Here is a 45,436-nt window from a genome sequence, read left to right on the forward strand (position 1 = left end):
AAATAAGGTCGACCATCCCCGTCACACGGCAAAATACGCAACCCTGCTTGCCCGCGCCCAGCGCCGCCTGAGTAAAAAGAAACTCGGCTCCGCCAATCGTGCCAAAGCCAAAGCCAAGGTTGCCCGTATTCACGCCAAAATCTCCGATTGCCGACAGGACAACTTGCACAAGCTGTCCCGCACACTGATTAACGAGAACCAAGTTGTGTGCGTTGAATCCCTCAAGGTGAAGAACATGATCCGCAACCCCAAACTGGCAAAGGCGATAGCCGATGCGAGTTGGGGTGAGTTTGTGCGCCAGCTGTCGTACAAGGGCGAATGGGTGGGGCGCTCGGTGGTTGCCATAGACCAATTTTTCCCCAGCTCAAAACGCTGCTCTTGTTGCGGATACACACTTTCAAAATTGCCGCTGTCAGTGCGTGACTGGGAGTGCCCTGAATGCGGGGAACACCACGACCGTGACCACAATGCGGCCAAGAATATTCTTGCGGCGGGGCTCGCCGTTAAAGCCTGTGGAGAGAATGTCAGTCTGGTGTAACGCATGTTACCTCAGCAGTTCTCGTTGAATCAGGAAACCCGGTTAGGTGACTAATCGGAATCCCCTCCCTTTAGGGAGAGGAGGATGTCAACAGGGCTTTGCTGCAGGATAATCGCCGCGCACAACCTTTTCCGTTTCCATTCAGGTGATCGATGAACATAACCCCCAAGCAGAGAACCCTGGCTATCACCATGCTGATCGCCGTGGTACTCCTCGGCTGGCTGCTCTGGCCCAGTCAACCACCCAAGGCGATGCTGACCGCTCAGGTGACCCGCGAGGATATTGCCCAAACTGTACTGGCCAGTGGTGTGCTGCAGGCCGTGGAGCAGGTGGATGTGGGGGCACAAGTCTCCGGTCAGGTTACCAAGCTGGCCGTCGAGGCTGGTGATCAGGTCAAGCAGGGAGACCTGCTGGCCGAGATCGATCCCCTGATTGCCCAGAACAACCTCAAGACTGCCGAGGCGGAACTTGCCAGCAATCGCGCCCAGCTCAAGATCAAACAGGCGCAACTCAAACAGAACGAGCTCGCCTGGCGGCGCCAGCAACAGATGTTCAAGCAGGAGGCGAGCTCACGGGCCGATCTGGAGAGTGCCGAGGCACTGCTGGCGGTCACCCGCGCCGAACTGCAAAATAGTCAGGCCAATATCGACAACGCCCTGATCAAGGTTGATCGGGCCAAGACCGAGCTGGGCTACACCAAGATCCTGGCGCCGATGGATGGCACCGTCATCAGCATTGTGACCCGTCAGGGCCAGACCCTGGCTGCCAGCCAGACGGTGCCGACCGTGCTCAAGCTTGCCAACCTCGAGACTATGACGGTCAAGGCGCAGATCTCCGAAGCTGATGTCACCAAGGTCAAAGCCTGCATGCCGGTCTACTTCACCCTGATCGGCGATCCGGATACCCGCTATCAGGGTACCCTTCGCGCCGTAGAGTTAGCGCCTACCAACATCAACGATCAGGCCACCACAGGTACCACCACCAGCAATGCGGCTGTCTACTACTACGCCCTGTTCGATGTACCCAATCCCGACCATACCCTGCGGGTCGCAATGACCACCCAGGTGACCATTGTGCTCGGCGAGCGCAAGCAGGTGCTCACTGTGCCGCAAACCGCCCTCGGCAAGTCGTTGGGTGACAACGAGTATGAAGTCACCGTGATCAAGGACGATGAGACAACCGAAACCCGTCATATCAAGACCGGTATGAAGGACGAGATCCGCATTGAGGTGATCAGCGGGCTGAGTGAGAAGGAGGAGGTGCAGCTCAATCACGGAGCCCCCGCCGACAATGATGAGATGGCGGTGATGCTATGAGTGAGCCCCTGAACCAGCTGCCGTTGATCCAGCTGAAAGGGGTCGAGCGACGCTACCAGAGCGGCGACAGCGAAGTCACCGTGCTCCACCCTCTTGATCTCACCATCTCGGCAGGAGAGATGATCGCCATTGTCGGCGCGTCCGGCTCCGGCAAGTCGACCCTGATGAATCTGCTGGGTTGTCTCGATAGCCCGAGCAGCGGCCAGTATCTGTTTCGCGGTCAGGACACCGCCACCATGGATGCGTTGGCGCTGGCCCGCCTGCGCTGCCACCACTTCGGCTTTATCTTTCAGCGCTACCACCTGCTGCCCCATCTCGATGCCGCCGCCAACGTGGAGATCCCGGCCGTCTATGCCGGCACCAGCCGCCCGGATCGCCAGGCGCGCGCGCGTCAGCTGCTGGGCAGACTGGGTCTGGCCGATCGCAGCCACCATACCCCTGCCAACTCTCCGGCGGTCAGCAGCAGCGGGTCAGTATCGCCCGGGCGCTGGCCAATGGCGGCGAAGTGATCCTCGCCGATGAACCGACCGGCGCACTGGATAGCCAGAGCGGCAAGGAGGTGATGGCGATCCTCAAGGAGCTGCACGCTCTGGGCCACACCATCATTCTGGTCACCCACGATATGAACGTGGCCAGCCATGCCGACCGGATCATCACTCTCAAGGATGGTCGGATTGAACAAGATAGCGGCCCCTGCCAAACGGCCGTGTTGGCTCCAGCCACCACCACAGCCCCTCAAAAAATAGTGCCCACTACAGGCGCCATGGGCCACGACTGGGATCGTTATCGGGAAGCGGGACGGATGGCGATGCATGCCATGCTCGCCCACCGGATGCGCACCTTCCTCACCATGCTCGGCATCATCATCGGCATCGCCGCCGTGGTGAGCGTGGTGGCGCTGGGGCAAGGGGCGCGCGCCAAGGTGATCGACCAGATCAATGCGATGGGCACCAACACCATCGAAATCTTCCCGGGCAAGGGATGGGGCGATGAGAAGATGGCCAGCATCCAGACCCTCAACAAGGGGGATCTCGATGCTCTGCTGGGGCAACCCTATCTTGCGGGCGCCAGCCCCGAGATTGGCAGCTCCGGCCAGTTGCGCTATCGCAACAAGACCAACAGCGGCAACGTGACCGGGGTCGGCAACGACTATTTCAAGGTGAAGGGGATGACGCTGGTCAGTGGTCGCTTACTGGAATGGCAAGATATCCAGCAGCGTGCCGCCGTCGCCGTGGTGGACAAGAAGAGCATCACCAGCCTGCTTGGCAAGGAGGAGCCGGTCGGCAAGGTGGTACTGGTCGGCACCTTGCCGGTGCGGATTGTCGGTGTGGTTTCGCAGGAGACCGGCTTCGGCCCCACCAGCCAGTCAGTCAATATCTGGCTGCCCTACAGCGCGGTGATGAGTCGCCTCATCTCGCAGCACCACTTCAGCCAGATCACCATCCGGGTCAAAGACGGGGTACAACCGGCACTGGCCGAGCAGGCGGTGATCGAGCTGATCACCAAGCGCCACGGGGTGAAGGATTTCTTCACCTTCAGCAGCGACAGCATCATCAAATCGGTGGAGAAAACCACGGCAACCATGACCTTGATGGTCTCGGCCATCGCAGTGATCTCGCTGATCGTCGGTGGGGTGGGCGTGATGAACATCATGCTGGTGTCGGTGGTCGAGCGCACCCGCGAGATCGGCATTCGCATGGCCGTGGGCGCCCGCCAGTCGGATATTTTGCAGCAGTTCCTGATTGAAGCTGTGATGGTGAGCCTGCTGGGGGGTATCTTCGGCGTCGGCCTCTCGCTAGGCATTGGTGCGCTCTTTGCACTGCTGGTGGACTCCATCAAGATGCAGTTCTCGCTCTTCTCCATCCTGATGGCCTTTGGCTGCTCGTCACTCATCGGGATCCTGTTTGGTTACCTGCCGGCACGCAATGCGGCGCGGCTCGACCCTGTTGTCGCACTGGCGAGGGAATAACAATGCACAAACTCTCCTGGCTGGCTCTCTCTATGGCCCTCAGCGGCTGTAGTCAGCACAGCACCTATCAAAGACCCGAGCTGGCGATCGCCCCCACATGGCAACAAGCAGAGGGCGCCCAACTGGCTGCGCAGGCTGGCCCCTGGTGGCGGGAATTTCATGATCCCCAACTCGACAAATTGGTCGAGGCGGTTCTAGCCGCCAACCCGGACATGCATGTGGCGGCCCTCAAGCTCAAAAGCGCCAGACTGGGCGCCGAGCAGGCCGATACCAACCTCACCCCCTCGGTCAATGGCACTATCGCAGCCAGTGGCAACAAGGATCTGAAAACCGGCAAAGACACCAACAGTCTGGGTCCCTCGCTGAGCCTCAGTTACGAAGTGGATTTGTGGGGCAAGCTTGCCTCGGTGCGGGATCAGGCAAGCTGGGAGGCGGCGGCAAGCGAGCAGGATCTCGCCAGCACCCGACTGCTGCTGATCGGCAATACCCTGGAGCAGTATTGGCAGCTCGGCTATCTCGGCTCTGCCATCACCCTTGGGGAACAGCAGCTGGCCAACCTGACCCGTACCGAGCAGCTGACCCAGACCAAATACCAGGCTGGCGCCATTACCCGACTCGATCTGGCGCAGGCACGCCAGCAACTGGCAGGCAAGCAGGCTGAGCTGGCCTCCCTCAAAGCGCAGCAGGAACAGGCTCGCAATGCCCTGCGTCTGTTGCTGGGCCGCAGCTGCGTATTCCGGCGAAGTTGAACAGCCATTCCGGCCAACGTGAACACCCTGATCCTTAACGCGCTCACGTCATCCCGTTTCTAACTCGACTGTTCAGATTGGGTCAACTCACTTCTCCTCTTTCTCATCGATTCTCCCTTCAGTGACAGCCGGTGAGCGTTGTGCATCAGCCGGTCCAGGATCGCATCTGCCAGGGTGTTGTCACCCAAGCTCGCGTACCACTCTTCAGTTGGCAGCTGACTGACTACTACCGTCGAGTATTTCCCGTACCGATCATCCATGATCTCCAGCAGGGCGTTGCGCTGCTCGGCATTCACCGCTTCCAGTCCCCAGTCATCGAGGACCAGTAGCTCTATCCTGGCCAGTTGACCCAGCAGTCTGGCGTAACTGCCATCTACCTTGGCCTGGCTCAGCTCAAGTAGCAGACGCGGCAGCCGGTAGTAACGAGTGCTATGCCCTTGCTGACAGGCTTGGTAGCCCAGCGCACAAGCCAGGTAGGTTTTTCCACAGCCACAGGGGCCGGTAATGAGCAGGTTCTGGCCTCGGCGCAGCCACTCTCCTTGGGCCAGGTTTGCAACCTGTGACCGCTCCAGGTTGCGTGCAGACTGGTAGTCCACCTCTTGCACCGTGGCTTGGAGTTTGAGCCGCGCCTGCTTGACTAGCCGAGCTTGTTTACGTTGCTCCCGGCTCAGTTGTTCGTGTTCGACCAGCAGGCTTAGACGCTCGATGAAGGGCAGCCCTTCGTAGGTACTGGCCTGTTCCAGTTGTTGTTGCACTGCATCCGCCATGCCGGTCAGTTTCAGGTTTCTCAGGCGGGTCAGGGTTTGTTGGGTCATGGGGCGTATCCTCTTTAGTGGAAGCTCTGGGGGCCACGGATGTTCTCGTGCTCTTGCGGTAACTCTGGGTAGCTCAGCGGGCTTTCGGGCAGTTGGTCGCGGCCACTGGTCAGCACCGACTTGAGCTGTTTGAGTCGCACCAGTCCTTCCCGATTAGCCAACTGACAGCAGGCCTCGACCCGTGATGGCGGATACTCCCGGCTAAGACTCAGTAGCCCCAGGCAGAGTCGGTATGCCTGCTCGACATGGGCTTTCTCTTCCAGCCGTTCGCTCACCCAGCACAAGGTGCCCGGTCCGATATCAGCAGCCCACTGCTTGAGACGGCCTGGCGTCCAGCGTTGCTGCTTGCTGTGGCGTTCCGGCATGTGCTCCGGGATCGTGCTCATCCCCGGGATGGTTTTACGCGGATGGCTCGCGACCAGCTGTTGCTGGTGATAGACCTGAAGCAAAGTGTCGCCAGCATGGAGCTCCAGTTGCTGGCCCACATACTGGTGTGGCACCGAGTAGTGGTGCTGCTCATAGCTGACGTGATAGTCGATGTTGACCTTGACCGTTTTGATGGCGACATAGCGATAGGGATGCACCGGCAGTGGTCCCAGCGCCGGGCGGTCCAACTGCTCAAACGCCTCGCGCCGGTTACCGGGCAGTTGCTTGAACGGGCGCTCGTTGAGTTCGTCCAGCAAGGCCCGGATGCACTGGTTGAGCTCGGCCAGCGAGAAAAAGGTCTGGTGGCGCAAGCGGGCGAGGATCCAGCGCTCGACGATCTGCACACCCACCTCAGCCTTGGCTTTATCCTTGGGCTTGTAAGGGCGAGCTGGCATCACTGCCACCTGATAGTGCTCGGCCAACTGCTGGTAGCTGGGGTTGAGCTCGGGATCGTATCGGCAAGCCTTGCTGACACCGCTTTTGAGGTTGTCGGGGATCAGCAGTGCAGGTGTACCGCCGAAAAACTCAAAGGCACGGACATGGCTTTGCAACCAGTCCGGCAGTGACTGTGACCAGGTAGCCTCGGCAAAGGTGTAGTTGGACGCACCAAGCACGGCGACAAAGATCTGGGCCTGACGGACCTCCCCCGTGGAGGGCGAGGCGATGGGCACCGTGGGCCCGCAGTAGTCGATAAAGAGCTTTTCCCCCGCCTTGTGGATCTGGCGCATGGAGCGCTTTTGCAACTGACACCAGGATTTGTAACGGTCGCAGAACTGGGAGTAGCTGTAACAGCTGTTGGGATAGCGCTGGGTGTACTCCTCCCAGAGCAGTTGTTTGGAGACCCCCTTACGCTTGAGCTCCTGATGGACAGAGGGCCAATCCGGTACAACATGGCGGGCCGAGATGGTGGTATCGGCCTGCGGATAGAACAGGGCCGCCAGTTGGCCATCATCAAGCTGGCTAGGTAAGGGCCAGGTCAGGCCGAGCGTCTGGGCACTTTTGAGGAGTTTCTGGATGGAGCCAACGCTGACCTTGGTGCAGCAACTTATCTGGCGAACAGAGAGGTCAGCTTCCAGCCGCAGTCGCAGCACTTCACGAATTTTACGCATTGCAATCCTCTTGGCAGACATAGGCTCTTCCCTGGCAAAAGGGAGAGCGTATCAAAGGTTGTTAAATCAATGCGTTAAGGATGATTCCGGTGAATGTGAACAGTGATTCCGGGATGTTGAACACTGTTTCCGGAAAGGAGGAGCAAAGTGTTCAGGTTGAGCCGGAATGAGCGTTCACATTGGTCCGGAAATGGTGTTCACGTTGAACCGGAATCGGTGTTCATGATCGGCCGGAATATGCAGCAGCAGCGGGCCACTGGAGTATGCACCCGCTTCCCTTGCAAAGCAGACCATTCCTGAACTTGCGGTGGGTATTCCGGCCAATGTGCTGGCACGCCGCCCCGACGTCAAAGCGGCCGAATTGCGGCTGCGCAAGACGCTGGCTAAAGGGGATGAGATCCGCACCAGCTTCTACCCCAGCCTGACCCTGACCGGCAGTGCCAGCACCGCATCCGATAGATTGGCGCAGGTGCTGCAAAATCCGGTTGGTACGCTGGGAGCCAGCCTCGCCCTCCCCTTCCTTGAATACAACCGCACCCAGCTCGCCATCGAAAGCTCAGAGCTGGATTACCAGATTGCTGAAACCGAGTTTCGCAAACAGCTCTACACCGCACTGGTGGAGGTGGAAGACAACCTGGCCGCACGCCACTATGGCCAGCAGCGACTCGATTATCTGCAGGAACAACTGAGTTATGCCCAGGAGGCCGAACGACTGGCCAAGGCTCGCTTCCAGGCGGGTGCAACCGGCGTGCAAGCCTGGCTTGATGAGCAGAACCGGCTGTGGGATGCCCAGCAGAGCCTGCTGGCCCAGCAAAAAGAGCAGCTCACCACCACTGCCAAAATCTATCGCGCCCTAGGTGGCAGCGATAGCGTGACGCCCCGATAACGCCTCCCCCCAATATTCCCCACTCTGCCTGTAGAGTGGGGAATACCATCGCCATCGACCGCACCGAATTCCCTCGCCCACACGGCATACGAACGCCATTGCTCATCATCAGGGGCAGTTACGGCAGCGCAGCCAATTACATGCATCGGCGACCCAGAATATCCCGGCTATACCTTGCGGCTATCTCTATCCCTCACGCACCCTGTGGAGATAACGATTACCGGATATTCCATCAGCAGAGAGCTCGCGGCTCTTGCCGAGCGGCTCCCCGCGAATCATGAGAGACATATCCGAAGCGCATATCTGCACGACGCATACAAATAGCGATATCACGCTGTTAATCCTGCACGACGAAATTAATCGCAAACAAAGAGTGATATTGAGCAAAGTAACAGTGAAGTGAAACGACGCTAAAAAAGGATACAAGCGAGGATGTAGATAACAATGGGGTGAAGGGGCAGATTGGATAACCACGAGTAAAACGGCAAAAATAATGCCGCTCAAAGGCGGCATTATTCAATCTCTGAACCTGACGAATTAGATCAGGAAATCGTTCAGGTCTTTACCCAGTGCTACTTGAGCAGCAATGGCTTTCGGCATACGGCCTTGACCGGTCCAGGTTTTTTCCTGGCCATCTTCTTCGTACTTGTATTTAGCCGGACGCGGAGCACGCTTGCTCTTGGCAGCGCCAGTCGCAGCAGCCGGAGCAGCGGCAGTCGCCAGCAGCTCGCGAGGATCAATACCAGCCTGCTGCAGCATTTCGGTGAATTCATTCAGCTTGCGCTGACGCTCTTCCTGTTCTGCACGCTCCTGTTCAACAGAATCGGCGCGCTCTTGGTAAACCAGGTCAAACTTCTCTTTAGCTTCCAGCAGTTGCTCAAACGGCAGCTCACGAATAGCCGCACGCAGACTGCGAATGTTCAGCAGAACTTTCAGAAACTCGTTCATTATTTCCTCACAAAAAGTCGGTTACAGGGATACCGTTTCAGAATAGCATGGACAATTCGCGAGAACATACAGTTTTTCTATATTAACGTTCTTTTTTTCTTAAATTTCACCATCAAGATCGAATGCTTGCCACTATCAATAACAAACTGGCTGGAATGCAGATCTTCTGGGTAGAGTGGTGATTACCATCTTGTGTTCAAGAAACATCAGTATTTCAAGACTCATTAATTTCCAGTTCAGCATCCAACAAAACTAAGGAAAGTGCGAACAAGTATCCCAAGAACAAAAAATGAAAATTTTAGTCATTTAATATCAATGGGTTACCAGTAAATGCTCTCGTGCCATATGACTTATTCGCACCTTCCCTAACTCTGTAACCTGCTTTATAAGCCTGAGCGAACATTTCTACCATACGTTCAACATCATGTGACAAGACTATGCCTGTCTGTTTAGCAATGAACACGTCTAGAACCTGTCCCTTCACCCGATGATGAAGGGAATACTCCCAATTCACTATCAACCCCTTCAACGCCATCGACAAAATTACATATTAATCAATTGGTTGGAATCGCCACATGACATTTCAAATATGCCTTTCATAGCCCGTTTGACAGACGCATGCGTCCGAAAACAGACTGTTCAGATACTGGTTGTCCAGAAGGGAAAAAATAAAAAAGCCAGCCGTTTTTAAGAGCTGGCTTTCTATGTATCCAAATAGCACTATTTATTTTTAGTTATATTCTTGCCTGATTGGTCAACACCGGTAATCACTGCCTGTGAAGCAGACCCAGTTAAAAGGGGCTCGGTTGGATAGAGCTTAAGTGCTTCAGCTCGCATCGCATTGGCTTCCTCTGTACGACCCAATGCATTAAGCGCGATCACCATATTGGCGTATATGTTGGCACGCGGTGTATGGCGTACGAATGCCTGCCCCCACTCCAGATAAGCTTCCAGTTCGGTCTTGTTATTTGTCTGCAAGCCCACCATCAGACGAACTGAGTTCACATCAAACTCGACTCGGGTCAACCAAGCCATGGGATTGACGATATCAAGTAGCAAGGTCGGCTCTTTATACCCACCCCGTTCATATTTGGTGACTACCCATGCGGTGTGAATTGCTGTGAGCATAAAGGGAACGACCAGCAGCGGGATAGCGATCGCCATAAATCGCAGTAACAGCCATGGGCGGCACTCCATATCCCACCATGATGAGAAACCCTGACTCGCCAGGTTGGTCTCCTCAATTTCGGTATCGATGATATAAATCAGCGTCAGCAACAGCCACCATAACACGATCGCATGGTAGAGAGGGTATTCCGTCTGGGTATGAAGCAATATTGGGGCAACCAAGGCAAGCAGCCCCATGGCATGTACCCAGCGCACACTCGCCAGACGCCATAATAATGCACCTCCCATGATCACCATGCCGACCATGGGTGCAATACCGCCCTCAACAGCCCAATAGAGAAACTCGTTGTGGGGGTGGTCGAGGTTGTAAATTACCATTCCAATATTTGGATCTACATGCCGAGCCTCTGTGTATGCGTGGAAGAATGTGGATTCAAATCCACCATACCCTATTCCCAATAACCAGTTTTGAAAGAGTAAATTCAATGTAAAAGGCCAGATATCTGACCGAGCTCCGCCAGAGAGATATTCGTTCATCCCCCGACTGACACTTGACACCCAATACTGAGAAGCTAATCCAACCACGGCCCCCAGCAAGACCAGACAGAGCATTCGTACCAATAAACGTTGACGATGCAACTGGGGTCCAAGCAGGATAAACGCCAGCAATCCCCCAAGCAGCCCCACCCGAGACTGCAGAACAATCAACAATAGACTGGCGGCGACAATCACCCCATAGCTCACCCTGCGCAACCAAACATGCTCATTGCTGCGTAGCTCCAGCCAAATAGCCAACGCAATCCCGGTGGCCATAAAGGTTGCCATCACATTTGGCTGTTGAAAGATCCCGTATGGACGATTGGCTTTGGCGTCATAGCCAATCCAGTTACCTGGCGTCAACAGATAGAACTGTACCAGACCGAGCACTGCCTCCATAGCGATCGCAATCAGGACGAGATAGAGCAATCGGTCACGCTGCAACCGATTAAATCGCCATTGGTAGAGACCGAACAAAAACAGCAGACCAGCAAACAGCCCCAGCAATCTTGGGATGGCATAATCCTTGAGAGCAAAACCTAGATAGAGCATGGGGAGCAGCATTAAGAGAGCCCCTACCCATAACGCAGCCTGTAATGAAGAAAATACCAGACGCTGGCGTAACGTCACTTGCCACAATCCCAGCCCAATAGTCAACGAGGCAAACACCCATCCCCATGCATTAAAGGGAAGATACAGTCCGGCACCGCCCGGGTTGTGCATAAAAAAGTGCATGCCCAATAGCCAATAAGTGATAAATAGTGCAGAAAAAGCACCATTTATATATTTAATCATCATGCATCCCTAGCGTAATAATTTTAGATCCCAGTATACATTAAGCAGATAATAAAAGAGCGGGCAGTTAACAACTGTCCGCTCTATCTATAGGGAAAACTCTAAGCCCTATGTCTCTGACTTCTATTGCAATTCAGTCAAATCGTAAAGACCATTTCTACGACTCAACATCTGTCCACCGTCACGAGTCAAAGGAACCCATCCAACGGTTCCTTTTGCTGTTGTTGGTTTTAGCAGCATCAAGTCGAAGGGGATCGTTATGTAGATACCTTTGGTAAAGCTACCTTCACCATACTCATCAGCAGAAACATTTGTAAATGTCGCATACCCCCCTAAAATAACGCCCGAATCAAATCGCTTTGAGAAATCGAGAGTAGTGCCTTTATCACCAGCCAAATACTGCCCCACGGCGACTTTGGCGGTGACATTACTCATGAATGGTAACTGCCAATAAGCTGTAACATGACCAGTCATTACATCGTAATCAGCCATTTTCAGAGTATTGTTCCAGTCTCGCTGTTTCACCCAGTTGGCATCAACGCCAATCGCCCAAGTCTTACCATATGGACGATAGAGAACCTCGCTGCCTACACCGGCATACATCATCTCCAAATAACCACCATAAACTTGCCCATACCAATCCCGAGAGAGTGGCTGCATATGAGTTAACTGCAAGTTGTTAAGTAATACATTTGAGGAATCAACATACTCACGAACCCAAGTTCGAACTCGTGGCAATGCCGCCCCATCAGGAGGGGGGGCTTTATAGTTGAACTCATCATAGTTATTAAGCAGATTAAAAAACAACGTCCCTTGCAAGCTGTTGTTTTCACTCATCCGCCAGTCAGCATTGGCATTGATACCGAGCTGGTACATATAGAAAGACTCTGCACCACCAAACGACTGTGTCAGATCAGGATCAAAGGAGTATGAAAAAGATTTACGTCCAGCAGCATAAATGGGTATCCCCTGAACTTCTCTGGCAGCCTGAACAGTCGATTTCTCTTGCTGCTCTTCTCCCAATACTTGCACCACGTTGGCTCGACGAACAGATTGGAGATCAATTTGGGTCTCCTGCAGATGGAAGTTTGCCTTACGCTCAATAATATTCAGGTCACGGATTGTGTTTGGCAAATGATTGGCCGCTAGAAGAGATGTTCGCTTCATCGCCTCACGTTCATCACGATACTTGCTCTGCGTACCAATGATCGTGACTGAGCCTGCCTCAGTATAAAAATCTGTGTCCTGCCACCCTGCATTATCTTTTAGCTCATTCGCCAACGTAGGCCACTTCACGTCAGCAACAGAATCTGGCACCAGGCCTGGTTGATAAACGGGTCTTGGCTGGTCAATCTGGGCAGGTTTCAGCTCGTTAAAGTTGGTCCGCATAGTCACCCCCCACATCAGGGTATTTCCCCTCTGCCAACTCAGATGGCTATCCAAGTTATCAAAAATGCGATATACCGCCCCAACATTCCACGGCGAATCTTGAGAAATATGGCCTGCAAACTCTTTACTATAGTCATTGCCATCATATTCCAGCTTCAACCTAAGTGGCTGCCATGGCGTTTGATACTCAATACCACCGAAGAGTGCTGCAGGCCCATGAAACAGGCTATCAAACTCAAACTTACCGCCATTCCCGGAGTAACTTTCATTCCTTTGACACCAAGCATCTTTGTACTCACAAAACGGGTTTTTAATATTACCGCTTTCGGCCATATTTCCCCAGCCAATACCGATAGTAAAATCAAATGAGCCATACTGTTTACTGGCAGTCAAAAACTCACCGTCAAAAAGACCAGTTCCCATCAGGTCTCTAAAGCCCATAGATACTTGTGGCAGATAGTTAGATTCTTGCCAAAGACGAAACTTAAAATCCATACCCTTATCTTTATGAGATTGACCGCCACTAAAGGTAGGATCATAACTGTATGGCATAGTCCGAGTATCTGTATACCTAAGTGTTGCCTCAAACCAATCAAATGGCTGCGCAGAGATAGACCACCGACGATATTGGTCATTATCAGCATAGTTGGCACTGAATTCGCCAGTCTTAGCCATACGAGCTGTTGGCATCTGCAACAAACCAACACCACCAAAATCACCTTGCGATGGGCCATAAGAATCAAAAATCGACTCTGTAGCGCATACTGCCCCAGAAACAACCCATGAAACAAAAAACGCAATATATTTACATTTAGGAAGCATTATTCAGGCACTCGATTAGCAAGCAAGTTAGCAATGCGAATATTGATATCTCTATATTGTGCGGGCAACACATCGGGGTTAAATCCGACAAACAGCGTCGCCCCAGCCATTGGTTCTCGATGCAGCTGATTCCAGTTAGCCACAGGAACACGACTGATAGAACTATCAGGCTGGATCAGAAATGCTTCACTTGGCTCAGCCCCAGCTAACAAGCTGTAACCCTGCCAATAGTCAGCCAAACCAGCACCAGACTGTAAAGGCTGTTTACTACGACCATTAATCAATCCTACGAAGTAGATAAAATCAGGTCTTGGAGCAACAAAAAGCGTGTAGTTTCCTTTCAGCAGAGGATTACCTTCAGGATCAACTCTACTCTTGGCAGGATCTAAAAAAACTGACAAACGACCACTGACAGGAATTCTATCCAGCTCTTGTAGTAACTGTTGGGTTGACTGGATCAATGCGCCCTGCTCCCCCCCCCTCATCCAAAAAACTTGCAGTAATTTAAGATCTTTGAGTAGGGTCTCTTTAGTTGCCTGGAGCTCTGCCATCTTTCTAGGATTAGCTATCTGTGCACTGCGCCAATAAATATCATTAGGCAGCTTGGTATTAAATAACAGGTCAGCCAGTCTAGCTCCATCATGAACTTCAATCTTGGTTACAGAATGACGTTCATAAATCACGTCTATATCGGCTTGAGCTAAGGCATAAAAAGGCATAAGACCGAGTATCAGATATTTTTTCATAAGGAGTAAGGCTTTAAGATTGTAATTTCAATTACCGGCAAGTCCGGCCCCAACTGCTGCTGGCTCTTCAGTATTCTGCCGGTACTGTGCTCAAACCAATAGTAGTTATGCCAAGATGCACGATTATGCTCAACCGTAATTAATTCATCAATCAACATAACATCATGTGTTCTATCAAGAATTATCAATTTTTCCGGCACTACAGATATAAATTCAGTCCTTATTTTATAGCCACTTAAATAGTCCTTTTCCCACTCTGCATTATATTGCCAATTCATCACGCTTGGATTAATGGTTTTATCAGGTGAGTCTGCAATTTTTTTCAATGGGTCAACCCAAGATGATTTCGTCAAATAGAGATCATTTTCCAAACCCACCGTCTTGTTCAACCGACCTGCATTGGTAACAAACAGCTTATTATCTGCGCTGACCCAACTCAAAGAACCATCGGGATCTGCAAATGCAAGCACCACCAATGCCTGTGGATTATCACCCACGCGCAGATATGCGCTTGCATAAGGCAACTCACGCACTTTCTCTGCAGTTACCACAACATCATCCACCCCCATAAAGGCGTAATGGAGCGTAGCGTAAGTATCAGAACTAGTAGTGGAACAACCACTCAAAAGTAACAATCCCAGATACATAAAAAAACGAGATGAAAACATAGACAGGTCACTCGGTGGAATTGGAAAATGATTGCAAAGTGACAAAAATAAGGCTGCCAATATGGCAGCCTTATTTCAACATCAGAAAACTTACTTCTTGGTAGAAGTTGTGGTGCTAGTACTGGTGGAGTTGTCATTTGCATTAGAAATAACAACTGCTGCCAGTGCTGCTGCACCGACACCAACGGCAACCAGAGTAGTAGTACCCACAGCCGCGGTGCCAGCTACACCAGTGGAACCTGCCGCAGTACCCGTAACTTCTTCAGCCGCAAATGCGTTTGAAGAGAGAACCAATAGAGCAGCCAGAGTCAACGCTGATTTTTTCATTACTAATTTCCTTATTTAAACATGACTTGAAGTATTAACAGGATACCTTGAAACAGACCAATTGACCAGAGTCAGTCGCTCAGATGAGCCCTTTCGTCAGCTCCGAGCCGGACGTGCGATTGCATGGCGTACCAATACAAGTATAACGCCTAGCATGCCGCCAAGCAGCGTCCCCAATACGGTAATCAACGCACGTTTGGGTTTCGCTTTTTCCTCAGCGGCAACAGCAGGATCAAGGGTTTTGAACACGTACTCCTGGTTTACTTCTGTCAACATCAAGGTTTTCGTCTGATCCTCTATCAGTTGATAGAACACCTTCTGCATATCTGCGACCGGGGTTTTCTCGAGCTGAGCTTTGAGATAGGTAATGTTACGTGTCGCATCGCTTTGATCACGCAGCTTCATGGCCTCATTGAGATCGGCGACCAACCAGTCAACCCACTGTTTGGCACGCTCCGGCGAGTAGTAATCCACCGCCACCGTAACCAGCCCCGATTTGGCATCCTGACTGATACTGGCAACATCGCGAAATGCCTTGACCAGCTCCCAGTCCGTTGGTTCAACCGACTTGCCAGGAGGCACTTCGCGCACCCACTTTTTGCTGGCCACATCATAGATCTCTTCATCAATCACCAATTCGCCAGTCGTCTTGTCCGCTTTGACTACGGCCATTAACGGCACTTCCAACTGATGTTGGCGAATAAAATGGCTGAGAAACTGGCGAGATTTCCCAATCTCGACCGCAATAGCCGTCTTGTCCGGCCCCCCACTACTGAGGTTAACCCCCGCTAAGCTGGCAAGCCCGCCAAACTGGGCTGCCATAGCAGCAAGCCCGCCGCCTTGTTGTTCAGCTGAAGGAGCAAGCAGAGCCTCGGAGCGATAAATATTTGGCAGTGAAATAGCAACCAGCACGGCAATGACCGCCCCCACCAGGGTACTGGCGGCAATCCACCACTTACCGCGCCAAAGCGCTGCAAACAATTCACGCAAATCGATCTCATCTTCCCCACCACCGCTCATCGCAACAGGCAAGGGAGGGTGTTCTTTTATCTGTGTCATAACTAGCCAAATCTCAAAAGAGCCAGGTGGCCTTTCCACCTGACTGAATGGACTATCAAATGAGGTGTGGAATTACTTGATGGCACTCCACGCGACACCCAGTTGATAGAGGATCTGGGTAGCAGAAGTCATGATGCTCAGGTTATCCAGATAATCGGAATCAACAGGCACCACGATTGTATCGCCAGGCTCCAGGTGCTTACGACCACCAAACCAGCTATCACCTGGCAACATCACACTGCCATTCGCCTTGATCACATAAATGCGGTCGGTATCTGCCTGCTTCTTGGTGCCACCAGCCCGACTCAGGTAATCGTTGACGCTCAGGCCACCATCGTAGACGTGGGAAGATGGGAACTGCACCATCCCCTGAATTGAGACCACATTTTGCAATGCGGGCACATAGAGCTTGTCGCCATCTTGCAGCATTACATCAGCCTGCTTGTCACCAGACAATATCGCCGGCATGTCGATAGTCATGCGACCGACCGCCTTGCTGTTTTCCAGCTGGTTGACGACCGTCATCGCCTCTGCAGGCGAGCTGGTGTAGTTGGCAATGCTGGATTGACGGCGCAACGTCATCGTGGCGATCTCTTGCTTGAGCTCATCACGCAACAATGCAATACGTTCAGCTTCCTGCTTGCGCAGCGTCTCGCGAGCAAACACTGCACCATTCGGGTTCGCATAAGGGGTTATACCGCCGACTCGCTGGATCAAGTCCTGTAGGCTTTCGCCACGACGAACTGTATAGGTCCCTGGATACTTCACCTCACCAAACACCTGTACGGTTGCTTCTTCACGCCACTGAGGATGAGGCAACACGTTCAAGCTATCTTTTGATTGCACCAAAGGTGAACCGATTACCCGATTTGCAGTTGCCAAATCAAGGCGCTGATTTTCAATCGCAATATCATTCCCTCGTTCGCTAATACGAGACAACTCAATCACATTCGCCTGTTCGTTAAAACCGCCCGCTGCCATGATCAAATCATGGGTACGGCTATAGGGCGTCAAGGGATAGATCCCTGGGTATTTCACCTCGCCGCGCACTTCAGCAATCTGTACCGGCTTGCCTTGTGCAGCTTGCGCTTTCAAACGTTCGAGAACGGGCGCAAGCAGAGTCTGACGAGAAACCCCCACGACTGCCTCTGTTGTGGTTGTGCCAGACACCTCCGCCAACGTCATCTTCTCTTCTTTGGCAAGCTGCGCACGGCTGACCTCAGCCCCCGTAGTGCTATCAATCACATCTACTTGTTGAGCAATACGTTGTTGCGCCTGCCGATTGATACTCGCCGAGGAGGTTCGAGTATTCGCCTGTTGTTTCAATCGGTCGGTTGCATCATTGCTAAAGACAAGTACCTGATCACGCGGTTGCAAGCGAATGTCATCTTCACCACCCGGCATTTGCAGGGCTCGACCCAGATTGAACTGCAACACTTCGATATTGCGCTGGGCATCCACTTCACGGACAACCAGGGCGTAATTCAAATCTGTGACCGAGGTCAGATCACGATCGGCACTTTGTAGAACTCGGCTGATCCGCATTCCAGGTTGGAAGCTGAATACACCTTCACGAACCACGGCACCTTTTACCACAATCGCCTGGCTATATTCGGTACTGCTCGGCTTGACCGTGACCTTATCACCATCGCGCACAACAAACTGGCGATCATGCTGACTTGCCAGATTCAAGTTGAATACCCGCATTCCGGTTTCACCATAACGGGTCACCGAAACCTCTTTGAGCGCAGCAGCCTTCATGCCGCCAGCCAACCCCAGCACATTAACTAGGGCAGCCGGGCCACTCAATTCATAAATAGCTGGGCGTTTAACCAGACCATCGATGCTCACTTCACTCCCTTTGGTAGGGATAAACACGGTGTCACCGGAACGCAAACGAATATCCTGACTGGTGTCGCCCCATACCAGCATCTTGTAGAGGTCGACATCGATCACTTTCTGCCCGGCACGCTTGACCTGGATCTTGCGCAGCGACCCCACGGTGTCGATACCACCTGCGGCTTGCAAAGCCTGGGTCACTGTCGCCATGCCATTGACGTTGTATGCACCGGGGCGATAGGCATCGCCCATCACAAAGACCTGCATGGTGCGCAAAGCACCAAAACTGATAAACGCCTCTACACCAATCTTTTGCTCCTTGATCCGGTTTTCCAGTTCAGTGCGTAGTTGCTGGAAAGTCTGACCACTGGCAGCAATAGGGCCAAGTGATGGGAAGTCGATAAAACCCTCACGACCAATCGCAAGGCTGTAATTCGCATTCTCCTTGCCATAAAGCTGAACCCGGATCTCGTCACCCGGGCCCATCACATAATCATCGGCAACCGGCATATCCACCACAGGCGCATCGGTCAATGGCTCACCAGCAAACACGCTATAGCCAAAAGGTTGTAATGCCCCCTCTTGCGTCGCACCTGCAACCAAGGGCCGCTGAGATGCCTGGCTGTAATCCACTTCGCGTGGAGCCGCCACAGGCGCAGTATTGACCGGTGTGACACTGCTTTGGCTGTTACTCCCTCCCAACTGGGATGGGTCGATACCATACTGAACAGCCAGCGCCTGCTGCTGGGCAGGAGACAGCTGTTTAAATTTGGCCATCATCTCGGGCGTAATTTGTGGCACCGCCATAAGCGGCAAGCCCACCAAAGCCAGAGAAAGAAGCAATCCCTTTTTTTTCATCATGAAAACTCGCAAAGCATCAGAAAATTCAATTATTAGGATTATTCTATCGTATCAAAATAACTCAAAAAGATCCAATAAGAACACCTAAACATTAATATACTCACCACATCAATGTTATATGTATAAGTTTAGACAAGCAAAAATCAATCTAAAAACAAGCGTTCATATTCAGATGCAACATTTATCCACTGATATTTTTTAAAAGCAATATCTTTCATTGCATCACCGAATTCAGCAATATTAAGTTCAGCATTAATCTGGTTTAATAAAGATGCCTCATCGCTAAAATACAACCCTTTATTCTCAGTTGTATATCGATTGAAAATACAATCATACGCATATATTGGCATGCCAAATTGCATAGCTTCGACCAAAGAAGGATTGGTGCCACCAGCAGAATGACCATGCACGTATCCCTTACATTGCCTTCTCATCTTATAGAGCACTGAGATATCATAGACAGGATCAACAATCTCTATATTCGCATAATGCGAAAATCTGCTTTTAAGCGCACGACCATATTCACTCACCTCCCAGTTACCAATAAAGCACAATTTCTCTCTAGATTTAGAAAAAGCAGTCAAAATCAATTCAATATTATTCTCAGGCTCTATCCGACAAAGTGAAAGATAAAAATCATCTTTGACATAATTTTCTTGGTGTTCAACTTGTAGTGCATGATCTCCACCATAAGCAATCACGTCACTGACAACACCATATTCATCCATTACATAATCAGCAATGCCCTGATTATCTGATACGACAATATCTGAAAAGCGAACTGCAAGTTTTTCCGAAAACTTTAAAAATTTTTTCGTCAGCCATCCCCACTTGTCGCGCCGCCATTCCAGCCCATCAATATTCGTAACAATACGTGACGAACTAAGCAACCGATAGATGGGCAAGAATAAACAACCTGACACCCCCAATATTAATGTGACATCAGGTTTTTTCTTAAGGCAAATTATCAGGCTTAATATATCATAAGGTATGCTAGAGACCCCATTTGCCTTGATGGGGAGATATAACAACGACGCATCTTTATAGTTTTCAGACTTTGTTTGATAAGAGTGAGAAGAGCAAAATATATGATATTTTATATTATCTGACTGATAATCGACAAGGTTTTGTACTAAAGATTCAAAACCACCATAGCAAGCAGGTATACCGACAGTACCAATTACAGCAATATTATTCATCAAAGCGAGTCCTGATTATCAATATTTAGCACCGCAAATTATTTATCTGAAAGAGTTAGTAATTTCAGAAATGGGCAATTATATCTTTGTTATGCCAAAATGTTTGTTCTTCGATAGACAGATTGTAATGGGTAGTACACTTATAAAAAGATTACATGTTATCACTGACTGCATAGAGACATGGCTAGGCATTCTGTCATCTATAACAGGACAAATACTCACCCTAGCTATTTCCCGTCCTTAGAGCTCATGTTTAGATTGTTCAAGTCATGTAAAAACATGATATCAGGGGATATCTTGGCCAACAAGAGTATATTTTATAGAGAATGTGCTATTTAAGCTGCTTGGAAGCCCCTAGAGCTTTAAATCTAATCTTTATTTTTTAACCGTAAAGCAAGTTGATATGCTTCTAATGTTTGTTGAGCAGTGTGGTGCCAAGTAAACATAGAAGTAATTCTATTTTTTAAATCAGGATTAAATTCTTTGCTCATAACTGATACAACCCCCTTCCTTATTGACTCAACATCGCCCGGTTCACAATATTCTGCGTAATCCTCAAAATAAAATTTTGTATCCCCTCGATCAGTAACCAGAATATTACAATGCATCATTGCGGCTTCAAGAGAGGATAGACCTGGAGTCTCCATCCAAGAAATTAACGCATGAGCCTTTGCTACATGATACAACTCTGCGAGTTCATCTTGATCTACATGATTAATGAACACCACATTCGTGCCAGCTTCACGAACACATTCATCATAATAGGCTTTACTATTGGGACTTGGCTTACCCACGATCACTAATTGATAGGGTAAATCTTTTACAGCCTTAATAAGGTCTAATTGACACTTTCGGATTTCAACACGAGCAGCACTAAGCAAGCAGCCTTCGAACTTCTTATATTTACCAGAGAATTTTTTTGAATGGTCGAAAACTGATGTATCAACAGCGTTAGCTACCCATAGACCGTTATATACATCAAGCTTCATATCAGAAACAACACGATCGAGCTCAGTAGGACTATTTGGTAAAAGGACATCTATATTTTTTGCAATGAATTGCTGGGAGCGATAATGACCTTTGAATAGGTAACGCAACATCCCAAAATGGAAATTACCATTAAAAATAATTCTTGCAGTAGTTTTTAGATATTCTAGCGAATATTCAGAAACATTATTAGCAATCCATTTCTGAAGGCCTCTCCTAGTTTTTCGATCACATTCATTGTAACTCCCCCAAATGGTTGAAAGTACTGTTGGAATAGAGAGATTTTTTGCTGTTATCACATGATGTAAAATATCTTGTGGATTTCTCAGGTTAAAGAAATGAATTAAATCATAGTCAATGAAATTTGGTTCACTATCATCTGCGATATCAACAATAATTCCTAGCCGCTCTAAATGTTCTTTAGTTTTCAATAACTGTATTGTATCACCACCAGGACCGGAAAAAACTGTCGGCCTTGTAATAAAGAGAACTTTCACTTTCTATAACCTCTTACTGTAGTTATAACGCCCCAAAAAACATATAAACACTAAGGATGTAGAATAAATAATCACATACAGCTTATTGAAGTTATATGTATAAATAAAAGTCAACATAGTAGTAAAAAAGTAAATATAAAAAGGGATTAAAAAAACTTTACCCTTAAAAAAAATCAAATAAAAAGTCAAACCCAACACATAAGATAAAGCTAAAGTAACTATAACACCAAAAAATCCGAAATCAAAAAAAGGAACGCCGAAGCCAGTTGCAGTAAGAACACCATAAAAATCAGATCCTAAAACATCTCTTTGAAAATCAATTAACTCATAAGCATTACCAGTAAAAAGCGAATCAAATGGCAATACAAAGGTAAAATACCCCAAGCCAAAATCAAAATCAGATATTACATACTGATTTAAAATCTCAAAGTTCATCGTAAAAGTAACATATAAATAATAAAGAGGAATCAATATAAAGGTATCACCAAAAAACCAAACTCGCTGAATATCTTCAAAAAGAGTATCACCCAAAAAAATAAAATCCCTATAGAATTTCGCTGCACCAATAAGGTATAGAAAAATGAAAATAATTAGTAAGCACTTTAAAAGTGACAATTTCAGAAAGACACTTCTAACTAGAAAGCATTGTAGAAAAAAAAATGCTATAACACCTCTGTTGCCAACTGCAAAAGATAAAATAATGTGTAATATAGAGAAAAAAACAAATAAATTAAATAAAGACTTAAACTGACCGAAATTAACTTTCCGAGACAAACATTCGAAATATAGATATAATAAAAAAGTGAGGCCTGACATTGCAATCAAATGTACATACCCAGATATAGGAAATGACATTCTTAAAATTTCAAAGTCTTTATTTAAAATAGGAATGGAGCCATATTTCCTGTAAAAAACAAAATGTTCAAACAAAAAAAACATTGTTGAAATAAAAATCAAAAAAATAACTATATATATTGCAATCCTTCTATTACTGGCATTAACCTCACCATCTTGACATACCAAAAAAGTTACAACGCCAATAGGAATTTTTTTCATCCCCCAAAGAATGCCGACAGCCAGTATAAATAGACTTAAGATGAGGTACAGACTAGTACGTTCATCAGGCAATTCTATTTGCGTACTTAATCTGAAAAGATATAATGCTGTTGTGAAACTAACTGCAAAAAAAATAAGAAATGGATTACAGAAATTTGTATGAAGTATTATTTTTTTCATTTCATCTCAACCCTTATAAATTGAAATCTCAATTTAATTTTTTTTATTTTTTAACATTCTAACTCCATAAGTAAGACCCTGAAAGAATGCCATAACACAAGTGAATGATGAATTTTTAAAAGATTTTAAAGTTGAAATTAAAAACATATTTATAAGGTACCTTGAGAGATGAAAGAAATTTATCTCAGAATGCTTCCTATATAATAAAAAAGAATTTCGAGTTGAATAAAATATTGCATTCGGTGTTCTACTTAAGGGATTCGATCTTCTCTCTATAGAGTCGGTTACAACTGAAGTTAGACTATAACCTAATTTTTTTATTCTTAATGATAAATCAACCTCCTCCCAATACATAAAAAAATCATCATCGAAAAGCTTTAATTTTTCTGCTAGGTCTCTTCTTATAATAAAAAAAGCACCAGCCACATAATCCGTAACAACAAATTTTTCACCAGAGTCAGTTAATCTATATTTTTGACTTAATCCGTTTAGTTTTATTGAATCGTAAATCCTTACACCTTCAGAATTAAGTGTTCTTATCATTGACGCACCAACATTTGGATAATTTATCAGTTGCGAGCTTAATGCATTCAATGCCCTCCTACCGACTTTAATATCAGGATTTGCTATTACAATATCACCCAGAAGATTCTTTTCAATTAAATAATTTAATCCTGCATTGTTACCAGCAGCATATCCCAAGTTAGAGTCATTCTCTACAAAATGAATATCTAACTCTCGAGAATATTTATTAGCTAGATTAATTAACTCTAGAGTATCGTCCTTACTGTTTTGTATTAAAATTATTCTAAAAGGGCAGTTCTCTGATAACTTTATTGCATCAAAAAAAAACCTTACATCGTGACAACTATTCCAATTTAAAACGAATACATTTATCACATTCGCCCCTTAATTACACGAAGAAATGAACCAACAAAGACACGTAAATGTTTATATAATGTCGCATACTTTGTAGCTACAATTTTCCTTTGATTTGGCATATTAAAAATAATTAGACCACCTAATTGCTTTGCCATATAACGCACTAATATTGTTGATTTTCTTTCAAATTGTGTAACTTGTACTTTAGAGAGTTGCTCAATATCATAATCAGCAACGGTTATTATATTTTCACGAATCATTTTTGCTACTATAGATTTTCCTATCTCGCTTCTTGCAAGTACAAGACCTTGTCCATCTGACTCAGTAAATAAAGGATATCCCTTGTCGTCACAATTCCAAACGTCAGCACTAACAATATCTGCAACCTCGCCAGTACCATCAGCACAAAGTTTACATCTACTTTGTATTGTTGGTCCGAGAATTTTGCCCCAAGAACGAGAATACTCCATCGTTGTAGAAGTGCTATTCTGCACTAAAGTCGTTTTTCCCGGCCAGCCTTTACCTCTAAAAAAGAAGTTTTCAACAGGCATATCAACATTATAATTTAAAGCTTCAGCGACCCTTCTAACACCTAATCGACTCGGGGTGCCCGCACAGAAGAAACTAACAATTAATTTAACAGCATTTTTTACCTCATTATCTATTGACATTAAGTTACGCAAAGCTACGCAATCACACGGTTTACCAACAAACGCAATCCTCTTGTTAGGATTGTCGCTTAGAGTCTGCAAAAAATACTCTAATGGTGATGCCGGACTATAACGGGATCCTGTAGCTTCAAGTAAATCCTCTCTGGACCTGCTGACTTTAGATATATTCTCTAGTGGATTATGCTTATCTACACCTATCTGAATAACAATATCGACTATATTATAGTCTAATGCATAAAGTAGCGTTTGAGTAACAATGCCACCAGATGAGCCTAAATAGCGTATCTCTTTATCATTTGAATGACCGATATAGGATTGTTCAATTGGCCCCCAGATTGGGTGGCTTGAATTAGTTTTAATACTTGCCTGATTTATGCCTGGGCAAACAGTTTTGAAAATGGCCTGCTCATCTCCGTTTAACTTTTCGCTGCATACAGGGCGATTATATTCCCCCTTATTGACAACAACTTTACTAGGGAATAGAGATGAACACAGACCGCAACCTGTACATAAATCGTTTTTTAAAACTTTCTGAATCACATCCATACTATTATTTCAACACCTCTTCCAAAGCGCTTGTGTATTTTTCAGTCAACTGATTTTTTTTGTCTGTCAAACCTTGAAGCTCTAACTTGATTTGATTTCGATTATTAAAATGGTCAAGATTCATTTTTATAGCATTATTTAATGACAATTCTTTAGCTTCTAAAACATTACCATAGCCTAAAGTTGTATATAATCCCTTAAACTTGCGACTGTAAGCATAAGGCGTAACAGGTACACCACTTGAAAAGGCTGCAATTGTGGCGTGCATTCTTGCTCCAGTGAAATATTCAAAACTGCTTATATAATTTTTCACCTCAATAGGATTCGTAAATCTTGGCGCAACAATACAGCGTGGAAATAACTCAGCCACCTCGATGCATGCAGCATAGTCGTCTTCGATTTTCTGAACGGGTGAGGTAGCTATTACATGAGAAACCAAGTGTATTTCAACATTTTCAATTGATAAGAAACTTTCTATTAGCTCATTAATATAATCTTTATAGTTATGAGCCAAACCAAACTGGTTATCTCTTGTATATCCGCCATTCCAGAGTAATCCAGAAACATTAATTCCAACTTTAATCTTATCACTAACTTCACGAACCGTAGAATAAGGCATGGATAATGCTACATCAGTGCCTAGATGACAAACTCCAAATTCCTTACCAACTTGAAAACTAATATCGTCCCTTGCAAATACTAAACTTGTATTTCTGACAATGAATCTAGATACAACTTCAGCAAACTTAGATTTAAAGGGGCCAATTGTTTGGGGCGACAACACTGATTTTCGAGCAAAAATTGCATTAACTAGCTTAGTAAAGACTTGAATAAGAAAACGACGATTACCATATATATCAGAGAAACTGTCACCGGCTCCAATATCTAATACAAGATCAAAATCTTTTATCATTTTTATATAAGATTTCAACTTTATTGGGTTAGAAATCAATTCTTTGACACTGATTGTTATATGCTCAAATTCACGACCTATTTGAAGCTCTACCAGAGCCTTATTTTTCTCACTGGTGACCTCATTATCACCTATAGTAAAAAACTCAGCATCAATTCCCAAATTTCGACAAACTCGATCAACTAAAATCATATTGCCAATAGAAAGTGCTCCAACCCCCAAATTACCTGAAGATACGTTGTGCCACAAAAAACCTATTTTGACTTTCATTTAATAGCTCTCAAAAACAAAAGAATATAACCCAATAAAACTATCGCGTAATATAAAATAACACCATACACAATTATAGCGATATCTAACCCCAAAGACACCCCCATAATAATCAATGCAAAAAAGGCCAATAAACCAATTATTTGAACGAGGACCCTACTTTTAATCCTTCCTGTCACAACCATATATATCCCCAAACAACTCGATATCCATTTCAAGGATATAGGGACAAACATCAACGGCAATAAATACGAATACGCGATATACTCCTCACCTAAAACAGAAGAAATCAAATATGTATCAAATACACTTAAAAACCAGAATAAAGCTAAACTTATAAAAATAAAAAATGTTGTCCCTATAAATAGGGATTTATGTTTACCTACTTTTACTTCATTTGCTATTTCTCTAAATATAACATTCACAACAACAGCAGATAATGCACTTACCCCATTAGTAATTCGCGTATATGAACTATATATGCCAAATATTGAACTATAATACAGACTAACTAAATACCCATCCAAGACCTGCCAAATATTAGTCAATAAAAAATCGACAGTATAATTAACTTGTTTCAACAGTAATGAGGAATTCCAGGTAAAGTTAAAGCTAAAATAGCTCAACAACTTGAGCCTATAGGTTATAATAATGAAACTTACCATTCTTGAAATAAAAATACAAAACGCAAAAATAATTAAACTGCTTTTACTAAAAACAACAAAGAGACAAAAAAAAGTAAAAACTATATTATTTAATAGCGAAAATTTTAGCTCGCCCGAAAACTCACCTTTTGCCCGTATTTCAGTCAACATAAAATCATAATATCCGTTCACTATGAATGACATACCGACTAGCAACACTACATAGTCAACAGAAAATATGAAATAGATAACTAAACTAACCATGCAAATTATGGAAAATAAAAATTTTAGATAAATATTATCTTTAATTTCAGCTTCATCTGTTATTGCTACACCCCTAAAAAAACGCTGATGAACCCCCAAATCTGAAAAAAGAGTAAGCATGCTCCCAGCTAACAATGCAACACTTAACTCACCAAATAAAGTGGGTCCATAAACTCTTGCCGCTATTAAATAAACAACTGTATTAGCAACTAATCTTAACGAAAATGACAATCCCGAGTATACATAATTTTTTATCATACTAGTAAATCTAATATTCTTTTTGATGCCATTCCATCTCCATAAGGATTATGGGAAAAACTCATTGAATGATATGCTTGCGGATCATTTAGTAATTCAGACAATCCGAAAACAACTTTTTCGACTTCCGTACCAACCAACCTAACGGTACCTGCAGCAACAGCTTCGGGGCGTTCTGTTGTATCACGCATAACTAACACAGGTTTCCCCAGTGAAGGAGCCTCCTCTTGGATACCACCCGAATCGGTTAAAATAATATAGCTACGCATCATTAGATAAATAAATGGTAGGTACTCTTGAGGCTCAATCAAAATAATATTTTCGATATCACCTAAAATGCGGTTAACTGGCTCACGTACATTAGGATTTAGGTGCATTGGGTAGAGAATCTGCACATCAGTGTTGGCTTTAGCTGTGATAGCTAAAGCTTCACATATTCGTTCAAACCCACATCCAAAACTTTCACGGCGATGTCCAGTGACCAAAATTAACTTTTTAGTCTCGTCTAAATATGAGAACTGAGAGGCTAATGTAGCTTGCAGAACGCTATTTTTTTCAATCTTATCTTTTACCATAAGTAGTGCATCAATTACGGTATTTCCGGTAACGACTATGCTATCCTCGGCATAGTTTTCTTGAATCAAATTTTGCTTAGATGTTTCAGTAGGTGCAAAATGGTATTTTGCCAATGCACCAGTGAGCTTGCGATTTGCTTCTTCAGGCCATGGAGAATAAATGTTCCCTGTGCGCAAGCCTGCTTCGACATGTCCTACAGCAATTTGCTCATAATACGCCGCCAAACTAGCAGCAAAGGTAGTTGCAGTATCGCCATGTACTAACACAACATCAGGTTTAAATTCTTGTAGAACCGGTTTTATCTCAAGCAAAATACGGGCTGTAATATCATTTAATGTCTGCCCAGCCTTCATAATATTCAAATCATAATCTGGTTTAATCTCAAATAATGATAATACTTGATCTAGCATTTCACGATGCTGGGCGGTGACACAGACTTTCGCCTCAAAACGTTCATCAGCAGCTAAAGCATGTACCACAGGTGCCATCTTTATTGCTTCTGGTCGGGTACCAAATACCGTCAACACTCTCTTTTTTAACATATCAATAGCCTTTTAAATTCACTTTTAAGTACCTGTTCACCAGATTACGAAATCTGATATGCTTAAAGGATTTGAGAAAGGAACTAATTGTTCTTACTCACCAGCTTTTGATTCATCTTCACGTTGCACTTAAAACTCATTTTCCTGCCAACTTATACAATGCGATACTCACCTTATCGAACCCCAATATTTAACCGATAATACAATAAAGCACCTATCACCAAACATCATAAACTCGCGGCCAGTAATACATCTTACAGTAATAGCCACTGCCTGACTAACTTTTCAAAATATTGTAATATGGTATTCAAAATTAGGCGGGTACAAACATTCACCTTGTGGGCATCTATTTACATTTAAAAGGTAACCGCCAAATTCAATGTAACAGCCTCTTGATCTTTCTTTGACAAACTCACCTTACTTGTCATCGGCCACCTAATCCCGACTAGTGGGTCATCCCAATGGATTGAGCCTTCACTCTGCGGTGAATAGTAATTGGTTGTTTTATACAAAAACTCGGCCGTCTCTGTCAGAGTAACAAAGCCATGCGCAAATCCTTCCGGGATCCACAGCTGTCGCTTGTTTTCTCCAGAAAGATGAACGCCTACCCATTGCCCAAAGGTCGGGGAGCTTTTACGAATATCTACCGCCACATCAAACACTTCACCGGCCACACAACGCACCAGCTTGCCTTGAGCATGAGGCGGCAACTGATAGTGCAAGCCGCGCAATACCCCTTTTGACGATTTGGAGTGATTATCCTGTACAAAAGTCACCGGATATCCTACCGCCTCTTCAAACAACTTGTGGTTGAAACTCTCAAAGAAAAAACCACGTTCATCACCAAATACTTTTGGTTCAAAAATAAGCACATCAGGGATTGCTGTCTTGATTACATTCATCTGTCTACCCGCATTCAATTCAATCTTTATGGGGGCGCAACTTCCCTCCCCCATATCACATCAGGCTTTGGCAACCATTTTTAACAAATATTGGCCGTACGCATTCTTTGCCAGTGGCGCTGCAAGAATACGTATCTGGTCAGCACTGATAAACTTCTGGCGATAGGCAATCTCTTCCGGACAGGCCACCTTCAACCCCTGACGGGTCTCAATGGTCTGAATAAAGTTGCTCGCTTCAATCAGGCTTTCATGGGTACCGGTATCCAACCAGGCATAACCACGGCCCATCATGGCCACCGACAGATTACCTTGCTCCAGGTAGATACGGTTCACATCGGTGATTTCCAGCTCACCACGGGGCGACGGCTTCAGGCTCTTGGCGATCTCCACCACGCTGTTGTCGTAGAAATAGAGGCCGGTGACCGCATAGTTACTCTTGGGCTTCAACGGCTTCTCTTCCAGAGAGATAGCGGTACCTTCTTTATCAAATTCCACCACCCCATAACGCTCGGGGTCATGCACATGGTAGGCAAAGACGGTAGCGCCACTCTCTTTGGCCGCTGCGGCTTCCAACTGTTTCTGCAGGTCATGACCGTAGAAGATGTTGTCGCCGAGTACCAGAGCACAGGGGTCTGACCCGATAAACTCTTCACCCAGAATAAAGGCTTGTGCCAACCCGTCCGGACTTGGTTGTACCTTGTACTGCAAATTCAGACCCCACTGGCTACCGTCACCCAGCAATTGCTCAAAGCGGGGAGTATCTTGCGGCGTGCTGATGATCAAGATATCGCGAATTCCCGCCAGCATCAGGGTGCTCAGCGGATAGTAGATCATCGGCTTGTCATAGATGGGCAGCAGCTGCTTGCTCACCGCCATGGTCACAGGATAGAGACGGGTGCCAGAGCCACCGGCCAGAATAATGCCTTTACGTTTGGTCATGATGCTTGTTTCTTATTTTTAAATTGCAAAAGAAAAGGGTGGCTTGCAGCCACTCCTTTCTGTTTTATCCCTGCCAGCCAGGGAGGCAGTCACTACATCCCAGGCCAGTAATTTACTTACCGAGGATCTCGGTCAACATCCGCTCCACACCGACTGTCCACTCCGGCAGCACCAGATCGAAGGTGCGCTGGAATTTGCCGGTATCAAGGCGGGAGTTATGGGGGCGTTTGGCCGGAGTCGGGAAGGCGCTGGTCGGCACCGCATTGAGTTGTGTCACCGCCAGTTCAACGCCAGCCTCTCTGGCTTTGGCAAACACCAGCTGGGCGTAGTCAAACCAGGTGGTGGTACCGGAGGCAATCAGATGGTACAGCCCGGCGACCTCGGGTTTACTCTGCGCAACACGGATCGCATGGGCGGTGCAATCAGCCAGCAACTCGGCGCCGGTCGGTGCGCCGAACTGGTCATTGATCACTGACATCTCGCTACGCTCTTTGCCAAAGCGCAGCATGGTCTTGGCAAAGTTGGCGCCGCGGGCGGCATAGACCCAGCTGGTACGGAAGATCAGATGACGGGAGCAGAGGGACGCACCTTGCTCACCCGCCAGCTTGGTTTCGCCATAGACGTTGAGCGGTGCAGTTGCATCGGTTTCAACCCAGGGGCGCTCGCCGCTACCATCGAACACATAGTCGGTGGAGTAATGCACCAACCAGGCACCCAATGCTTCCGCTTCTTTGGCGATCGCCGCTACACTGGTCGCGTTGAGCAGCTCGGCAAACTCCCGCTCGCTCTCCGCCTTGTCGACTGCGGTATGGGCCGCGGCGTTGACAATCACATCCGGCTTGACCAGTCGTACCGTTTCGGCCACCCCTGCCGGATTGCTGAAATCGCCACAATAGTCGGTGGAGTCAAAATCAACGGCAGTGATGCGCCCGAGCGGGGCCAGTGCACGCTGCAGCTCCCAGCCTACCTGGCCGTTTTTGCCAAACAGCAGGATATGCATCAGATACGCTCCCCGTAATTCTGCTCAATCCAGGACTGGTAGGCACCGCTCTTGACGTTGCTGACCCACTGCTGGTTATCCAGATACCACTGTACAGTTTTGCGAATGCCAGACTCGAACGTTTCTTGCGGTTGCCAAGCAAGCTCGGCACTCATCTTGGTCGCATCGATGGCATAGCGGCGATCGTGGCCGGGGCGATCCGCCACATAGGTGATTTGCTCACGATAAGAGCCCGCCTTCGGCACCATCTCGTCCAGCAGATCGCAGATGGTGTGTACCACCTCCAGATTCTGCTTCTCGTTGTGGCCGCCGATGTTGTAGGTCTCCCCCACCAAGCCAGTAGTCACCACCTTGTAGAGCGCGCGCGCATGATCTTCTACATAGAGCCAGTCACGGATCTGGTCGCCCTTGCCATAGACCGGCAGCGGCTTGCCATCCAGTGCATTGAGGATCACCAGCGGGATCAGCTTCTCGGGGAAGTGATAAGGGCCGTAGTTGTTGGAGCAGTTGGTGACAATGGTCGGCAGGCCGTAGGTACGGCGCCAGGCGCGTACCAGGTGGTCACTGGAAGCCTTGGAGGCAGAATAGGGGCTGCTGGGGGCGTAGGGGGTAGTCTCGGTAAAGAGCGGCAATGGCTCACCGGCAGCCACTTCATCCGGATGGGGCAGATCCCCATACACCTCATCGGTGGAGATATGGTGGAAGCGGAAGACCGCCTTGCGTACCTCGTCCAGACCGTTCCAATAGGCACGTGCCGCTTCCAGCAACATATAGGTGCCAACGATATTGGTCTCGATAAAGTCAGCCGGGCCTGTGATGGAGCGGTCAACATGGCTCTCGGCGGCCAGATGCATCACCGCATCCGGCTGGTGCAGGGCAAACACCCGATCCAGCTCGGCGCGATTGCAGATATCCACTTGCTCAAACGCATAACGCTCGCTTGTCGATACATCGGCCAGGGATTCCAGATTGCCGGCATAGGTGAGTTTATCGAGATTGATAACGGCATCCTGGGTATCACGGATAATATGGCGCACCACGGCAGAGCCGATAAAGCCTGCGCCGCCTGTTACAAGGATTTTCATTCTATTTATTAGGCCATGTTGAAGTTAAATGCCTCTCTCCGAGAGACAAAAATGAAGGGTGTTAATATGTTCTTAGCCTAGGTTTGATAGTGCACGTGCACTAGTCAATGACTATTGTTACGAACTTGACTCTTGCTGCTTTTTATCCAGCGCCCCACTCGCCAGGCGTAATTAATGGCAAGCACATAACCAGCAATGAACAGCAAATAGATAGCCATCATTGACCATTCAGATAACTTTGCTATTTCAGCCAATATACCCATAAAAACAATACCAACATTACTAACAACCATTAGTAGTAGTGCTTCACGATGGGTAAATCCAGCATGCAACAGAATATGGTGCAGGTGATTACGGTCAGCCTTGAGCGGCGATTGACCTTTGCGAATACGGCGGATCATAATCCCTACCATATCAATCAGCGGCAGCCCCATCAGCCAAAGAGCCATCACAGGCCTGAATGCGGGGCGTTGCTCGGTGACTTGTGAACCATAAATAACCAAAAAACCAATGATGAAACCCAAAAACATAGAGCCAGCATCACCCATAAAGATCTTGCGCTTAAAGGGTGGGATGGTGAGGTTGATTGCCAGATAAGGCACTAGTGCAATTGCAATCACTAAACAGAAATTTGCCATTTCTGGCATGGTATTGCTGAACAACGTAGCCAGCCCAACCAAGCTGATCCCAGCCATTGAGCCCGCGAGCCCATCGATGCCATCCATCATATTGAAGGCATTCACCGCAGCACAAACAGCCAGCACTGCGACAATAACCTCACCCCAAGGCAAGTGAATATCACCGAGTCCCAGTAGGTCACCGAAGTTATGCAAACCGACTTCAGTTGAGAGGCATAGAATAACGATGAGTAACGCTTGCAGTCCGAGTCGTAACTTGGGTGAGATATCGAGCGCGTCATCCACCGCACCAATCACCATCATAGCACCAGCACAGAGTAGTAACATCAACAAAGGAAGAGAAAGCGGCATCGTCATAAAAACACTGAGATACACACCTATACTGACAGCCAAACCACCAATCAGTGGAATGGCCCCCACATGCTGTTTGCGTTGGTTCGGCATGTCTACCAGTTGCAACTTACCAGCCAGCGGACGCAACAATGCGATCGCTAATGCCGTGCCAATAAAAGCTACTAAACCTGACATTTCCATGATTTTATCCCTGTACTATCTCTTTAATTGCACAAAAGAGCGCATCCTTGCGAACTTGAGCGCATCATTAATCTACTAAATCAACCCCGTGTCCTAACGACATCTTACTGAACTGCATAATTGTTCTTATAAAAGCTATTAAAAATAAGATTTCACATCTGTTACAGATCAAGTCTCTGGCATCACGTAAAGCTCGTAGAGATCATTGAATGTGCCTTCCCCTTTCAAATAGTAAAGGGTTTGTTATAGCAATATCTCTGTCAGAGGTTTTTCCACCCCAATACACAATGCTTGGGCTAGCCTCGCGCTAACACTTTGAGCAAACATACAAAATATGCACCACAACAGTAGTGTAATATGTTGTATTTGTTATCGCAGTGTAATATGTTGTATTTATTATCTTTTGCGGCCACTCATTTGACCAAGCAATGTTCGAATTACCGTAAAAAAGATAAGCTACCGCCCCTGAGTTACAGCCCTCAGCCCGCTCAAAAATCTACCTAATTGTCAAACAAATGGTAAGAGACATGACGAGATCATCGCACCACAGCTCAATCCATTACTCGTGGTGTGACCGACAAGACTTGCCGCCTTTCGTGCAAGATATCATGGGTCTTGCCTAATCAACCTATTTAGGGGCACAGAAACACAGATATGCCCTTTCAATAAGGGCCTTATAATACCAGCCGTTTGATGAAATTAGTAGCCAAGTTAGTCCAAATGCAGGTTATTTAACCAAAAGCACAAGCAGCCCAATGACACCAGCATCCAAGCAAATCAGTTTTTTGCAAGCAAAAACTCGATGTTGTGAGAGGGCAACGACACGACATTATCTTGTGATTTGGCCTGTTTTCTGGCAAGCCACACCAGATCACAAATACCATCTGTTGGTTCAAATGCAGCCGGAGCATTCATCAGGATGTCACGTACTTGCTGGTGATCAAAGTGGTGGCAAGCATCATCCAATGACGCTAACAAAGGGCGCAGTCGCGACCAGGGCAACCAGCACTCTTGTGCCACCATGATCCTGGGATGCTCGGTTCCTCTGGCATCATCACCAATCAGTAACTCTTCGTAGAGCTTTTCACCCGGCCGCAACCCCGTTACCTCGATGGCGATATCACCATCGGGCCGCTGCTCATCACGCAGTGTCAGGCCGCTGAGGCGTATCATGCGTTTGGCCAACTCCATGATCCGTACCGGTTGCCCCATATCGAGCACGAAAACATCGCCTCCCTCCCCCATTGCGCCCGCCTGGATCACCAACTGGGCTGCCTCAGGAATGGTCATGAAATAACGAATGATATCGGGGTGAGTCAAGGTGATGGGCCCACCTTTGTCTATCTGTTGTCTAAACAACGGGACTACTGAGCCAGAAGAACCGAGCACATTACCAAAACGCACCATGCAAAAACGGGTTTGATGCTTTTCACGGGTCAACGCTTGCAAGACTAACTCAGCCATACGCTTGCTAGCCCCCATGGTATTGGTCGGGCGTACCGCTTTATCAGTTGAGATCAGTACAAACGTTTCCACTCCGGCTTCAATAGCAGCTTGTGCCGCATAGAGGGTGCCAAAAACGTTGTTACGCACCCCTTCGATGATATTGAACTCGACCAGTGGCACATGTTTGTAAGCTGCTGCGTGGTAGACGGTCTGGATCCGAAAGCTCTGCATCACTGTTTTGAGGCGATGCTGACGCTGCACAGATCCTAATAGCGGTATTAGCTCAGTTGCGATCCCTTCGCGCTGGCACTGCTCACTTAAATTTTTATGCAGGTCATAGAGGGCATATTCAGATAACTCGAACAATACAAGCGTAGAGGGGTGGCACCGCAAGATCTGGCGACAGAGCTCAGAACCGATTGATCCTCCGGCACCAGTCACCATGACAGCCTTACCTGTGATATTGGCCTCCATCAATCTCGTCACAGGTTCTACAGGGTCTCTGCCCAACAGATCGTCGATAGAGACCTCATTGAGCTGATCGATACGTGCAGAACCATTAACCAAATCGGCCATGCCCGGGATAGAGAGCACTTCGCAAGAGAGGGGCTCAAGTGCATTGATCACCTCCTGACGGCGAGCCCTGGTGCTGCTCGGCATAGCCAGCAAGATCTTCTGGACACCATGGAGCTCAATCAGAGTTGGCAGTTGGGCACTGTGATAGACGGTGCATCCCTGGATAACGCAGCCCTGTTTGGCGGGATCATCATCAACAAAGGCGACTGGATAAAACTCATTACCTTGCAGCAATGCCACCTGTAGCTGGCGCCCAGAAGAGCCAGCTCCATAGATCAATACCTGCGTACGAGCCAAACGGGTAGTATTAAGCAAGGCCCGAAAGAACAAGCGCACACCACCGACCAGCAGCACCAGAAAGGAGAGATAGATAACCGATACCGTTCTGGGCAAGAAGATATCGAAGTAAAACGCAGATATAACGAAGAAACAGGTAGAAAGAAATGCCCCTAACAAGATTGTCCAGAGCACTCGAAAACTGACATATCGCAATACCGCACGATACAACCCCAGACGAACAAATAGACCGATACTGACAATGATGATTGCCCCTAGCAGTGCCCAGTGATGAGGGCTATCGATTGGCCAGCTGCGCTCCAGCCTGATCCAGTAGGCCCCCCAATATGTCATTGTGATGAGCATGACATCGACTGTGACAGACACTGCGCGCTTACTAGTCCGGGACAAGGAACCAAGGAAAGTGAGCAACCAACTCCCCATAGGCAACAACTGATGTTTCATTCCGGCACTCCTGCATTCAGGTAATACGCAAGATAGGTTAACGGCAAGTAAGCAATCGACAACCCGAGAAAACCATCGATCTGATCAGAAACAATCATCGCAGCGATAGGCGCAAGCCAGAGGCAATTTATCAGCAGCACCGCCGAAGTCACGCGTCGATGGCTTTGCCAGCGCCTTGCAGCATATTGAAATGCATGAGTACGATGGGCTTCACTCAGGCGGCACTTTAGACGATAGCGATTCAACAAGGTCCAGGTGGCGTCGACTACAAAGACTCCGAGCATAACAAGCCAGCCCCACAGAAATTGAGGGGCAGAAGCGGCATCCAGCAACATCAGAGAAGCCAGCATCAAGCCAAGAAAACCACTGCCGCCATCCCCCATAAAGATCCTGGCTGGCGGAAAATTCCAGCACAAGAAGCCCGCCGCCGAGACCCCCAGTAGCAGGGGCAAACTGGCAGATGACCACTCACCCCCAACGAGATAATGAAATAAAGCCATGAACAGGCAAACGATAACGGCCTCACTGGCCGCCAAGCCATCGATGCCATCCATAAAGTTGTACAGATTGATAAACCAGATCACCCCCAGCCAAGCGATTAGATAACCAAACCAGGCAAGATCCAGCTGCCAGCCAAAGAAGGTCAGCTCTGGCAAACCATCAACAGCAGATACCACCAAGGCTGCCGCCATGCTCTGCACAATCAGGCGGGTTCTGGGCTTGAGAGAGATGTGATCATCGATAAAACCAACCAATGCAATGGCCAATGCTGCAGTCCATATCAAAGCGAAACTACCATGAGATATGCCATAGGGCAGCGGGAGCAGGGCGACAAACAAAGGCGCTGCCAGCAGAAAGGTCGCCACGATAGCCATGCCACCACCTCTCGGAGTAGGCACCTGATGTGAACTGCGATGATTGGGCTGGTCAAGCAAGTGGTTCAGAGCATAACGCCGGAGTAAACCAGTACCAGTAACTGAACAAAGCAGGCACAACATCAAAAAAAGAACAAATGCAAACATCAAGGTGACTCGTTATGGGAAGATGCCATCAAAGATAGGGTCTGAGAGAGCGAACAGGGTGCCGACCATTGTAATCGGCTCTGTGCCTTACTGGTATCCATTTCCAGAGAGCCATAAATACGCTGCAACTTGGAATCAATCCCCAAACAGCGGCCAAGCCCCCTTATCAACCTTGGTGGGGTATAAAACAGCCTACAGGGAACACCTTCTGCATCAGCAATCGCTGCAAGCAACTTTGATGTCGACATCGCGACAGGATCTGCAACCAGAAAGACCTGGTTCACTGCGGCTGGGTGCTCCATCGCATGGGAAATAAAGTCACACAGATTAGGCAACGCCAACAGGCTGCGCGCATTGTTCAGACGGGCAAAGGGTAGCGGGATCCCTTTGCGCACCCACGTCATCATACTGGCAAAGTTAGCCTTCACTCCTTCTCCATAGATAAGAGGAGGACGAACGATGGTAACAGCCATACCACACTCTTTCGCAAGCGCCATCAGCCCTTGTTCCGCATCATACTTCGAGCGTCCATAGGGATCTTCTGGCGGACTCTGCACATGCTCATCAAATGGCTTGCCTGGCTCGGTGTGCTCGCCATTCACTTTGATCGAACTGATAAAAATGAAGCGCTTTACTCCTGCGTCAGCCGCTTGGCGAGCAAGCGTGAGCGTCCCCTCTGTATTCACTGCTCGAAAAGCCGCCAGGGGATCTGTCGCGGTATCCGACATCACATGGACCCTGGCTGCACAGTGAACAACCACATCCACTTGTTGCAATTGGGCCGTCCAGTCGGCATCCTCAGTCAAAGAGGGAGCCTGAACCTGGTAAGAAGCCAGCGGGTAACATCGCACCGCACCTTTCACATTGGCTCCACATCTAATCAGGTGTTCACAGACCGCTTTGCCTACAAATCCGTTGGCACCGGTGACCAAGACTGTACTTTTGATATCTGCCATTACCACCAACGCCAACCGTGAATATTGAAGAACGTCACCATGGAACGCCCAAACATCCAGATATGGCGCCAGCCTTTGCGGGATGCATGACCACCGTGATGAACGACCTTCACCTGAGGGACATAGGCAATCCGGCTGATCTTTCCTGCCCGTAAACTGATGTCAAAATCTTCAAAATAGAGGAAAAAGCGAGGGTCAAATCCTCCGAGCTGCTGCAATACATCTGTGCGAAACAGCATAAAACAACCACTGACAATGGGTGGGTCCCACAGCACGTCATGATTGTTGAGCTGATCTGCCATCTCATATTTTGCCAAGCGCGTCTGGAATAACTTCTTCACACTCGCAGGAGCAAATCCACGCAACAATAGATCAAATACGGTTGGATAGCGTTTGCAGAGCCGTTGTACCTTACCATCCTCCCATGTTGCGAAAGGCGTCAATAATCCGCAATCCGGATGTTGCTCCATAAATTCGAGTGCATTTTTCAGTGCATCCGGGGCGACTTCAAGATCGGGGTTAAGGATAAGATGATATTTAGCATCAGTCTGCAATGCGCGGTTATGGCCAGCACCAAATCCAGGATTTGACTGTGCAAAAATCAAGTCGTGAACACCTATAAAGCTCTTGCTTATATCTTCATTTTGAATAGCAAAATCACTCGATGGAGAGTGATCTACAACTATCAAGGAACTAACAACCCCAGCTTCAGTGATTGCTCTCTGTAGTTTGTTGAGAGTGCTTGCTATCATCGCCTTTTCAGTACAATAAGCGACCACACCAATAGTTAGATAGGACTTGGGCATACTATTTACCATAGCAAAATATTGCGCTCACAAAGTCACAAGTGAAAAAAGATAGAGTTAGCATAGTAACTATATTAACCTTTCATGCCATGATAATAAAAGCTGACTGTACAAGTATCGAGCCAGCGCTTTCTATCGATTATTATAGGTTCATTTGACATGGTTAATTGCATGGTCCATAAAATAGAGAACGCTTAAACCATTAGCTTTACAATACATAAAAATCATTGTATCAATCACAACGAGCGTGAAATTAAAAGCCCACTGCAGACATTACACTAAAACATATGTTTTTAAATACGACATTGTTATTTTGTAAGAATCATCGCATAAACCTACGCTCAATAAAATAAAATGAAAATGACCCCATAAATAAAACCATCACAATAATAGATGTTGATAATAACATTGGTGACGAAATCATGCCCTTCACCTGATTCGCAGCATTTATGATCGGCATGTGATAAAGATAGATGCTGAAACTGATCATGCCGATAAATGATAGACCAGACCATCGACATAAACGAACAAACCATTTATTTCGCTCAAGCATGATAAATGCAAAAATAATCATCCCAAATCCCAAAGCCAAATAGGTTCTGGAAAATACCATCGAAGATACTTCTATCCAAAATGTATCGTCCAAATTTTTAACGAAACTGACAATTAAAATAAAGCCTGTAATAAGCAGCAAAAATGCAACATAGTTCCTTGGATGTTTTGCTTGAACTAAACAATCGGCATAAACAAAGGCGATGAAACAACCTATAGCAAATTCATCCAACATACCAATCACTTGAGTAGACCAGATGAATTCCTGCATGGGTTGACCATTAAAATATAAATAAATAATATAACGCCATAACCAAGCGACTATAAACATACCAAACAATATAATATACTTCTTACTAGTAGAGCGTAAAAAGCAAGCAGTAACAGCCATGAATATATAGAACGAAAATTCAACACCTAACGACCAATAAGCTCCATTAATGGAACCATGTGTTTGTTCTAAATAAGAGTGTATAAATAAAAGGTGCGCTACGGTATGCACAATACCATTGGATGTAGTAATGAAATAAAAACCACTAAATGTAATAGTGAGCAACATAGATACATAGTAAGGTGGTGCGATGCGCAGGAATCTACGTTTAAGAAAATTAATTACTTTCCACTCACGAGGTCTAATTACACAAAGGCAAATAAAAAATCCACTTAACACAAAAAATAGATCAACGCCTACCCATCCCCAATAAAATATATGTGGCCAAACGGCCACACTTAACTCTTCCATGTGATAAAACAATACCAATAAAGCCGCAACACCTCGCAATACGTCCAATGATTCTAATCGAGCAGTCATTTAATAATCTCGTGCATTGGTTTACGACTCAGCAAGCGCTTTATTGCTCTCTGCAATTTAAACGGAATGAAACGTGCCAATGAACTAACAAAGGGCATATTTCTAACTTTCCATAGATACTGTAAAAATTGTTCTTTTCTTGATAACAGTACAGCACTAGGAGCAATATTTAGCTTTTCATTCCACTTCTTGACTAATTTAGAACCATCAACAGGTGTCAAAACTGCCAAGCCACTCAGGTATTTCTCTTGATAGAAGATATCATCTCTCTCTATTTCATCACAAACTTCACTCGACACCACGAAATCGCTTAACTCGGCGCCTTGGGCATAAGCACGCCAAAATGCTGCACAATCAATGGGTTTGATATTCCATGGTAATAGTAAAGAGTGATTTCTATTTTCGATACGCTCGACAAAAGCACCAATATTCGGACATACAACAGGATATGTATGTTCAAGTGCAATGGATAATGTATAACTGTATGTCTCAGGCCATAAAGCAGGGAACCAGACAACATGAGGTTTAATACTATCAAGTTTCTCTTCAAGTTGATCCAGTCTATACGCACCATGATTCACAACCCCACGCAAGGGGCGATAACCATAACCTAGTAGATGAAACTCTATCTTATTTGGATCACACAGCAAGGCGACTTGTTCTAGTAGATCAGCTCCCTTTTCCCGACTTAAAGCACCAAGGATAAGTACACGTAGGGGGTCGCCTGGTTTATGGGCCTGCTTAGGTTCTGGGTAACGATAAGCATCTGGATGGTATGTAATAATTGCCTTGCTAGATAGCTCGCTCTTATTCCCATAAAGCCTACTAAAGCGCTGATATACATCTTGACTAGGATAAATAATTCGCTCAGCTCGAGAAAGTAAGGGAAATATACCGCTGCGCCATTCCTCGCCAGAAACACTGATTTGTGCAGCATCTCTACATATATCATCATAATTTTGATTATCCTCGCTCACAAATTGTCCATAGCGATCTGTAAGCGTTGGATTACCATTTAACATATAATAATCATGAATCGTCACATCATAGGAAATTCCTAGCGAACTAGGTAGCAACCAGGTGCGTGGTGGCAGACCCATGCTATGGTGAAAATGTACACGACTAACTCTGAGGTCTCGCAAGAAGCTCACTAATAATTCATATTCTGTGTGAATATTGAATACAAATGCATCGCTCTTATCACCGTTAAAGGCACTCAAATAAAGATTAACATATCCTTCTCTACCCCCAGGAGTTAGACGGAGAAACAATACCTTTCCCAAATAATATGATGCTAGCTCAGAAACATGTTGAGCTACCCCACCACCGAGGTGATGTGCTACGGCTAAGACTACTGGGAGACCCGTCTCAGCAATGTATCTTACTTTAGCCATCATCCTAGCCTGTCTTGCAGGATCTTGTGCAATGAATGCCATGACATCGCGGGTATAATTAGGGTGTAGTGTATTAAGCAGCTCTAATGCACGAGCTTTTCTTGGATCCCCTTCATCCAGAAAACTGACACCGCCTTTATGGTAGGCAAACACATTTAATTGGTGATAATTCTTCCATCCCAACTTTTGTGCTCGTTGGCACCAATCATTCTCCTCTCCATACCCCTTGCCAAAGGTCTCCTCATCAAAATAACCGACAACATCCAAGCAATCACGCCGGATATACATGCAAAATCCAACCCCTGTTGGTACTTCAACTAGCTCATTTTCGAGGGGCAATGTAGAGAAAAGGCGATCAAGTGCATTAACATCGAGGCCAGAATAAAGAGCATTATCTTGACAAAAATGAGGGAAACTACAGATCGTCGCATTATTAGAAAAAGGTGTCAAACTGGCAACCCGCTCATTGCTGTATGCGGCTTGTTGCATCCGATGCAACCAATCTGAATGAGAGACTTCTACGTCACTATTAAGCAAGAGTACATCTCGATCTTTATGCAAACGCATCCCAAAGTTAACTGTGCCAACAAAGCCCTTATTAACTTCGTTCTCATAAAGTTTAAAACCTAGTACATCGGCTTGTTCTCTCAGCCATGTTGTTAGTTCAGGTTCTGGTGAGCAATCGTTAATAACAATTAATTGTGCCCATTCAGGCATACTTGGCAATAATGATAAAATACACTCTCGGGTCTCTTCCAAACCACGATAAACAGGAATAATAATATCAAGAGAGTTTCTATTTTTCATACTCTTACCTTAAATTTGGATTATGCAATTCAAAGATAACATGGGAAGTTAAAGAACAGATTTCAGAGCAATAAAATCATCTAATAAATGCGTTAGATATGCGCTTTAAAAAAGCAATTAACTTCCAAGCCCTTGAGTTATTAATCTCATCCAAACAAAGTTGTTGCTCAATAATTATTTTTTTCTGTAATGTCGCTATGGACTCTATTTCTTTTATTGTTTTATTAATTGGCAATAGAAGTTTATTAATAACATTTAAAGGGATTGCGTCTATCAAAATATCAAAGTATACATCTTTAATAGCATGTTCAACTGTAAATAAAAGTTGAGGATCTATATTATCAAATATGAAATTTCTATCGATCTTGATATTTGCATTATGTTTTATTAAATTTATAGCTGGAGAAAAATCAACCACACTTACTATTCCACTTTGTTCACCAGGATCCAGCCTTAACTCAACAACATTAGAGAACTTATCTAAATTAAAAGAAACTCTATCATCCGTAAGCCGTGCACATAACGCTTTTTCCTCTGAAAAATCGATGTCTCCAGCTTCCTTTATATATAACTTTACCAGATGCCTCGAATCTCTTTTTGATTTTAATTTCTCAATGTTAACCTCAGCTATACAACGTTCGCGAGGGGCTAGCGTAAATATGAACTGATATACGTTCCCATAAACACGCTCATCAAAGTTAATCGGCGTTGTTTTTGTAAAATATTTAGAAAACTCTGTCTGCAAAACCTCGGCATAATAAGCAGCCTCTTTTATAGCAAAAAATCCACTATCATTCACCATATTCAAGAGATTTTGATAGGTAAAAAATCGGATGTGCGTATCATCCAAAAGGCCGGTATCTCGGTAATTAAACTCCTCATTAAATAACTCCAATAATACACCATCATGCCCAACATTAGGTACAGATATAATAACAACCCCATTATTGGAAAGGAATGACTTAATTGATTGCAATACTTTACTGGGCGAATACAAATGTTCTAGCACATCAGCAAAAATTATAAAATCATATTTATTGCCGTCTAGCTTGCTTTCCCATTGGTAATTTTCAATATTACCCAGCTCACTACCTATTAGAGCATGCCTCGCGTAGAATGATGCTTCTTTACCTGCGTTTTCATCTAATTCAATGATATCAACTATACAATCCAATGACTCTTTTAAGTATCTAGTTAAGCGACCGTGAGCAGGACCAAACTCTAAAACTCTTGCTTTGGGGCGAATTTGTTTTATTATTATTGATAAGCTGTTTTCGGTTTCAAGATCCAACTCAACGTTGTATTTACTCATTATGGTGTTTCGCTCCATTCATGAGGAATAACAAATACTCCCTCAGCTTCATATTCCCCAGCAACTACTATTTCTCTGAAACGGGCTCTATATTCAAAAGGAATTGTGGCTGTTTTTTCCATGATCGCACAATCAAAAAAATATGTTCCACCTAAAACACGAATACCACAAGTATACTCTAATCGGTAGCAATTTATTCCTTTTACCCAAGGTATTTCTTTTTTATCGAGCAGTGTATTCAAACCACAAATATATTTATTATCAAGACTATGTAGAGCGATACCTAACACAGGGCTATCGATAGAGTCATCAAATACTTCATATTCAATATCAATGAACAACGGAGTATATTTACTAACCCGACTAACGATGTGACCACAATCATCTTTGATAGTTAATTTTTTTATAGTAACTACAGCGTTAGGATTGAACTGTTCTTGAGTTTGCACATCATTGTTGCTTTTTAACTCACTTCCCGAAGTGGGTGCGTCAGCAATTTTCAAAAAATCAAGGTAGCGGTCGGTAACTTCATTTACATTGCCGCTAAGCTTTATTTTTCCATCTAAAATCCAAATTGCCTTATTACAAAATCGTTTCACACTATTTATATCATGAGATACAAACAAAATTGTAATTCCCTCTTGCATCATCTGATGCATTCTATCCATACATTTATGTTGAAACGCCTAATCTCCAACAGCTAGGGCTTCATCAACAATTAGAATGTCTGGACTAACATGAATAGCAACGGAAAATGCCAACCGAGCAAACATACCACTGCTGTACATCTTAACTGGCTGGTGAATGAATTCACCTATATCAGCAAAGGAAAGAATTTCATCACATCTATTCCGCATCTCATCATGTGTAAACCCCATCAAAGCACCTTGAAAGTATATATTCTCCAATCCAGTATACTCAGCATTAAAACCAGCGCCTAACTCTAGAAGGGAAGATATTTTTCCATTAACTTCAACGTTCCCAGAGGATGGAGTTAACACACCGGTAATTATTTTAAGTAAAGTACTCTTACCCGCACCATTTTTACCTAAAATACCGACTGTTTCACCCTTATTTACGGTAAAGCATACATCATTGAGCGCATGATACTCATGATGATATTTTTTATTAAAAAAATTCAAAGCTTCTTTCAAACGATCCTTGGGCTGATCATATAGTTTATAACTTTTGCAAATGTGTTTGACGGAAATTGCGATTTCATTTTTCATTTTATAAAACATCCGCAAAGTGAGGTCTTAACTTTTTAAAAACTGAAGAACCTAAAATTAAAATAGTTAGCGTTAATAACCAAAAACATAGAATTTGTGCAGGCTTTTCCCAAAACCAAACGTTATCAATCAAGCTATCTCTAAAACCCTGTACAATATAATAAATGGGATTTAGTTTAAATATTCACTGCAAACTATTAGGCAACATATTTAATTGCCAAAAAATAGGAGTTAACCAAAAGCCAAAATAACCATCGATATGATTTGAGTTAAA

Annotated in this window: 34 protein-coding genes and 3 pseudogenes; 5 read left to right on the forward strand and 32 right to left on the reverse strand. The window is 46.1% G+C overall.

The window, feature by feature from the left end:
- From ACTG2G_RS02755 to ACTG2G_RS02770, 4 genes and pseudogenes are all read left to right on the forward strand, one after another.
- A partial coding sequence (locus tag ACTG2G_RS02755; protein ID WP_439985159.1) for an RNA-guided endonuclease TnpB family protein occupies positions 1-538 on the forward strand: 538 nt, incomplete at its 5' end.
- A gap of 152 nt (positions 539-690) precedes the next feature.
- Positions 691-1,854 (forward strand): macrolide transporter subunit MacA, encoded by a 1,164-nt coding sequence (gene macA, locus ACTG2G_RS02760; RefSeq protein WP_064341454.1) that lies wholly within the window; start codon positions 691-693, stop codon positions 1,852-1,854.
- Positions 1,851-3,823 (forward strand): annotated as a pseudogene (locus ACTG2G_RS02765) (MacB family efflux pump subunit). The gene macA and the pseudogene ACTG2G_RS02765 overlap by 4 nt, the downstream one beginning before the upstream one ends.
- A gap of 2 nt (positions 3,824-3,825) precedes the next feature.
- Positions 3,826-4,551 (forward strand): annotated as a pseudogene (locus ACTG2G_RS02770) (TolC family protein); the annotation flags it as partial.
- Positions 4,552-4,631: 80 nt separating this feature from the next.
- Here ACTG2G_RS02770 and istB read toward each other — a convergent pair.
- Together istB and istA are read right to left on the reverse strand one after the other, a co-directional pair.
- Positions 4,632-5,387: an IS21-like element ISAs29 family helper ATPase IstB gene (istB, locus tag ACTG2G_RS02775; protein ID WP_059296348.1), complete on the reverse strand. Its 756-nt coding sequence runs from the start codon at positions 5,385-5,387 to the stop codon at positions 4,632-4,634.
- A 14-nt stretch (positions 5,388-5,401) separates the two neighbouring features.
- Positions 5,402-6,943, reverse strand: a complete 1,542-nt coding sequence (gene istA / locus ACTG2G_RS02780) for an IS21 family transposase (RefSeq protein WP_059296349.1) — start codon at positions 6,941-6,943, stop codon at positions 5,402-5,404.
- Positions 6,944-7,166: 223 nt separating this feature from the next.
- On the opposite strand from istA, the pseudogene ACTG2G_RS02785 reads away from it, so the two are divergent.
- A pseudogene (locus ACTG2G_RS02785) lies at positions 7,167-7,808 on the forward strand (TolC family protein); the annotation flags it as partial.
- A gap of 537 nt (positions 7,809-8,345) precedes the next feature.
- Here the strand turns inward: ACTG2G_RS02785 and ACTG2G_RS02790 are convergent.
- From ACTG2G_RS02790 to ACTG2G_RS02935, 30 genes are all read right to left on the reverse strand, one after another.
- Positions 8,346-8,756, reverse strand: coding sequence for an H-NS family histone-like protein (locus tag ACTG2G_RS02790; protein WP_005344269.1), 411 nt, complete (start codon positions 8,754-8,756; stop codon positions 8,346-8,348).
- 720 nt (positions 8,757-9,476) lie between these two features.
- Positions 9,477-11,216, reverse strand: coding sequence for a PglL family O-oligosaccharyltransferase (locus ACTG2G_RS02795; RefSeq protein ID WP_335838271.1), 1,740 nt, complete (start codon positions 11,214-11,216; stop codon positions 9,477-9,479).
- A gap of 123 nt (positions 11,217-11,339) precedes the next feature.
- Positions 11,340-13,427 (reverse strand): YjbH domain-containing protein, encoded by a 2,088-nt coding sequence (locus ACTG2G_RS02800; RefSeq protein WP_335838243.1) that lies wholly within the window; start codon positions 13,425-13,427, stop codon positions 11,340-11,342.
- Complete coding sequence (locus tag ACTG2G_RS02805; RefSeq protein ID WP_335838244.1) at positions 13,427-14,173, reverse strand: capsule biosynthesis GfcC family protein; 747 nt, start codon at positions 14,171-14,173, stop codon at positions 13,427-13,429. The genes ACTG2G_RS02800 and ACTG2G_RS02805 overlap by 1 nt, the downstream gene beginning before the upstream one ends.
- Positions 14,170-14,841 (reverse strand): YjbF family lipoprotein, encoded by a 672-nt coding sequence (locus ACTG2G_RS02810; protein WP_335838245.1) that lies wholly within the window; start codon positions 14,839-14,841, stop codon positions 14,170-14,172. The genes ACTG2G_RS02805 and ACTG2G_RS02810 overlap by 4 nt, the downstream gene beginning before the upstream one ends.
- Before the next feature lie 90 nt (positions 14,842-14,931).
- Positions 14,932-15,168, reverse strand: a complete 237-nt coding sequence (locus ACTG2G_RS02815) for a hypothetical protein (protein ID WP_439985138.1) — start codon at positions 15,166-15,168, stop codon at positions 14,932-14,934.
- Between the two features lie 96 nt (positions 15,169-15,264).
- Complete coding sequence (locus ACTG2G_RS02820; RefSeq protein ID WP_439985139.1) at positions 15,265-16,227, reverse strand: Wzz/FepE/Etk N-terminal domain-containing protein; 963 nt, start codon at positions 16,225-16,227, stop codon at positions 15,265-15,267.
- A gap of 72 nt (positions 16,228-16,299) precedes the next feature.
- Positions 16,300-18,927 (reverse strand): SLBB domain-containing protein, encoded by a 2,628-nt coding sequence (locus ACTG2G_RS02825; RefSeq protein ID WP_439985140.1) that lies wholly within the window; start codon positions 18,925-18,927, stop codon positions 16,300-16,302.
- Positions 18,928-19,070: 143 nt separating this feature from the next.
- Positions 19,071-20,126: a DUF1972 domain-containing protein gene (locus ACTG2G_RS02830; RefSeq protein ID WP_439985141.1), complete on the reverse strand. Its 1,056-nt coding sequence runs from the start codon at positions 20,124-20,126 to the stop codon at positions 19,071-19,073.
- Between the two features lie 368 nt (positions 20,127-20,494).
- Positions 20,495-21,610, reverse strand: a complete 1,116-nt coding sequence (locus ACTG2G_RS02835) for a glycosyltransferase family 4 protein (protein ID WP_439985142.1) — start codon at positions 21,608-21,610, stop codon at positions 20,495-20,497.
- Between the two features lie 3 nt (positions 21,611-21,613).
- Positions 21,614-22,846: an O-antigen polymerase gene (locus ACTG2G_RS02840; protein ID WP_439985143.1), complete on the reverse strand. Its 1,233-nt coding sequence runs from the start codon at positions 22,844-22,846 to the stop codon at positions 21,614-21,616.
- A gap of 33 nt (positions 22,847-22,879) precedes the next feature.
- On the reverse strand, positions 22,880-23,746 hold the full coding sequence (locus ACTG2G_RS02845; RefSeq protein WP_439985144.1) for a glycosyltransferase: 867 nt from the start codon (positions 23,744-23,746) through the stop codon (positions 22,880-22,882).
- Positions 23,743-24,945: a Coenzyme F420 hydrogenase/dehydrogenase, beta subunit C-terminal domain gene (locus ACTG2G_RS02850; RefSeq protein WP_439985145.1), complete on the reverse strand. Its 1,203-nt coding sequence runs from the start codon at positions 24,943-24,945 to the stop codon at positions 23,743-23,745. The genes ACTG2G_RS02845 and ACTG2G_RS02850 overlap by 4 nt, the downstream gene beginning before the upstream one ends.
- 4 nt (positions 24,946-24,949) lie before the next feature.
- Positions 24,950-26,128 carry a polysaccharide pyruvyl transferase family protein gene (locus ACTG2G_RS02855; protein ID WP_439985146.1) on the reverse strand — a complete coding sequence of 393 codons (1,179 nt, stop codon included), beginning with the start codon at positions 26,126-26,128 and terminating at the stop codon, positions 24,950-24,952.
- Positions 26,125-27,294, reverse strand: coding sequence for a hypothetical protein (locus ACTG2G_RS02860; RefSeq protein ID WP_439985147.1), 1,170 nt, complete (start codon positions 27,292-27,294; stop codon positions 26,125-26,127). Before ACTG2G_RS02860 ends, ACTG2G_RS02855 begins: the two co-directional genes overlap by 4 nt.
- Positions 27,291-28,412 (reverse strand): non-hydrolyzing UDP-N-acetylglucosamine 2-epimerase, encoded by a 1,122-nt coding sequence (gene wecB / locus ACTG2G_RS02865; RefSeq protein ID WP_439985148.1) that lies wholly within the window; start codon positions 28,410-28,412, stop codon positions 27,291-27,293. The genes ACTG2G_RS02860 and wecB overlap by 4 nt, the downstream gene beginning before the upstream one ends.
- Before the next feature lie 356 nt (positions 28,413-28,768).
- Complete coding sequence (rfbC, locus tag ACTG2G_RS02870) at positions 28,769-29,314, reverse strand: dTDP-4-dehydrorhamnose 3,5-epimerase (protein WP_439985149.1); 546 nt, start codon at positions 29,312-29,314, stop codon at positions 28,769-28,771.
- 60 nt (positions 29,315-29,374) lie between these two features.
- Positions 29,375-30,253, reverse strand: a complete 879-nt coding sequence (gene rfbA, locus ACTG2G_RS02875; protein WP_439985150.1) for a glucose-1-phosphate thymidylyltransferase RfbA — start codon at positions 30,251-30,253, stop codon at positions 29,375-29,377.
- Between the two features lie 112 nt (positions 30,254-30,365).
- Positions 30,366-31,253, reverse strand: a complete 888-nt coding sequence (rfbD, locus tag ACTG2G_RS02880) for a dTDP-4-dehydrorhamnose reductase (protein ID WP_335838261.1) — start codon at positions 31,251-31,253, stop codon at positions 30,366-30,368.
- Positions 31,253-32,338, reverse strand: a complete 1,086-nt coding sequence (gene rfbB / locus ACTG2G_RS02885; protein WP_439985151.1) for a dTDP-glucose 4,6-dehydratase — start codon at positions 32,336-32,338, stop codon at positions 31,253-31,255. Before rfbB ends, rfbD begins: the two co-directional genes overlap by 1 nt.
- Positions 32,339-32,442: 104 nt before the next feature.
- Positions 32,443-33,510: an undecaprenyl-phosphate alpha-N-acetylglucosaminyl 1-phosphate transferase gene (locus ACTG2G_RS02890; RefSeq protein ID WP_439985152.1), complete on the reverse strand. Its 1,068-nt coding sequence runs from the start codon at positions 33,508-33,510 to the stop codon at positions 32,443-32,445.
- A gap of 777 nt (positions 33,511-34,287) precedes the next feature.
- Complete coding sequence (locus ACTG2G_RS02895) at positions 34,288-36,273, reverse strand: polysaccharide biosynthesis protein (RefSeq protein ID WP_439985153.1); 1,986 nt, start codon at positions 36,271-36,273, stop codon at positions 34,288-34,290.
- Positions 36,270-37,295 (reverse strand): MraY family glycosyltransferase, encoded by a 1,026-nt coding sequence (locus tag ACTG2G_RS02900; RefSeq protein ID WP_439985154.1) that lies wholly within the window; start codon positions 37,293-37,295, stop codon positions 36,270-36,272. Before ACTG2G_RS02900 ends, ACTG2G_RS02895 begins: the two co-directional genes overlap by 4 nt.
- Positions 37,295-38,251, reverse strand: coding sequence for a UDP-glucose 4-epimerase family protein (locus tag ACTG2G_RS02905; protein WP_421386261.1), 957 nt, complete (start codon positions 38,249-38,251; stop codon positions 37,295-37,297). Before ACTG2G_RS02905 ends, ACTG2G_RS02900 begins: the two co-directional genes overlap by 1 nt.
- Complete coding sequence (locus ACTG2G_RS02910; protein ID WP_265784316.1) at positions 38,251-39,057, reverse strand: glycosyltransferase family 2 protein; 807 nt, start codon at positions 39,055-39,057, stop codon at positions 38,251-38,253. Before ACTG2G_RS02910 ends, ACTG2G_RS02905 begins: the two co-directional genes overlap by 1 nt.
- Positions 39,058-39,379: 322 nt before the next feature.
- Entirely contained in the window at positions 39,380-40,420 is a 1,041-nt protein-coding gene (locus ACTG2G_RS02915) for an acyltransferase family protein (protein WP_265784317.1), read from the reverse strand.
- Positions 40,417-42,621 (reverse strand): glycosyltransferase, encoded by a 2,205-nt coding sequence (locus ACTG2G_RS02920; protein WP_439985155.1) that lies wholly within the window; start codon positions 42,619-42,621, stop codon positions 40,417-40,419. Before ACTG2G_RS02920 ends, ACTG2G_RS02915 begins: the two co-directional genes overlap by 4 nt.
- Positions 42,622-42,697: 76 nt before the next feature.
- Complete coding sequence (locus tag ACTG2G_RS02925) at positions 42,698-43,933, reverse strand: class I SAM-dependent methyltransferase (RefSeq protein WP_439985156.1); 1,236 nt, start codon at positions 43,931-43,933, stop codon at positions 42,698-42,700.
- A complete protein-coding gene (locus ACTG2G_RS02930; RefSeq protein ID WP_439985160.1) occupies positions 43,933-44,592 on the reverse strand; it encodes a Wzt carbohydrate-binding domain-containing protein in 660 nt (219 codons plus the stop codon). The genes ACTG2G_RS02925 and ACTG2G_RS02930 overlap by 1 nt, the downstream gene beginning before the upstream one ends.
- A gap of 27 nt (positions 44,593-44,619) precedes the next feature.
- A complete protein-coding gene (locus tag ACTG2G_RS02935) occupies positions 44,620-45,162 on the reverse strand; it encodes an ABC transporter ATP-binding protein (protein ID WP_439985161.1) in 543 nt (180 codons plus the stop codon).
- Positions 45,163-45,436: the final 274 nt, after the last annotated feature.

This window comes from Aeromonas sp. 55A, from assembly GCF_051919665.1.
Lineage (GTDB): Bacteria > Pseudomonadota > Gammaproteobacteria > Enterobacterales > Aeromonadaceae > Aeromonas > Aeromonas veronii.

Bases quoted from the DNA above. Each gene is read 5' to 3' on its own strand.
- ACTG2G_RS02830 (WP_439985141.1), bottom strand. From the start codon at position 20,126: ATGAATAATATTGCTGTAATTGGTACTGTCGGTATACCTGCTTGCTAT.
- rfbD (WP_335838261.1), bottom strand. From the start codon at position 31,253: ATGCATATCCTGCTGTTTGGCAAAAACGGCCAGGTAGGCTGGGAGCTG.
- ACTG2G_RS02860 (WP_439985147.1), bottom strand. From the start codon at position 27,294: ATGATAAAAAATTATGTATACTCGGGATTGTCATTTTCGTTAAGATTA.
- ACTG2G_RS02840 (WP_439985143.1), bottom strand. From the start codon at position 22,846: ATGAAAAAAATAATACTTCATACAAATTTCTGTAATCCATTTCTTATT.
- ACTG2G_RS02855 (WP_439985146.1), bottom strand. From the start codon at position 26,128: ATGAAAGTCAAAATAGGTTTTTTGTGGCACAACGTATCTTCAGGTAAT.
- ACTG2G_RS02915 (WP_265784317.1), bottom strand. From the start codon at position 40,420: ATGACTGCTCGATTAGAATCATTGGACGTATTGCGAGGTGTTGCGGCT.
- ACTG2G_RS02820 (WP_439985139.1), bottom strand. From the start codon at position 16,227: ATGACACAGATAAAAGAACACCCTCCCTTGCCTGTTGCGATGAGCGGT.
- wecB (WP_439985148.1), bottom strand. From the start codon at position 28,412: ATGTTAAAAAAGAGAGTGTTGACGGTATTTGGTACCCGACCAGAAGCA.
- ACTG2G_RS02935 (WP_439985161.1), bottom strand. From the start codon at position 45,162: ATGAAAAATGAAATCGCAATTTCCGTCAAACACATTTGCAAAAGTTAT.
- ACTG2G_RS02925 (WP_439985156.1), bottom strand. From the start codon at position 43,933: ATGAGTAAATACAACGTTGAGTTGGATCTTGAAACCGAAAACAGCTTA.
- ACTG2G_RS02930 (WP_439985160.1), bottom strand. From the start codon at position 44,592: ATGCATCAGATGATGCAAGAGGGAATTACAATTTTGTTTGTATCTCAT.
- ACTG2G_RS02850 (WP_439985145.1), bottom strand. From the start codon at position 24,945: ATGGATGTGATTCAGAAAGTTTTAAAAAACGATTTATGTACAGGTTGC.
- ACTG2G_RS02890 (WP_439985152.1), bottom strand. From the start codon at position 33,510: ATGGAAATGTCAGGTTTAGTAGCTTTTATTGGCACGGCATTAGCGATC.
- ACTG2G_RS02905 (WP_421386261.1), bottom strand. From the start codon at position 38,251: ATGGCAGATATCAAAAGTACAGTCTTGGTCACCGGTGCCAACGGATTT.
- ACTG2G_RS02800 (WP_335838243.1), bottom strand. From the start codon at position 13,427: ATGCTTCCTAAATGTAAATATATTGCGTTTTTTGTTTCATGGGTTGTT.
- ACTG2G_RS02825 (WP_439985140.1), bottom strand. From the start codon at position 18,927: ATGATGAAAAAAAAGGGATTGCTTCTTTCTCTGGCTTTGGTGGGCTTG.
- ACTG2G_RS02795 (WP_335838271.1), bottom strand. From the start codon at position 11,216: ATGATTAAATATATAAATGGTGCTTTTTCTGCACTATTTATCACTTAT.
- macA (WP_064341454.1), top strand. From the start codon at position 691: ATGAACATAACCCCCAAGCAGAGAACCCTGGCTATCACCATGCTGATC.
- istA (WP_059296349.1), bottom strand. From the start codon at position 6,943: ATGTCTGCCAAGAGGATTGCAATGCGTAAAATTCGTGAAGTGCTGCGA.
- ACTG2G_RS02895 (WP_439985153.1), bottom strand. From the start codon at position 36,273: ATGAAACATCAGTTGTTGCCTATGGGGAGTTGGTTGCTCACTTTCCTT.
- istB (WP_059296348.1), bottom strand. From the start codon at position 5,387: ATGACCCAACAAACCCTGACCCGCCTGAGAAACCTGAAACTGACCGGC.
- ACTG2G_RS02910 (WP_265784316.1), bottom strand. From the start codon at position 39,057: ATGCCCAAGTCCTATCTAACTATTGGTGTGGTCGCTTATTGTACTGAA.
- ACTG2G_RS02815 (WP_439985138.1), bottom strand. From the start codon at position 15,168: ATGAAAAAATCAGCGTTGACTCTGGCTGCTCTATTGGTTCTCTCTTCA.
- ACTG2G_RS02900 (WP_439985154.1), bottom strand. From the start codon at position 37,295: ATGTTTGCATTTGTTCTTTTTTTGATGTTGTGCCTGCTTTGTTCAGTT.
- ACTG2G_RS02790 (WP_005344269.1), bottom strand. From the start codon at position 8,756: ATGAACGAGTTTCTGAAAGTTCTGCTGAACATTCGCAGTCTGCGTGCG.
- ACTG2G_RS02805 (WP_335838244.1), bottom strand. From the start codon at position 14,173: ATGAAAAAATATCTGATACTCGGTCTTATGCCTTTTTATGCCTTAGCT.
- rfbB (WP_439985151.1), bottom strand. From the start codon at position 32,338: ATGAAAATCCTTGTAACAGGCGGCGCAGGCTTTATCGGCTCTGCCGTG.
- ACTG2G_RS02810 (WP_335838245.1), bottom strand. From the start codon at position 14,841: ATGTTTTCATCTCGTTTTTTTATGTATCTGGGATTGTTACTTTTGAGT.
- ACTG2G_RS02920 (WP_439985155.1), bottom strand. From the start codon at position 42,621: ATGAAAAATAGAAACTCTCTTGATATTATTATTCCTGTTTATCGTGGT.
- rfbC (WP_439985149.1), bottom strand. From the start codon at position 29,314: ATGAATGTAATCAAGACAGCAATCCCTGATGTGCTTATTTTTGAACCA.
- rfbA (WP_439985150.1), bottom strand. From the start codon at position 30,253: ATGACCAAACGTAAAGGCATTATTCTGGCCGGTGGCTCTGGCACCCGT.